We start from the raw sequence: 55,982 nt of genomic DNA, 5'->3' as shown, positions 1-55,982 counted from the left end.
TCACGTCGGCGGCGACCCCCTCGGCGCCCAGCGCGGCGGCCGAGAACGAGGTCGCCATCGAGAAGAAGATGACGGTGCCGCCCTCGGCCGTCGCCAAGACGGCGCCGCCTTCGCAGCCGGGCACGTCGACGCAGACGACGGTGACGTCGGCCGGGCCACCGGCGGAGGCGACGGCGTCGCGCAGGCCGATCGGGTCGCGGGCGTCGGTGATCACCACGGAGTCGGCCAGGCCGGCGCCGGTCAGGGACGCGGCCTCCCGCTCGGTAAGCACCACGCCGATGAGGTGGTCCGCTCCTGCGGCGCGCGCGGCGGCCAGGGCGAGCGAGCCCGACTTGCCCCCGCCGCCGATGACCGCGACGCGCGGGGCGATGCCCCGTTCGCCGTACTGCCGGACGACGCGCGCGGTGAGTGCGGGCGCGCCGCACACGTCCATCACGGCCAGGCTGAGTGCGCGAGGGAGGTCGTCGGGGAGGACAGCAGCGATGGAGCGGCCGAAGAGGACGGCGTAGCCGTCGCACGGCACCTGCTCGGACGTGCCGTCCCACTGGGCGAGGCCGTCCTCGATCACCAGCGGCGTCAGGGTCAAGGAGACCAGGGTCGCGACCCGTTGACCCACGTCGAGCCCGAGCGGCGACTCCGGACCGACCTCCTCGACGGTGCCGATCAGCATTCCGCCGGAGCCGGTGACCGGGTTCTGCATCTTGCCGCGCTCGGCCACGATCGCGAGGACCGCTGCCCGCACGGCTCCCCCGTCACCGTGCTCACCCTCGAGCTGGCGGAACGAAGCGGCGTCCAGGTTGAGCCGCTCCACCCGGATCCGGACCTCGTCGGGCCAGAGCTCGCGCCGGGTGTCGAGCCGCTGGGCGGCCTGAGGCAGCACTGTCTCGGCATCGAGCACGCGGTGCAGTCCGGTCGGGTCGCTCTTCGGGATCACCGTCGACACTTTCCCTCCATTCGAGATCAAACGGGAGATCTTCCGGCCTGTCGATGTTGTGGCAGGAGGATCTTCACGTATTCTGGCACACATGAGCATCGAGACGTCGATCGCAGCCGGCATCCCGGAGACCGCGGGTCAGCCCTACCCCTACCACCGGGCCGAGCTCGTCGAACCCGATTGGACGCGTTTTCCCGGCTGGCGTGACGTGACCGCTGAGGACTGGGCGTCCGTGCAGTGGCAGCGCGCCCACTGCGTCAAGAACATCAAGCAACTGCGCGAGCTCCTCGGCGACCTGGTCGACGAGCGGTTCTACGCCGACCTCGAGCGCGACCAGACCGAGCGCGCCACGATGTCGATGCTGGTGCCGCCGCAGATGATGAACACGATGGTGCCGCACCTGCAGCCCTCCGGCCCCGGCTCGCTCACCGACGCCTTCTACGCCGACCCGATCCGTCACTACATGCTGCCCGTCTTCTCCGACCGGCGCACGGACTGGCCGTCGCACCCCCACGCGACGCGCGACTCGCTCCACGAGCACGACATGTGGGTGGCCGAGGGCCTGACCCACCGCTACCCGACCAAGGTGCTGGCGGAGCTGTTGCCGACCTGTCCGCAGTACTGCGGCCACTGCACCCGCATGGACCTCGTCGGCAACTCGACCCCTCAGGTCGAGAAGCTGAAGTTCGTGGCCAAGCCCAACGACCGCCTCGAGTCGATGCTCGACTACCTGCGTCGTACCCCCTCAGTCCGCGACGTCGTCGTCTCGGGAGGCGACGTCGCCAACATGCCCTGGCCGCGGCTCGAGGCGTTCCTCGACTCGCTCCTGGAGATCGACAACATCCGCGACATCCGGCTCGCCACCAAGGCGCTGATCGGTCTGCCGCAGCACTGGGCGCAGCCCGACGTCCTCGACGGGGTCGGCCGAGTGGCGTCCACGGCACGCAGCCGCGGCGTCTCGCTGGCGATCCACACGCACGCCAACCACGCCCAGTCGGTGACGCCGATGGTCGCTCAGGCGTCGGCGGCCCTGCTCGACGTGGGCGTCCGCGACGTCCGCAACCAGGGAGTCATCCTCAACGGCGTCAACGCCGACCCGCACGCGCTTCTCGACCTCTGCTTCGCGCTCCTCGACGGCGCCCGGATCATGCCTTACTACTTCTACATGTGCGACCTGATCCCCTACAGCGAGCACTGGCGGATCTCGGTCGCCCAGGCGCAGTTCCTCCAGCACCAGATCATGGGCTACCTGCCCGGGTTCGCGACCCCGCGGATCGTCTGTGACGTGCCGTTCGTCGGCAAGCGCTGGGTGCACCAGCTCGCCGACTACGACCTCGAGCGCGGCATCAGCCACTGGACGAAGAACTACCTGACCTCCATCGAGGCCGGTGACACCGCCGCTCTCGAGCGCACCTACGACTACTACGACCCGATCCACACGCTCCCGGCCAGTGGCCAGGCGTGGTGGACGCGGCACGCCGATCTCGACGAGACCGCGCTCCGTGCGGCCGAGGTCGCGGAGGCCTCACGCCGTACGGCGGCCCTCCAGGCTCACTGAGAGCCTCAACCGGTGACCGGCCGGTTCTCGTAGTAGGTCGACAGCACGATCGTCGTCCGCGTCGACACGTTGGCGACGGCCCGGATCCGGGCGAGCAGGTCCTCGAGCTCGGCCGGTGAGTGCGACCGGACCTTGATGACGTAGGACTCCTCCCCCGCCACCGACCAGCACGACTCGATCTCCGGCATGTGCTCCAGGCGGGCGGGCGAGTCGTCGGGCTGAGAGGGATCGATGGCGCGGATCGCGATGAACGCGGTGAGCGGCAGGCCGATCTCGGCGTGGTTGACGGTGGCGCCGTAGCCGAGGATCAATCCGCGCTGCTCGAGCCGCTTCACCCGCTGGTGGACCGCAGACGTGGAAAGTTCGGTCGCCTTGCCCAGATCGGTGTAGGACATCCGGCCATCCGTAGCCAGCAGTTCGAGGATCTGGCGATCGATGACCTCGACAGCGGAGAAACTACCGGACTGGCTCACGCCGGTCAGACTAGGGCATCGGCCTGGGTCGGGGCCCTACGATTCAACGTGATGGACACCTCGACTGCGCCCGGGCGCCTGCTGCTCCTCGACACGGCCTCCATGTACTTCCGGGCCTTCTTCGGCTCCCCCGAGATCCAGGCGCCCGACGGCACGAACGTCAACGCGGTGCGCGGCATGGTGGGCTACATCAGCTATCTCGTGGAGCAGTACCGCCCCACCCACCTCGCCTGCTGCTGGGACGAGGACTGGCGGCCCCAGTGGCGGGTCGACCTCCTGCCGTCGTACAAGGCGCACCGCGTGGTCGAGCCGGTCGCCGGCGCCCCGGACATCGAGGAGGTCCCGGACCCGCTCGAGCTGCAGGTGCCGATCATCCGTGACGTGCTCGGCGCCTTCGGGATCGCCGTCGTCGGCGCGCCCGGCTACGAGGCCGACGACGTCATCGGGACCTTGGCCACCGGGGCCGGCCTGCCGGTCGACGTCGTCACCGGAGACCGCGACCTTTTCCAGCTCGTCGACGATGCGGCTGCGGTGCGGGTCCTCTACATCGGCAAGGGCGTCGGCAAGCACGAGCGCGTCGACGAGGCCTGGATCCTCGACAAGTACGGCGTCACTGCATCTCAGTACGCCGACTTCGCCACGCTGCGTGGTGACGCCTCCGACGGACTGCCGGGCGTCAAGGGCGTCGGGGAGAAGACCGCGATGACGCTGCTCCAGCGGTTCGGCGACATCGACGGTCTGGTCACCGCCTCCACCGACCCGACCAGTGACCTCGCCCCCGGACCCCGGCTCAAGATCAAAGAGGCGGCCGACTACCTCGCGGTCGCGCCCCAGGTCGTGGCCGTCGCGCGGGACCTGGACCTCCCCCGCGGCGACGCCCTCGCGCTGCCCTCCTCCCCCGCCGATCCCGGCCTGCTCGAGGAGCTCACCGAGCGCTGGGGCATCGGCACCGCCGTCGAGCGCCTGACGGCGACCCTCGCCGGATGAGCGCGCCGCTGGTCCTCGATCGCGTGGTCGGACGCAAGGCGCGTCGCCAGTTCCTCAACGTGGCGATGGCGATCGTCAGCGGCGTGCTGTTGTGCGGCGGTGCTCTCGGTGCGGCACTCACCCAAGACCTCGACCGCACCGAGCAACTCCAGAGCTTCGTCCTCGGCGCGATGGGCGCGGTGGTCGCCGGATGGGGCTTTGAACGCGTCGGCGGAGTCCGTCGCCTGCTCCTTCGCGGGCCGGTGCTCCGGCTGGACGACCACGGTGTCTGGATCCGAACCGGATCGGTCCTCGACCAGACGGCCGCGAGTGTCGGGTGGGCCGATGTCGAGGCGGTCGAGCTCATCGCGATCGACGTGCCGGCGCCGTTCACGATCGGCGGTGGCCGACCGCAGGAGGCGGTGCGGTTCGTGCTGACCGACGAGTCCGCGGTCGAGCACGATGCGTTTCCCGTCTACACGCTCCTCAAAGCCGCCGCCCTCGGACTCTCGCCCGTCGCGGCTGCCCTGACCTTCGCGATCGGTCCGGAGACCAAGGACCGGGTCCCGACCATCTTCGCCTGGCTGGCAGAGCGGCACCCGGGTCTACCCGTGCGCGAGCTCCGGGATTGAAGTCGTGTCCCCTGAGGGACGCAGCTCAGTCGGGTGACACGATGCCGCGGCGCAGCAGGTCGACCGCGGCCCGGGCGGTCTTGCGCACCGGTGAGTCCCCCGCGGCGTCGGCGATCTGTCCGGCGAAGTCGACGAGCTGCTTCATCTGCCGCACGAAGTCGCCCGCTGTCAGGTCGGCACGGGTGAGGAGCTCGTCGAGCGGATCACCTTCGGCCCACCGGTAGGCGGTCCACGCGAACCCGGCGTCGGGCTGGCGCAGGTAGGCGAGCTTGTTGTCCTTCTCGAGACGCTCCAGCTGGCCGGCGAGCCGTTGCAACGCCTCGATCGCCGGCGCGATGGGTCCGCCGGGCAGCCGGGGTGCCGACTCGTCGGGGCGGCGCGCCTCGTAGACCAGCACCGACAGCACGGACGCGAGCTGGGAGGGCGACAGGTCGTCCAGCAGGCCCTCCCGCAGCGCCTCCGCCGCGACCAGGTCGAGGTCGGAGTAGATCCGCGTCAGGCCACGGCCCCGGTCGGTCACCCGGTCCTCGTCGAGGTAGCCGAGGGCGTCGAGCACGACGCAGACCCGATCGAACTCCCGGGCGATCGTGTTGGTGCGCCGCTCCACCCGGCGGGCGAGGACCTCCGTGTCGCGCTGGAGCTTGAAGTAGCGCTCGGTCCACCGCGCGTGGTCCTCGCGCTCCGCACAGCCGTGGCAGGGGTGGGCGCGCATCCGCGCCCGCAGGTCGGCCACTTCGCTGGCAGCCGCGGGGTCGATCGCCGTCTTCTCGAGGCGCGGTCGCGTCACTGACAGCGGCAGGTCGCTGACGGCCTGCTTCACCGAGTCGGCGGCGAGCTTGCGCAGGTGTGGGTTGCGCGGGTCGAAGCTCTTCGGCAGGCGCACCTTGCCCACGGCCTCGACCGGCACCGGGAAGTCGATCATCGCGAGGCGCTTGGCCTGTCGAGAGGCGGTGACGACCAGCGGCCGGTGGCCGTGCTCGGACAGGCCCGGGTCGACCACGACCGCCGGACCGGCGAACTTGCCGGTCGGCACCACGATCACGTCCCCTGGCTTGAGCTGCTCGAGCGACACCGAAGCGTCGTCGCGACGCTCCGCCTTGCGGGCACGGCTCGCGTCCTTCTCGATCTCGTTGATCTGGCGGCGGAGGTCGGCGTAGTCCATGAAGTCGCCGAGGTGGCACTTGGCGGCCTCGGCGTAGCCGTCGAGTGCGTCCTCGGCCTTGCGCAGCTGTCGGGCGAGCCCGACCACGGCACGGTCAGCCTGGAACTGGGCGAACGACTGCTCGAGGAGCTCACGGGAGCGGTGCCTGCCGTATTGGTTCACCAGGTTGACCGCCATGTTGTAGGACGGCCGGAACGACGAGCGGAGCGGATAGGTGCGCGTCGAGGCGAGACCGGCGAGCTCGCGCGGGTTCATCCCGGGCTGCCACAGCACGACCGCGTGACCCTCGATGTCGAGTCCGCGTCGCCCCGCCCGGCCGGTGAGCTGGGTGTATTCGCCCGGCGTGATGTCGGCGTGGGTCTCGCCGTTCCACTTGGTGAGCTTCTCGAGCACCACGGTCCGCGCCGGCATGTTGATGCCGAGGGCGAGCGTCTCGGTCGCGAACACGACCTTGACGAGTCCGCGGAGGTAGAGCGCTTCGACGCACTGCTTGAACGCCGGAAGCATGCCGGCGTGGTGGGCAGCGACTCCGCGGCTCAGCGCGTCGAGGAACTCGTGATAGCCGAGAACGTCCAGGTCGGCGCCCGGAAGCAGGCCGACGGTCTGCTCGACGAACGAGACGACTTCGTCGCGCTCGGCGGGAGTAGTGAGTCGCAGGTTGGCGTCGAGGCACTGCTGCACGGCGGCGTCGCAGGCGGCCCGGCTGAAGATGAAGACGATCGCCGGGAGCAGCAGGTCCCGTTCGAGCCGGTCGATCACCTCGACGCGGCCGGGGATCCACACCCGCCGGCCGTTGCCGACTGACCGGGGGTTCTTGGACGAACCGGGCTTGCCCTTGCGGGTCGAGCGGCGGTCGCGCATCAGCCGGCTGCTGGCCCAGTCGTCCCTGGCGATCCGCATGAGCTCGTCGTTGACGGGGGCGCCTTCGCGGACAAAGCCTGCTGAGGCGTCGATGTCGGAGGACGCGAACAGGTCGAGGAGTCGGCGGCCGACCATGACGTGCTGGTAGAGCGGGACAGGTCGGCGTTCGGCGACGATCGTGCGGGTCTCGCCGCGGACCGTCTCCAGCCACTCGCCGAACTCCTCGGCGTTGGAGACCGTTGCCGACAGCGAGGCGATGGATACCGACTCCGGGAGGTGGATGATGACCTCCTCCCAGACGGCGCCGCGCGAGCGGTCAGCGAGGTAGTGGACCTCGTCCATCACGACGAACCCGAGGCCGATCAGGGTCCGCGAGCCGGCGTAGAGCATGTTGCGGAGCACTTCGGTGGTCATCACGACCACCGGAGCCTCGCCGTTGACGCTCGTGTCACCGGTGAGCAGGCCGACCTGCTCGGGGCCGTAGCGCGCCACCAGGTCGTGGTACTTCTGGTTCGACAACGCCTTGATCGGCGTCGTGTAGAAGCACTTGCGGCCCGTCTCGATGGCGAGGTGGACGGCGAACTCCCCGACCACGGTCTTGCCCGCTCCGGTGGGTGCCGCGACCAGGACACCGTGACCCTCCTCCAGCGCCTGGCAGCTCTCGACCTGGAAGTCGTCGAGGGGGAAGCCGTAGGTCGCTGCGAAGCCGTCGAGGATGCTCACGAGAGCACCTCCAGCGCACCCGGGACGCACTCGACGGTGAGTGGGAGTGCGCCGTAGCGCTCGCCGTCGGCGTAGCCGACGATCCCGGGGCAGGCCACGGTCACCTTGCGGACCCGGTGGCGGGAGAACTGGGGGTGGTCGACGTGGGTGCCGGTGAAGAGCTTGGGATACGTGCGGACCAGCTCAGGCTTGGTCACCGGGCCGATCACGACCACGTCGAGCAGGCCGTCGTCGAGCGCCGCGCCCTCCGCGATCCGGAGCCCTCCCCCGAAGGAGGGCCCGTTGCCAACCGCAACCAGCATCGCCTTCAGCTGCACCTGCTCGCCGTCGAGGTCGAGCTCGTAGGGAAGCGGGGCGAACGTGCGCAGCTCGGCCACGGTGGCCAGGTTGTAGCGCATCTGGCCCCGCGGCCACGACATCTTGTTGGCGCGCTCGTTGACGACCGCGTCGAACCCCGCCGCGAGCACCGTGACGAAGTGCCGGTCGCCCGAGCGGGCGAGATCGATCCGGCGGGGTTGCCACGCGATCAAGCGGGCGACGGCCGCGGCCGTGTCCTTGCGCGGGATGCCGACCGAGCGCGCAGCGTCGTTGCCGGTGCCGGCCGGCAGGATGCCGAGCGGTGTCGAGCCACCGGCCAGCACCTGGGCGGCCAGGTGCACCAGACCGTCTCCACCGCAGACGACCAGGGCCTCGGTGCCGTCGGCGAGCGCCTTGCGCGCGAGGTCCTCGGCCTCGACCGCGTCACGCCCCTCGATCGTGCGGACGTGCCAGCCGGCCCCGTGCAGCAGCCCGAGCGCGGTGTCGCGCACGCGGGCGGCGCGGCCCTTGCCGGCCGTGGGGTTCGTGAGGAGCGTGATCTCGCGGGTCACGCCGTCAACCTATCGGCGCCCACCTACCGGTGTGGCGCTACCCGCCGCGGTCCCAGCCGGATCCGTCCCGCGCGACGCGGAGCCGCACCGAGAAGTGGTCCGGCGGCGCCCCGACGGCCTTGGCGAGCCGGCCGACGACGTCGAGCACGCGAGGAGCCGTGAAGTCCACGCCCGGGGCGCCGAGGGTGAGGCGGGCGTCACGCCGTACGACGTGCACCTGGCCGTGGCGCCAGGCCTGGTGGATCAGCACCCGGGTCGCCTCGTCGACGACGGCGATCGGATCGGCGACGTCACCGGCCATCAGGTCGCAGGGCAGCTCGATGTCGGAGGTGTCGCTGTGGAGCATCCCCGGCACGATGCCGTGCCGGAGCGGGCCGACGGCCGACCAGGTCACGGGGTCGACGCCCAGCCACTCCGGGAGATCGAACGCGTCGACCGCGCTGCAGGACTGGGTGCTGCCGGAGTCGCTCACAGAGGTGAGGCCTCGTCGGGACTGAGCCCCGCGTTGATGCGCTTGCGGTCGCGGCGCCGGTCGTTGATCCGCGCGATGACCTCGGAGATGAGGAAGAGGATGACCATCGGGATCGCCATGAACGACATGGTGAACGGGTCGCCCGACGGCGTGATCACCGCGGCGAAGACGAAGGTGCCGACGATCATCCAGGGCCGGTGCGCCCCCAACGTCCGGCCCTTGAGGATCCCGGCCATGTTGAGCAGCACCACGAAGACGGGGATCTCGAACGCGATGCCGAAACCCAGCAGGGTGCGGATGAAGAAGGTCAGGTAGTCGTTGAAGTCGACGAGGTTGGTGAGGTCGCCGGGCGTGAAGCCGATGAGCACCTCGAGACCCTTGGGCAGCGTGAGGTAGCCGAGGAGGATCCCGATGAAGAAGAGCGGTCCGGCGACGATGGCGAAGATCGCGGTCCACTTCTTCTCGCTCCGGTGCAGGCCGGGGAGGATGAAGGCCCAGATCTGGTAGAGCCACACCGGGCTCGAGCCGATCAGACCGGCCAGGCCGCAGAGCTTGAGGTAGAGCAGGAAGCCGCCGGCGGCACCGTTGGTCGTGGCGACCGTGCGCTCCTCGCCGAGTGCCTCCCGCGCCTGCTGGTAGGGCTCGTTGACGAACGAGAACAGCGGGTCGAAGAAGAACAGCGCGATCACGAAGGCGGCGACGATCGCGAGCGCGGCCTTCAGGATGCGCGCGCGCAACTCACGCAGGTGGTCGGACAGGGCCATCCGCCCGTCGGCACCGACGGGGTGGACCGGCTTGCCGACGAAGAGCTGCAGAACTCCTGGAAGCGACAAGTCCGGCTCAGGCGTTGTGCTCGCGCTCGTCGACGATCTCGCCCTCGGCGACGCCATCGACGGGCTCTGCAGCCTTGAGCTCGCCCTTGGGCTCGTCGTCGGTCAGGCCCTTGGTCTCAGCCTTGAAGATGCGCAGCGCCTGGCCGGTGCCACGCGCGAGCTCGGGCAGCTTCGCCGCGCCGAACACCAGGACGAAGATGGCGAGGATGATCAACCACTCCGCCCCTTGGGGCATGCCGATCAGGGGAAGCATCAGGGACCAACTCTCACTTCGAGGACTGCTGTCGAGGCCCATCGTACGCCGCCCTCATCGGTAGAGCGCGAGGGTCTCCTGTGCAGTCGCTGAGAATGACGCAGCGAACTCCGGCGGGGCCACGACCGTGGCGTGCGGTGCCAGACGCAGCAGGAGGCGCATCAGCCAGCGCGGGTCGGCGACAGGAAGGTCCGCCTCGAGGCTGCCGTCGGGCTGCGGTCGCACCTCCTGCATCGGGTAGTACTGAGGCACCCAGTCGGCCTGGGGGCGGAGCACCAGGGTCGCAACGGTCCCGCCCGTCGGCGTCTCGCCGCTGAGCAGGCCGGCGGTGACCTCGCGCGGTGGTTGCCGGTCGGTCGCGATCGGTGACTCGAGCACGGTCGCCTCGGTGATGCGGTCGAGCCGGAACAGTCGCTCTCCCCCGGCCGTGTGGCACCAGGCGTCGAGGTAGTGGAAACGGCCGTGGGGCACGACCCCGCGCGGGTCGACGACACGCTCGGAGAGCTCGTCGCGGGCAGGCACGTGGTAGGTCAGCCGCACCTGGACCCCGTCGTCGGTCGCCCGTTGGAGGGCATCGGCGAGTGCGATGAGCGCTACCTCGCCGGACCGGGCGTCGACTGCGATCCGTCGGCCCGCGGCTGCGGTCGTCGCCGCAGCTTCGAGCTTGGCGAGGACCTTGTCGATGATCACCTGGGTGTCGTGCGGAGAAGCGTCGCGGAGCGTGTGGAGCGCGACCATGACCGCGGAGGCCTCGGTCGGGCTCAGCCGGAGCGGCCGCGCCAGGTAGTCGGCGTTGTCGATGCGGATCACGCCATCGCTCACGGGCCCGTCAGCCGACTCGATCGCGTCGAGGTCGACGTCGATGAGGTCGTCGGGCAGACCGCCCGGCAGGCCGCACATGAAGAGCACCTTGAGGTCGCCGAGCACCTGCGCCGGCGTGGTGCCGAGGAGGTCGGCGGCGTCGGCGAGCCGGACCTCGTCGCGATGGTGGAGGAACGGCACGAGCGTGAGCAGCCGGGCCACCTGGTCGCGAGCGCCCGGAGCGGCGGTCGTCGTCATCAGGCCACCACCTCCAAGCGCGCGACGATCTGGGCGCGCAGGGCAGCGGGTTCGAGCAGCACCACGTCGGGTCCGTGGTAAAGCACCTCGTCGATGAAGCCGCGGGCCGGCCGCTCCAGCTCCACCCGGTCCCAGGTGGTCCGGGAGTCGGGCCCCTCCACCCCTTCGGCGACCCGTGCAGCCCGGCGCCGGAAGCTGTGCCCGGTGTCCTTGCGGACGAGCAGCACCGCGCGCTCGGCGGCGGGCATGGGCGCGAGCCGGTCGATCGTCTCGCGCAGGTCGGTGTCGGGCGGGACGTCGTAGGCGCGGGGGGCCCCGACCTTCTTCACGCCTCCCTGGACCCGGTCGAGCCGGAAGACCCGCTCGGCGGCACGGTCGGTGTCGAAGCCGACGAGGTACCACCGGCCGGAGGTGCGCACCAAGCCCCAGGGCTGGACGTGGCGCCGCCGGGAGTCGGGCTCGTCGGGACGCTGGTAGTCGAACTCGATGCGGGTGCGGTCGCAGACCGCCTCCCAGCAGGTCTCGAAGGCCGGCTCGTCGGCCGTGAGCCGCGGCTGGGCGATCTCCAGAGCGGTGAGGTCGACGTCGAGCCCAGCGGCGCTCAGTTTGCGTACGGCGTCGGTCGTCGCCTGCGCCATCGTTGCTTGCTGCCAGACCCGGCTGGCGAGGCTCACGACGGCGGCTTCCTCGGGGGTCAGCTCGACGTCGGGAAGGGCGAACTCGTCGGGCGGGATCCGGTAGCCGACCTCGTCGTCGAACAGCGGGTCGAGCTGGGCGACCTCGACCGGCACGCCCAGGCTGCGGAGCTCCTCCTTGTCGCGCTCGAACATCTTCTCGAAGGCGTCAGGGCGCGAGTCGGGGTAGAGCAGCTCGCGGATGCGGTCCTTGGCGATGGGTCGCCGTTGGACGAGCAGCATGATGAGCAGATTGAGCAGACGCTCGCTCTTCGGCGCGGGCATGAACCTAGTCTGCCTTGGTTTCGAGGCTCGCTGACGCTCGCACCTCAACCAGCGGCTAAGCAGCAGCCAGGACGTCGACGACGAAGTACAAGATGTCGTCGCCCTTGATGTCCTCGCCCTGGCCCTTCTTGCCGTAGCCCTTGGCCGGGGGGATCTCCAGGATGATGCGGCTGCCGACCGGCACGCCCACCAGGCCGTCGGACCAGCCGTCGATCACCGTGATGCCTCCGCCGTCAGTCACGCCGACGTTGACCAGGAGCGGGTCGCGCTTCTTGTCGAAGCTGGTGTCGAACGGCTTGTCGCCGCCCCAGGTCTGGCCGAGGTAGTTGACGACAGCGAGGTCGCCCTCCTCGATCTCCGGGCCGGTGCCCTCGAGGACGGTGGTAGAGCGGATCTCCTTGCCCTTCACGTCGGGCTTCGGGATGCCGGCGGAGTCGAGTCCGCTCGGCAGGTCCTTGGTGAAGTCGATCTTCGGGGCCCACTTCGCCGGCGTCACGCGCTTGCCGTCGGGCGCGTCGAGCGGGACGGCCTGGAGGTCGGCGACGATCGCGATGCCGTCCTCGTTGCCCACGTCGATGCCGGTGAGGAAGAGCCCGGTGTCGCCCCACTCCTTCTTGACGTCAGCCGTGAGCGCGATCCGGGTGCCGACCGTCATGCCGGCGTCGATGTGCTCGCCGACGAGCTGGGTGATCAGGTCGAACGCCTGCTGCGGCTCGGCCTCCTCGCCGACGGTGATGATCGAGGCGGCGCGGTCCGGGCCGAAGGAGTCCACCACGACGTCTTGGGAGAAGTCGTCGGAGACGGCGATGTTGACGAGCACCTGGTCGCCGTCGGCGATCGCGGGACCATCGCCCTCGTCGAGCACCTCGCTCTCGGTCTTGCCAGGCTTGAGTGCCGCCTTCCAGTCGAAGGTCGGGACCTCGCCCACGGCGCCGGAGATCGAGACGGCGTCGAAGCCGCTCGCCTGCTTCTCACCGGAGTCGTCGTCGCCGCACGCGGTGAGCAGCGCGAGGCTGCACAGGGCGACGGAAGCAAGCGCGGCAGGGCGGGTCAGTCGGCTCAGCACGCCAGAACCCTACAAGTTGGGTCCCAGGAACCGTCACATACCGTCGATGAGGCGCTGCACGCGCTCGTCGTAGGCGCGGAACGGGTCCTTGCACAGGACCGTGCGCTGAGCCTGGTCGTTGAGCTTGAGGTGCACCCAGTCGACGGTGAAGTCGCGTCGGCGCTCCTGGGCCTTGCGGATGAACTCGCCGCGCAACCGGGCCCGGGTGTTCTGCGGCGGCACCGACTTGGCCTCGAAGATCTTCAGGTCGCTGGTGACCCGAGCGACGGCTCCCCGCTTCTCCAGGAGGTAGTAGAGGCCGCGGTTGCGGTGGATGTCGTGATAGGCGAGGTCGAGCTGAGCGACCCGCGCGTGGCTGAGCGGGAGGCCGTGCTTCGCGCGGTAGCGGTCGATCAGCTTCCACTTGATGACCCAGTCGATCTCGCGGTCGACCAGGCCGAGGTCGTCGGACTCGACCGCCTTGAGCGCCCGCTCCCAGAGGTCGAGGCTCCGCTCGATCACCGGCGTCGCGATGCCACGTCGGTCGACGAAGTCGCGAGCCTTGGAGAGGTACTCCCCCTGAATCTCCAGGGCACTCGCCTCACGGCCGTTGGCGAGCCGTACCTTCCGGCGCCCCGTCACGTCGTGGGAGATCTCGCGGATCGCGCGGATCGGGTTCTCCATCGTGAGGTCGCGCATCACCACGCCCTCCTCGATCATCCGCAGCACCAGGTCGCAGGAGGCGACCTTGAGCATCGTGGTGGTCTCGCTCATGTTGCTGTCGCCGACGATGACGTGGAGGCGGCGGTACTTCTCCGCGTCCGCGTGGGGCTCGTCGCGGGTATTGATGATCGGTCGGCTCCGGGTGGTCGCGCTCGAGACGCCCTCCCAGATGTGCTCGGCGCGCTGACTCACCGAGTAGCTCGTGCCGCGGGGCGTCTGGGTGACCTTGCCGGCACCGACGATGATCTGCCGGGTCACCAGGAATGGGATGAGTACGTCGGCCAGCCGGCTGAACTCCCCGGAGCGGCTGACGAGGTAGTTCTCGTGGCACCCGTAGGAGTTGCCGGCGGAGTCGGTGTTGTTCTTGAAGAGGTAGATCTCCCCCGCGATGCCCTCGTCGTGGAGCCGCTGCTCGGCATCGAGCAGCAGGCCCTCGAGGACCCGCTCCCCCGCCTTGTCGTGGGTGACGAGCTCGACGATGTCGTCACACTCGGGGGTCGCGTATTCGGGATGGCTTCCGACGTCGAGGTAGAGCCGGGCGCCGTTGCGCAGGAAGACGTTGCTCGACCGCCCCCAGGAGACGACCTTGCGGAACAGGTAGCGGGCCACCTCGTCCGGACTCAGGCGGCGCTGCCCCTTGAACGTGCACGTGACGCCGTACTCGTTCTCGATCCCGAAGATCCGGCGGTCCATGGAGCGAGCGTAGACCTGCGGCGGTCGGACGTGCCGGAAGTTCGGAGTGGTGGCACAGGTTGTACCCGATCGTTACCGTCTGCTCATGTTGCACGCACCGGAGAGCACGCGGTTCGTCACGACCGACCCCGATGAGGGGAGCGCCCGGGTCGCGGAGGTCTATGCCGACAACCGGCTCCGGGTGCGCGGGGAGCGCGAGCACTTCTACTTCGAGCAGAGCCGCGAGGACCTCGGTGACCTGCGCTTCGACACGTTCAGCAACACGCTCACCGCCGACTACACCGTCGACCCGCTCGGCCACGTGATCATCGTGCGGATGCTCGACCACGAGATGGACATCTGGACCGATGGCACTCACCGGCGGCTCGGGCCGGGCGACACCGCCCTGCTGGCGCACCCCGACCATGCCTACTCGACCCGGCTCCATGGCGCCTCGATGGAGCTCGTCGGGGTCGAGCTGCCGCTTCTGTACGACGCCGACGAACCGGGCGCGCAGCGGGCGCGGGATCTCCGCTTCGATCCCCTCGACCCGGCCCGCGCGAACAGCTGGCGGCGCACCGTCGACTACGTGACCGCGACCGCGCTCGACAGCCGCGCCCAGCAGAGCCCGCTGGTCATCGGCACGGCCGCGCGTCACCTCGCCGCCGCCCTCCTCGCCGCGTTCGGGGTGCCCGGCGCGGAGCAGCCGGGCGCGGACGTGGCCAGGGTGGCCCCCGCCGTCCTCCGACGTGCGATGGCCTACTGCGACGCGCATCCCGACGCCGACCTGGGGGTGGCCGACATCGCGCGCGCGTGCCACGTGTCCGTGCGCACGCTGCAAGCGGCGTTCCGCCGTCACCTCGACACGACACCGATGGCCTACCTGCGCCGGGTGCGGCTCGACCGTGTCCGGCGCGACCTCACCGCCTCGGACCCGTCGGTCGCGACCGTCGCCGCTGTCGCGGCCCGCTGGGGATTCGCCGACGCGAGTCGCTTCAGCGCGCAGTACCGCGCAACCTTCGGGGAGTCGCCCGGCGCCACCCTGAAGCGCGGCTGACCGGCCGGGATATCAGCACTGCGTTTTCAGAGCACGACCGTGCGTTTCGTGCGGTACCCCGGCTCCGACGCGCCGCATTGAATGCCGCCGTGCTGGACGAAGCGGAGTGCACAGGCCACGACCGGGCGACGGAGGACCTCCGGGCCGCCTTGGCCGACGCTGTCAGGACGGCTGACCAGCTGCAGGACGGGCTCTTGAGCAACCGGACGATCGGGAAGGCGCTCGGGTTGTTGATGGCGCAGTACCACCTCGATGACGAGGCTGCGTTCGACAAGCTCCGGGACCACTCACGCGACCTCAACCTCAAGATCCGTGACCTCGCGCAGCGCATCGTCGACCACCACAACAGCGGGTGTCGATCCGCCGACTGACGGCGGTGGTCAGAGCGGCGGGGCGACCGGCGGGTCGTCGTCGCTGTCGGCCGACAGCGGCGGCTCGGGTGCTTCCGCGGGGGCTGCCTCGGACGGCCCACGCTCACCGAGCAGCTCCTCGATCCGGGCCGGCCGGATCCGAGCGAACTTCCGCGGCTGGGTGCGCGTGCGGTCGAGGACCGCTACCTCCAGGTCACCCACGGGGATGACGCGGTCGGTGGTCTGCCCACCCTCGGTCGCGTGCCCGAGAGCCGCCACCGCGACGCCGAGCGCGACCTCGAGGGTGGCTCCGTCGGCATAGTGGTCGGCGAGGTAGGCAGCGACCGTCTCGGCGTCGCCCCCCATCACGGCGTAGCCGTGCTCGTCGGCGACCCGACCCTCGTAGGTGAGCCGGTAGATCGTGTCGTCCTCGATGCTGTCGCCCACTTCGGCGACGAAGATCTCGACCTCGTAGGGCTTCTCGCCGCCGCTGGAGAAGATCGTGCCGAGGGTCTGCGCGTAGGCGTTGGCCAGGCCGCGACCCGTCACGTCCCGTCGGTCGTAGGAGTAGCCGCGCATGTCGGCCAGCCGGACCCCGGCGATCCGCAGGTTCTCGAACTCGTTGTAGCGACCGACGGCCGCGAACGCGATCCGGTCGTAGATCTCGGAGACCTTATGGAGTGCCTGGGACGGGTTCTCGGAGACGAACAGCACGCCGTCGGCGTATTGCACGGCCACGAGGGAGCGGCCGCGGGCGATGCCCTTGCGCGCGAAGTCGGCGCGGTCCTTCATGAGCTGCTCGGGCGAGACGTAGAACGGCATGCTCATCGCCGCGCCTCCTCTCCCGGGAGGATCGGCGCGTTCGGGCCATCGGGCCGGCCCATGCGTGCAGCGACCACCGCGTCGGCGATGGAGCCGACCTCCTCGTCGGCCAGCTTGCGGGCACCGTCTGCGGTGACCACGTAGATGACCGGGAAGATGCGCCGGCTCAGGTCAGGTCCGCCGGTGGCGGAGTCGTCGTCGGCGGCGTCGTAGAGCGCCTGCACGGTGAGCGTCACGCACTCGGCCTCGGTGAGGTTGTCGCGGTAGAGCTTCTTCAGCGCGCCGCGAGCGAACAGCGAGCCCGAACCGACCGTGAAGAACGACCGCTCCTCGTGCCGCCCGCCGGTCACGTCGTAGCCGAAGATCCGCCCCGTGCCCTGCGCGAGGTCGTAACCGGCGAACATCGGCACGACCGCCAGACCCTGCATCGCCATGCCGAGGTTGGCCCGGATCAGGGCGGAGAGGCGGTTGGCCTTGCCGTCGAGGGACAAGATGCTGCCCTCGATCTTCTCGTAGTGCTCGAGCTCGACCTGGAAGAGGCGGACCATCTCGACCGCGAGGCCCGCGGTGCCGGCGATGCCGACCACGGAGTATTCGTCGGCGGGGAACACCTTCTCGATGTCGCGCTGCGCGATGACGTTGCCCATCGTCGCGCGGCGGTCGCCGGCCATGACCAAACCGCCGGGGAAGGTAGCGGCGACGATCGTCGTGCCGTGGGGCGCGATGTCGGCGGCGCTGCCGGCGGGAAGGGACTTGCGAGCCGGCAGGAGGTCAGGAGCGTGCTCGCTCAAGAAGTCGCTGAAGGACGAGGTGCCCGGCTGCATGTAGGCAGTCGGGATGCGCGCGTCGTTCATTCGCCACCCTTCTGGATGAACGACTTCACGAAGTCCTCGGCGTTGGTCTCGAGCACGTCGTCGATCTCGTCGAGGATCGCGTCGACGTCGTCGTCGAGGGATTCCTTGCGCTCGGCGACGTCGGACTCAACGGCTGCCTCAGGGGTTTCCTCAACCTCTTCGGCCTTGCGCGGCTGCTTCTGCTCCTGGGCCATGCCCAGAGCCTAGCCAGTCGGCGGCTGCTGGCGCTGGCTACTCACCGACTGAGTGCGGCGACAAGAGCCTCAGCCGTGTCCGATGCGTCGATGAGCCCGCCGACGTGGGCCTTGCTCCCCCGCAGCGGATCCATGGTGGGCACCCGCTGCAGCGACTCGCGCCCGGGCAGGTCGAAGATGACCGAGTCCCAGGAGGCGGCAGCGACGTGGGCGGCGTACTTCTCGAGGCAACGTCCCCGGAAGTACGCGCGGGTCTGCTCCGGCGGCTCGGTCATCGCGCGTTCGACCTCGTCGTCGTTGAGGAGCCGCTGGATCCGCCCGGCCTTCACGAGCCGGTGGTAGAGGCCCTTCTCGGGACGGACGTCGGAGTATTGATAATCGATCAGCTGGAGCTTCGCATCGTCCCAGGCCAGTCCGTCGCGCGAGCGGTACTGCTCGAGGAGCTTGAGCTTGGCGACCCAGTCGAGCTGGTCGGCGAGGGACATCGGGTCGCTCTCGAGCCGGTTGAGGACGTCCTCCCAGCGGGCGAGTACGTCGAGCGTCTGCTCGTCGGCATCGGCACCGAGGCGGTCCTCGACGTATTTCCGGGCGAGATCGAGGTATTCCATCTGGAGCTGGACACCGGTCAGCTTGCGTCCGTCGGTCATCGTCACGGTCTGCTTCAGGGTCGGGTCGTGGGACACGGCCCGGAGGGAGGCGACAGGTGTGTCGACGGTCAGGTCGGCGGCGATGAACTTGTCCTCGATCATCGCGAGGACGAGCGCCGTCGTGCCAACCTTGAGGTAGGTGGCGATCTCGGAGAGGTTGGCATCACCGATGATCACGTGGAGCCGGCGGTACTTCTCCGGATCGGCGTGCGGCTCGTCGCGGGTGTTGATGATGGGACGCTTCAGCGTGGTCTCGAGCCCGACCTCGACCTCGAAGAAGTCGGCCCGCTGGCTGATCTGGTAGCCCTGCTCGCGCCCGTCCTGCCCCTTGCCGACGCGGCCGGCGCCGCAGATGACCTGGCGGCTGACGAAGAAGGGCGTCAGGTGGCGCACGATGTCGACGAAGGCCGTCGACCGTCGCATCAGGTAGTTCTCGTGCGCGCCGTAGGAGGCGCCCTTGTTGTCGGTGTTGTTCTTGTAAAGAACGATCGATGGGTTGCCCGGCAGGTTCTGCGCAAGGCGGGCGGCGTCGAGCATGACCTGCTCCCCCGCTTTGTCCCACCGCACGATGTCGAGCGGGCTGACGACCTCGGGGGTCGAGTATTCGGGGTGCGCGTGGTCGACGTAGAGGCGCGCCCCGTTGGTGAGGATCACGTTGGCCAGCCCGAGGTCCTCGTCGGTCAGCTGGCTCGGGTCGGCCACCTGGCGCGACATGTCGAAGCCGCGGGCGTCGCGCAGGGGCGACTCCTCCTCGAAGTCCCAGCGAGCGCGGCGGGCGCGGACCGTTGCCGAGGCGTAGGCGTTGACCACCTGGGACGAAGCGACCATCGGGTTGGCCGTGGGCGCGCCCTGCACCGAGATGCCGTACTCGACCTCGGTGCCCATGACCCGCCGGACGCTCATGTGTTCAGCCTACGCGGGACGACGCTGCGGTGCGGTGGGGCTTGCCGCCTCGCCTCCCACGAGTCGACTTCGGGACTAGGGTGCGGGCATGGGCATCCGCCTCCTCGCGGCTCTATTGGCGCTGGTCGCTGCGGGCGCAGCGGTGCCCTCCACCTCCGGCGCCGAGCCGGCCGCGGCGGTCGTCACCGGCACCGTGGATGGCTACGACTGGAGCCTCCCGGGGGGAACGACTCGGGCTCCGAACAGCGGGTTCTACTCCGAGTCCCCCTCCCCCAGGATCGACCTCCGTTCGGTCGACGTGACCTGGCGCCAGGTGCAGCCACGTCCCGGAGCGCTCGACCCCTCCGCGACCGGCTCGGTCTACGGGACGCCGCTCCCGAGCTTGGCCGACCAGTTGGCCTCACCCGGCTCCTTCTGGATGCGCATGTTCGCCAGCGGGAAGCCGTGGGCTCCGAGGTGGGTCACCCGACAGTGCGGCGCGACGACCGTCGGACCCGGCGACGACGGGATGCGGCACCTCCCGATCTGGCGACCGTGCGTGTGGTCACGTCTGCGCGACACGTGGCGTGCCCTCATGATCGATGCGGGCCTGCGCTCGGACGACCGCCTCCGTTTCGTCTACGTCCCGGGGGCTTTCGCCTACGCGGAGTTCGACTACGCGATGGTCGACGCCGGTGTGCGTCAGGCGGGCCTCACCTTCAGGAAGTACCGCCGGTGGCACCAGCGCATGCTCACCGACCTGGTGACGATCATGAACGGCGACAACGACGACCCGTCCGACGACTACGCCGACAAGCTCGTCTACACCGGGGAGGACTATCCCTACTCCGAGACGTTCGGCGACCGGGTCGCCCTCTTCGCGCGGAAGGCGGTGAGTGCCGGGATGGGGATCCGCAACGGCATCACCGAGATCTTCAACGCGCACCTCGGTGAGGTGCCCGCCTACGGCACGACCATCGGCGCCGACGGACACCTCCACACCGACGACGGGTGGCAGCTCTTCGACGGACGTCGCATCGCCGCGGCTGAGAACGAGTGCTACACCGACTGCGGTCTGCACTCCAAGGACCCGCTCTACAGCGTGCCGATGTCCAACCTCAAGGCGCTCCAGATGCGGATGAACTGGATCTACGCAGTGCCCGGGCCCAGCCGCTTCAACGCGTTGGCCGACCACTGGGCATGGGTCAGGCTCGAGCTCGGCCACACCGTAGCAACGGCCCCTGACGCGTGGGTGGCGCTCCGTGACGCCGAGGACCGCTACTGGAAGGAGCGCGGCGACCGCACCTGGGACGGCTTCCCCTACGTCCGTAACCTCGAGCGGTGGCTGGTGCAGCGCGACATAGCGGCGGACGGCACTCCGGTGCGGGGCTCACTCGTCCGTCAGGGTGATCCGCACCCCTACAACGGCCGGTCCTACGAGTCGCTGCGCACCGATGTCGCCAACGGTCAGGACCGCATCTACTTCGACGTCGACGACCAATTCCTCGGCCCCGACCCCGGCGAGGTCGAGCTCAAGGTCACCTACCGCGACTACGCCGGCCGGTCGTGGCGCGTGGGCTACCGCTCGTCCGCGCACACCGTCGTGCTCTCGCCGCCGGTCGCCGGCAGCGGGGACGGCTCGCTCCGTACCGTCACGTTCGCGGTCTCTGACGCCTCGTTCGACGACGGGCTCGCCGCGTCGACGGACTTCTACCTCGAAGCGGTCACGGGCGACCTCGAGGCTTCCTTCGTGCGCGTGGTGAAGATGCCCTAGTCGTGGCGACGCGTCCTGACCGGATTGCGACGCGGGCTCACGGGGTATTGAGGTCGGGAGCGGAGGGCAGCAGATGACGGTGGAGGAGCAGGCACGCGACGCGCAGGACAGCGCGGCGCTGTCGTGGATGGCGCGCCTGGGCTTCGCGATGTACGGCGTCGTGTACGTCGTGGTGGGGATCCTCGCCGTACAGCTGGCCTTGGGGCGCAGCTCGGGGAAGGTGTCGGGAGAGGGCGCCCTGCACGAGCTCGCCCACCAGCCCTTCGGCACGGCTCTCCTCGTCGCGGCGGCAGCAGGGCTCGGTGCCGTCACGGCGTGGGAGGTGTGCGAGGCGATCGGCGGCCATACGGCCGACGACGGGGCGCGGAGGTGGGTGGCGCGGGCGGGTTCGGTCGCCCGCGCGGCCGTCTTCGCCGTACTCGCGTGGCTCGCCGTGCGGCTGATCCTTGGCGAGGACTGCTCGAGTGGCGGCACGGAAGGCCACACCGCTCGCGTGATGGATCTGCCCTTCGGGCCGGTCATCGTGACTGCCGCCGGGTTGCTCGTGTTCGCGTTCGGGGCTCACAGCGCTCACGAGGGTCTGAGCGATCGCTGGAAGAAGGACCTCGAGCGGGGCGCAGGCGCAGGCGCCACCGGAACCCTCTTGACCGTCACAGCGCGCGCCGGCCACGTGGCGCGCGGTGTGGCGTTCGGCATGATCGGCGCACTGTTGGTCTGGGCCGCGGTCACCCATGATGCCCGCCGCTCGGCAGGTCTCGACCAAGCGCTCCGCGAGCTGCGCGACACGCCCGCCGGCCCCGCTCTGCTGCTCGCCATCGCCGTGGGGCTGGGCAGCTACGGCGTGTTCAATACAGCCAAAGCCGTGGTGCTGAGAACCCGGCGGCCCTAGGAGGTCACCCATGAGCGCGGACGACGCCCTGCAGCGATGCCTCGCGCTGGCTCGCGAAGCCCTCGACGCCGGCGACGATCCCTTCGGGTCGGTGCTGGTGGACGCCGCCGGCAACATCGTGGCGGAGGCCCGCAACCGCGAGCGGACCAACGCCGACCCGACCGCCCATCCCGAGCTCGAGCTCGCGCGGTGGGCGTGGCGACACCTCAGCGTGGAGCAGCGGGCGGCAGCGACCGTCTACACCTCCGGCGAGCACTGCCCGATGTGCTCGGCGGCGCACGGCTGGGTGGGCCTCGGCCCCATCGTCTTCGCGGCGTCGTCGGCCCAGCTCACCGAGTGGCGTTCGTCGTGGGGATTGCCCGACTCTCCCGTCGCTCCCCTGGGCGCCTCGGTGGTCCTCCCGGGCACGACCGTGACCGGTCCGGTGCCGCCGTACGACGCCCTCATGCGGCCGCTCCACGAGGAAGCGGCTCGTCGGTAGAGGCGCTGAGGACCGGTCCGGCGAATCAACAGATTGTGTCGGCCGTTGGCGACATCATTCTCGGCATGCAGCCGTCTGACCAGGAACCCGGCGCGGGACCACCGCCAGTGTGGCCGGTTCTCCCGCCTCCGCCCCCACCACCGGGCGGACCGGTGAGGACAATGGTCGCGACCGTTCCGACGGCTCGTGCCGCCCTCCGAGCGTGCGTCGAGCCTCTCCTGGCCTACGCCTTCGCCCTGGCGGCATCGGTGGGGCTCATGCTGCTGGTCGTGGCGGCGATCGCCGCCGATTCCGACGGTGGGGACTCCGACCCCGCCGAGGACATCGACATCAAGGCGATCGGCACGTTGGTCGGCATCCCGTTCCAGCTCGCCGGGATGGCACTGGGCGGGTCGCTTCGCTTGGGCGCCGGGGCGTTCAGCGTGTCGCTCTTCGCGCCGCCGCTTCTGGTCACGGCCGTCTTCGTGGCCGCCGTCTTCATCCTCTCCCAGCGGGCGGAGCGGGCGACTCCGTCGGCCAGCACGCCCGAGCGCGTGATCCTCGCTGCGGCGGGAGCGTCCGCGACCGCCGTCGCCGTTGCGATCGCGACGCGCCTGCTGGCAATGCGCAGTGACGGTGCCTCACTGCACGCTGCCTCGGTCGGACTGTTCCTGGGCGCGTTCGCGCTCGCGTTCGGTTCAGCAGTCGCCGGCCGTGTGGCTGCTCAAGGGTCTCTGTGGCCCCGTTGGCTGCCCCCGGACGGCCGGCGGGCGCTGCACCTGGTGACGCAGCACGTGCTGGCCTACGTCGCCGTCGTCGTCCCGGTCGCGGCGGTCTGGCTGCTGATCGAGAGCGGGCCAGAAGCGGCGCTGTTCGCTGTCGTATGGGGGCCGACCGTCGCGTTCTGGGCGTTCGGGCTCGGCCATGTCGGTGCGGTGACCGCCCTCGGCGAGCAGCAGTTTGCGTGGGACCTGGGCTGGTTCCTGGGTGTCGTCCTCCCCCTTCTTGCCGTTGTGTTGACCCTGGCGTCGGCGATCGCCTGGCACCTCAGGCGGGGAGACGATCGTGAGCTTCTCGCGATGCCGGCATCCTGGGCGTCGCTGCCGATCGCCTACGGCAGTGCCGCGCTGGTTGTCTGCCTGCTGTCCACGGTGGGACTTTCCGGCGGGTTCTACGACCTCGGTGGGGGTTTCACGGTCCATACCGCCTATTGGCTGATTGCGGTGCTCGCATTCTGGGGAGCGCTGGTCGAGGTCTTGTCGCGCTTCGTCGCTCCAGCGCTTGCACGTGTCGTCCCAGCGATGATCGCGAAGCGGCTTGCCGTCGGGCCGGCGCAGCTCTGGTCGCCGGACCTGATCCCCGCGCAGCGCATCCCGATGTCTCCACCTGACCGGGCTCGCGCGACCAAGGCGCTGATCGGCGTCGGCGTCCTCGCCGGCCTCGCGCTGGCAGGTGGGATCGCGTTGAGCGTTGTCGGGGCGACCATGTACTCCCCAGAAGCCGAGGCCGAGGACTATCTCGACGCGCTCGTGGACGCCGACGCTGGGGCCGCACTCGACCTGGCGCCCGTCGATGACGACGAGGCATCGTCGGCGCTGCTGACCGACCAGGTCTATGGCGCGGCCGACGATCGCATCACGGGCTACGAGATCACCGACGTCGAGGAGTTCGGCGACACCGTGACCGTCACCGTGGACCTCGAGGGCGTCGAGGACGGCGACGACGTGGAGTTGACGCTCGTTGAGGACGGCAATCGCGGGCTCTTCTTCCACGGCTGGAAGGTCGACGAAGGTGGTCTGGCCAGCGAGCTGACGGTCTCCGTGCCCGAGGACTCCACTGCGGTGGAGGTCAACGGCGTGTCTGTCCCTGTGGTCGGTGGCGAGGACGTCGACTTCTGGGCGCTGCCGGGCTCCTACGTGGTCAACCCCTACGGTGGCAGCGAATGGCTCGAGCCCGTGGACGCGGAGACCGTGGTGCCGGCGTCGTCGTGGGGCGTCTATGCCGAGATCGATGACCCCGAGCCGTCAGCCGCTCTCAAGACCTTCGTCGATGACGAGGTCGCGAGGTGGGTCGAGGGTTGCATGGCGGCCACCGAAGCCGACCCGGCCGACTGCCCGCAGGAGATCTATCCCTACGGCGACGAGCAGCGCAACCTGACCTGGACCCTTGACACGCTGCCGACGGTCTCGTGGGATGGGTTCTACGGGACCTTCCCGGCGGGCCTGTCCTCTGACGTCGACGGCGAAGCGACGGCGACCTACGAATACGACGAGTCCTACGGCTACGGCAAGCCGCACTGGGTCGAGGCGACCGAGGACACGACCTTCTACCTCAACGTCACCGTCGACCTGATCGACGGCGAGCCGCAGGTGACGATCGACAGCTACTGACCTACAGGTACTGACCCGTGTTGGAGACCGTGTCGATCGACCGGCCCGGCTCGGTGCCCTGCTTGCCGGTGATGAGCGTGCGGATGAAGACGATCCGCTCGCCCTTCTTGCCGGAGATGCGGGCCCAGTCGTCGGGGTTGGTCGTGTTGGGGAGGTCCTCGTTCTCCTTGAACTCGTCGACGCACGCCTGGAGGAGGTGGGAGATCCGCAGGCCCTTCTGGTCGTGGTCGAGGAAGTCCTTGATGGCCATCTTCTTGGACCGGTCGACGATGTTTTGGATCATCGCGCCGGAGTTGAAGTCCTTGAAGTAGAGGACTTCCTTGTCGCCGTTGGCGTAGGTGACCTCGAGGAAGCGGTTCTCCTCGGTCTCGGAGTACATCCGCTCGACGGCCGCCCGGATCATGCCCGCGACAGTGGCCTGACGGTCGCCCGCGAACTCCGCGAGGTCCTCGGCGTGCAGCGGGAGGTTGGACGTCAGGTACTTCGAGAAGATGTCGCGCGCCGACTCGGCGTCGGGACGCTCGATCTTGATCTTCACGTCGAGACGGCCGGGGCGCAGGATCGCGGGGTCGATCATGTCCTCGCGGTTGGAGGCGCCGATGACGAGCACGTTCTCGAGCAGCTCGACGCCGTCGATCTCGCTCAGCAACTGCGGGACGATCGTGTTCTCGACGTCGGAGGAGACGCCCGAACCTCGGGTGCGGAACAGGGAGTCCATCTCGTCGAAGAAGACGATGACCGGCGTGCCGGCGCTGGCCTTCTCCCGGGCACGCTGGAAGACGAGGCGGATGTGGCGCTCGGTCTCGCCGACGTACTTGTTGAGGAGCTCGGGCCCCTTGATGTTGAGGAAGTAGGACTTCCCCTCGGCACCCGTCTTCGCGGCGACCTTCTTGGCCAGCGAGTTGGCGACCGCCTTCGCGATCAGCGTCTTGCCGCATCCCGGCGGGCCGTAGAGAAGGATCCCCTTCGGCGGCTTGAGCTCGTGCTCGGCGAAGAGCTCGGGATAGAGGTAAGGGAGCTCGACGGCGTCCTGGATCATCTCGATCTGGTTGCCGAGGCCGCCGATGGTCTCGTAGGTGATGTCGGGGACCTCTTCGAGGACGAGCTCCTCGACCTCCGACTTCGGGACCCGTTCGTAGACGTAGCCGGCGCGCGAGTCGAGCAGGAGGGAGTCGCCGGCGCGGATGGGCGCGCCCAGGAGCGGCTCCGCGAGTCGCACGACCCGCTCCTCGTCAGCATTGGCGATGACGAGGACGCGCTCACCGTCGGCGAGCAGCTCCTTCATCATCACGACCTCGCCCACGGTCTCGTAGTCGAACGCCGCGACGACGTTGAGCGCCTCGTTGAGCATGACCTCCTGGCCACGCCGCAGCGAGTCGAGGTCGACATTGGGGCTGACGGTCACGCGAAGCTTGCGCCCGCCGGTGTGCACATCGACGGAGTCGTCCTCGTTGCGCTGCAGGAAGGTGCCGAACCCGGCCGGAGGCTGCGCGAGCCGGTCGACCTCCTCCTTGAGCTTCAGGATCTGGTCGCGAGCCTCGCGCAGCGTGCCGGCGAGACGCTCGTTCTGAGCCGTGACGGCTGCCAGCGACCGCTGGGCGTCAGCGAGCCTGAGCTCGAGCGAACGTGAGCTCGCCCCTGGGGACTCGGTCAATCGGTGGCGCAGCTCGTTGATCTCGGCCTCGAGATAGCGGACCTGCTCCTCGAGCTCCTCGGGGCTGTGACGACGCCCATCGGCTCCCATGTTCGACATCGGCGCACCTCCTGTCTCCGTCACCGACCCTACTCGTCAGGGCCACAGGGTGAAGGGCAGAACGTCGGAGCGTCGGTCACGATTCCGTTGCGGCGGTGCTTGTCGGTACGCCGTAGCGCGCGGCGAAGTTGTGGAGAACCCGCATCGGGTGACTGACGGTGACCGCAGCGGCGGCGGCCCCGAGCGCCTCCTGCTCGGAGGGATCGAAGTAGCCGTAGTGGGCGTAGACGGCGATCCGGGTCAGGATCCCGTCGAGGTCGAGCTCGGGGTGGAACTGGGTCGCGTAGACGTGCTGCCCGATCCGGAACGCCTGGACCGGGGCCGCTGCGGACGTCGCCAGCGCGACGGCATGGGACGGGAGCATGCTGATGCACTCCTTGTGGCCGCCGTAGGCCGCGAAGGCGGTGGGCAGACCTGCGAAGAGGGGGTCCTCCCTGCCAGCGTCGGTGAGCTCCACGCTGACCGGGCCGACCGGCTCGGGATGCGACCGGTCGACGACTGCGCCCTGGTGGGTCCCCACCGCACCGATGCCGTAACAAGCCCCGAGGAACGGGAAGTCTCGGGCGACGACCTCGTCGAGCAGGCGGGCGAGGTCGGCCTCGGCCTGGACCTGTGACGCCGACTTCTTGTCCTGCGGGTCGGAGGCGTTGAACGCCCCACCGCCGAGGATGATCCCCGACCATGCGTCGAGGTCGATGGGCGGCAGGGGCGACGTGCCGAGCTCGATGCGCGGCAGGGCGTCGACCGAGACGCCGAGGAACCGGGCGAACGCGGCGTGCTCGTCGAGCGCGGCTCGCTCCTCGGTGCGGATCGACAGCAACAGGAAGGGCTTGGCCGGCGTGCTCACGTCTGTCCCGTCAGTCCTCGGTGTCCACCTCGGGCGCGTCACCCGCGCGCGGCCCGGTGTAGTCGGGACCGTAGGCGCCCGGGGCGGGGCGCCGGGTCTTGCGGGGTGCCCGCTCCCCCGATGCCATCCGGCGAGCGGTCACGAGGAAGGCGGTGTGACCGATCATCTTGTGACCGGGGCGCACCGCGAGGCCCTCGACGTGCCAGTCCCGCACCAAGGACTCCCAGGCGGACGGCTCGGTGAATCCACCATGAACCCGCACGGTCTCGACGAAGCGGGACATCTGGGTCGTCGTGGCGACGTAGGCGCACACGATGCCGCCCGGGCGCAGGGCGTCGGCGGCAGCGTCGAGACACTCCCAGGGCGCCAGCATGTCGAGGATGATGCGGTCGCAGCGCTCACCGGACCGGGGCAGCTCCTCGGCGAGGTCACCCAGGGTGAGCTGCCAGGCGGGATGCGGGTCTTCTCCTGCGCCGAAGAACTGACCGACGTTCTTGCGCGCGACGTCGGCGAACTCCTCGCGACGCTCGTAGGACGACACCCGGCCGTGCGGGCCGACCGCCCGCAGCAGCGAGCAGGTCAGAGCGCCCGAGCCGACGCCGGCCTCGACGACGTGGGCGCCGGGGAAGATGTCGGCCATCGCGACGATCTGGGCAGCGTCCTTGGGGTAGACGACGGCGGCACCGCGTGGCATCGAGACGACGAACTCGGAGAGCAGGGGGCGGAAGACGAGGTATTCGCCGCCAGCCGAGGAGGTGACCGTGAAGCCCTCCTCGCGACCGATCAGCTCGTCGTGGTCGAGGTGGCCGCGGTTGGAGAAGAAGCGCTTGCCCGCTTCGAGGGCGAAGTTGTGCTTGCGACCCTTGCCGTCGACCAGGCGCACCCACTCGCCGACCCGCAGGGGGCCGCGATGCACGCCGGACCAGGCGTCGGCGGAGACGTCTCCGGGATCTGCTTCGCTCACGGACGGACCTTATCCAGCCCGGACCGCGCGCTCCACGTCGGCGGTGGCCAGGACGCCGTAGATCGAGCCGTCCGGCTCGACCAGCAGGTACTCGCTCGCCGGCGTACGACGGATCGCGTCGATCAGCTCCGAACCCGTGATGGCCACCGGCAGGCGGAGGCCCTCGACGAGGGTGCGGGTGACGGCGGAAACGGCCACCCAAGGGCGTCGGTCGGTGGGCATCGCTCGTACGGCGGCCTCGTCGACGACGCCGACCGGTGCCCCGGCCGAGGTCACGGTGATGATGCTCCCAGCGTCGGCGTCATGGGCCCGCCGGAGCGCCTCGGCCAGCGGGAGGTCGTCGGGGACGGCCAACGTGCGGCGCGCGATGTCGCGAGCGATGACCTTCGTCACCCGGCCGCGGATCCGCGCCGAGGTGATCGCCTGGGTCGCGCCCTGCCACAGGAAGAGCGCGATCACGAACGACAGCACCAGGTCGATGCCGGAGATGTCGACGTCGAGGAGGTAGGACTGGATCGCTGGCCAGAGCAGCACCAGGACAGCGGTCACCCGGCCGCCCCAGCCCGCGGCGACCACGCCGGTCTCGACCCGACCGGTGACCTTCCACACCGCGGCCTTGAGGACCCGGCCGCCGTCGAGCGGCAGACCGGGCACCAAGTTGAGCAGCCCGATGAGGAGGTTGGCCCCCGCAAGACCCTCCACGACGAGCAGCAGGAGTCCCTCAGGGGTGACGAACCACAGTCCGAGCGCCGCCGCTCCGACCAGGAGCGACGTCACCGGGCCGACGACCGCGATCCAGAACTCCTGACGCGGGGTGCGTGCCTCTCCCTCGATCGCGGTGACGCCACCGAGGAAGTGCAGCGTGATCGAGTGCACCTCGAAGCCGAAGCGACGCGCGGCGACGGCGTGGGACGCCTCGTGGAGCAGCACGGCGCCGTAGAGCGCGATGGCGAAGACCACGCCGACGACGTACTTCCACGCGCCCAGGCCGGGCTCGATCTGGTCGACGCGCGGCGCCATCACGACCGCGATCAGCGCGGCGACGAGGAACCACGACGACGAAACGAGCACGTCACTGCCGGCGATGGTGCCGATCCGGAAGGTGCCGGGCGGGCGTGAGCGCCTGACCTGTCGGGCACCGTCGGGATCGCTGGAGGACACACCTCGAGGCTATCCAACACACCCGCGCAGACCCGCTTCGGCGGTGTCGTCGGGCGTTGGCGTCGGGGCTGTCGGTGGGGTGGCCTACCGTCGATGACATGAGCATCCCGACCGTCCCGAGCGGCGTGCAGCCGATCGATCCCGCTGAGCGGGTGGGCAGGGGCGTCGACGGGGTCGAGGTGCTCGGCGCCCTCTCTCCGTCTCGGGCGGGCGACTTCCTCGCTTGTCCGCTCCTTTACCGGTTCCGCACGATCGACCGGCTGCCCGAGCCGCCGTCCGTCGATGCGGTCCGGGGCACGGTCATCCACAAGGTGCTGGAGGACCTCTTCGATCTTCCGGCACTCGACCGCACCCCCCAGCGCGCCGACGCGATGGTCGTCCCCTCGTGGGACGCCGTCCGCGAGGCCGAGCCTGCGCTCGACGAGCTCTTCCCAGCCCACGACGAGGGCGCGGCGCTCGGCGCCTGGCTGGTGTCATGTCGTGAGGTCCTGGCGCGCTACTTCACCCTGGAGGACCCGACCCGGCTCGAGCCCGCCGACCGGGAGCTCTACGTCGAGACCGTCACCGACTCCAAGCTGTTGCTGCGCGGCGTCATCGACCGGGTCGACGTCGCTGCCGACGGGTCGATCAGGCTGGTGGACTACAAGAGCTCCCGGTCTCCCCGCGAGGCCTACGAGGGCGGTGCGCTCTTCCAGCTCAAGTTCTACGCCCTCGTCGTGTGGCGGATGCGAGGCGTGGTGCCCAAGCGTCTCCAGCTGATCTACCTCGGCAACTCCGAGGTGCTCACCTACGACCCCGACGAGCGCGACCTGTTGGCCACCGAGCGCAAGGTCGAGGCGATCTGGGACGCCGTACGCCTCGCCAAGGAGACCGGCGACTGGCAGCCCAACAAGGGCCCGCTGTGCCGGTTCTGCTCCCACCACGCACTGTGCCCCGAGTACGGCGGCACCCCGCCGCCGATCCCGGTCCGGCCCCCGGCGGACGCTCAGCCCTCGGTCGACGTCTCCGGATAGAGCACGCAGGCCACCTCGACCCCGCCGGCTCGACGGAGCGCCGGGTCGATGCCTTCGTGGAAGTGCACGCGCACGCCCGACCCGTCGTCGGTGATCGACTCGATGCCGCCCCAGATCGGATCGTCCGGAGCCTCGATCCGCACCCGGTCCAAGAACTCCCGCGCGGCCGGCGCACCCTGCGCACCGAGGGTGGTCGACGTGGCGGGCTTGTCGAAGTGGTCGATGTCGCCCACGACAGCACGTTCGGCGCCGTACTCGTCGGGGCTGCGCCGGGTCCAGTGCGCCTCGACCAGGGTGCGCAGGTCGCGGGACTCCCAGCCGCAGGTCGGGGTCGCTTCCTTGCACCGCGGGTGGAACGCGCAGCCGAGCGGAGGCGCGGCCGCATCGGGGACCTCGCCGCGCGGCAGGTCGCGCGGCAGCTGGCGGCCGGGGTCGGGATCGGGGATCGCTCGCAGCAGCGCCTTCGTGTAGGGATGGCGCGGGTTGGCGAAGATCTCCTCGGTGGCGCCGATCTCCACGATCCGACCGAGGTACATGATCGCGATCCGGTCGCAGAAGTACTTCGCGCTGGCGAGGTCGTGGGTGATGTAGACGTAGGTCAGGCCGAGGTCCTGCTTGAGGTCGAGCATCAGCTGCAGGATCTTGGCGCGCACCGACATGTCGAGCATGGAGATCGGCTCGTCGGCGACCAGCACGCTCGGGCCGGTGATGATCGCCCGGGCCATGACGACGCGCTGCTTCTGACCACCCGACAGGTCGCGGGGGTACTTCTCCAAGAAGAGCTCGACGGGCGACAGCCCGACCCGTTCGAGGGCGTCGATCACCTTGACCCGACGCTCCTCGGCCGACCGCATGCCGTGGACGCGGAGCGCGTCACCGACGGCCTCCTCGACGGTCATGGCGGGGTTGAGCGCCGCGCTGGGGTCCTGGAAGACCATCTGGATGTGACGACGCAGGTCGCGCAACCGGCGACGGCTCAGGGTGGCGAGGTCCTGGCCCTCGAAGACGATCGAGCCGGCAGTCGCCGGAGCGAGACCGAGCAGCGCCCGACCGAGCGTGGACTTGCCGCTGCCGCTCTCCCCCACCAGCCCGACGACCTCGCCGCGGGCGAGCGTGAGGTTGACGCCGTCCACGGCCTTGACCGTGCCGGCATCGCGACCGAACAGGCGGGCCAGCGAGCTGCCGCGCAGGCCGAAGTGCACCGCGAGGTCGCGGACGTCGATGATCGGACCGGTGCCCGTGGTCGTCGGGGTGGCCTCAGGCTTCGTCGGCAACGGCCAGCTCCTCCTGCTTGAGGGGCTGGGTGCCGCCCGGCGGGATCTGCTCGTGCGGGCCCACGAGCCAGCACTCCACGCGACCACCGCCGACCCGGTCGAGCGTCACGGGGTTCTTCGTGGCGCACACCGCCATCGCGTCGGGGCACCGCGGGTGGAACCGACAGCCGTCGGGCGGGTCCACGAGGTCGGGCGGCGAGCCCGGGATGAAGTTGAGGCCGGTCGTGTTGAGAGAGATCGTCGAGCGCAGCAGCTCGCGCGTGTAGGGGTGCTGCGGGTTCTCGAAGACGTCGGTGACACGGCCCTGCTCGACGATCCGGCCGGCGTACATCACCGCGACCCGGTCGCACGCCTCCGCCACGATGCCCACGTTGTGCGTGATCAGCAGGAGCGAGGTGTGGAAGTTGCGCCGCAGGTCGTTGAGGATCTGCACGATCTGCGCCTCGACCAGCACGTCGAGCGCCGTCGTGGGCTCGTCGGCCACGACGAAGGAAGGCCGCAGCACCAGAGCGAGCGCGATCATCAGCCGCTGCCGCATGCCGCCGGAGAACTCGTGCGGGTAGGAGCGGTACCGGGTCGGGGGGATGCCCATCAGGCGCAGCGCCTCGAGCGCGCGGGCCCGGATGGCGTCCTTGGTCGCGCCCGGGTCGTGCTGCTTGATCGACTCCTCGAAGTGATCCGAGATCCGCATCAACGGGTTGAGGCGGGTCAGCGGCTCCTGGAAGATCATGCCGAGCTCGTGGCCACGCAGCCGGTAGTTGTCCTTGGCCTTCATGCCGAGGATCTCCCGGCCTTTGAACCAGACCTCGCCGTCGCGCTTTGCGCCCTGCGGCAGCAGGCCCATCAGGCCGCGGCCCAGAGTGGACTTGCCGCAGCCGGACTCTCCGACCAGGCCGAGCGTCTCCCCCGGGGCGAGGTCGAAGCTGACGCCGTCGACGGCGCGGATCGCGCCGCGGGTCGTGCCGTACCAGACCCGCACGTCACGGGCCGAGATGACGGGCTCCCCCGAGTCGACGTACGGCGGCTCGACGAACTCGACGCTCATCGGTCTCCCTCCCGAGGAGTCATCACGACCGGCAGCAGCCGCCGCCGTCGAAGGGTCGGGTTGATGGTCTCGTTGAGGCCCTCGCCGACCAGGGTCAGTCCGGTGACCAGCAGGACGATCGCGAGACCCGGGTAGAGACCCGTCCACCAGATGCCGGAGCCGGCATCGGCGAGCGCGCGGTTGAGATCGTGACCCCACTCGGCAGCCTCGGTCGACTGGATGCCCAGCCCGAGGAAGCCCAGACCGGCCAGGGTGAGGATGGCGTCGGCCGCGTTGAGGGTGCCGATCACCGGCACGCTCTGGACCACGTTGCCGAAGAGGTAGCGCCGCATGATGACGAAGTCCGACGCACCGATGGCGCGGGCGGCCTCGACGTAGGTCGCCTCCTTGGCGCTGACGGTCGTGTTGCGGACCACGCGGTAGTACTGCGGAACGTAGATGACGGAGAGCGACAGCGACACTGCCAGGACGCCGCTGAAGCCACCACTGGGGAGCTTGTTGGTCAGCAGGAACGCGAAGACGATCGCCAGCAGGAAGGAGGGGAACGCGAACAGCGCGTCCATGATCAGCAGCAGGATCCGGTCGAGCCAGCCGCCGTAGTAGCCGGAGATCAGGCCCATCGGCACGCCGACGAAGACACAGATGACGATCGAGAGCACAACGACCTCGATCGCCGTACGCGCGCCCCAGATCGTCCGCGACAAGACGTCGAACAGGAGCCGGTCGGTGCCGAAGACGTGGTCGCCCGACGGTGCCTCGCGCTTGACGAACTGGACACCGTCGGCCGAGGTCTGGTCGAAGCCGTAGGGCGCGAGCAGCGGGGCGAAGATCGCGCAGATCACGAAGACCGCGGTGATCACGATCCCGATGACGAGCATCCAACGAGCGAGGCCGGCCGTCTCCGTGAACGGCTTCGCGAGTGCCTTGAAGACCTTGCGCATCAGTACCTCACCCTCGGGTCGATCAGGGCGTTGACGATGTCGACCAGGAGGCTGATCAGCACCACCGCCACGGCGAAGATCGTGATGATGCCCTGCACGGCTCCGTAGTCACGGTCGTTGATGTAGTCGACGAGCTTCTGGCCCAGCCCTGGCCAGTTGAAGGTCGACTCGGTGAGTACGGCCCCACCGAGGAGGAGTGCGAACTGCAGGCCGATCACCGTGATGACCGGGACCAGCGCGTTGCGGAAGGCGTGGCGCCAGGTGACCTTCCGCCGGGCCAGGCCCCGCGCCTCGGCCGCCTCGACGTAGTCGCTCTGCATGGTCTGCAAGATGTTGACGCGGACCAGGCGGATGAAGACGCCGCAGATCAGCAGGCCCAGCGTCGTCGCCGGGAGGATCAGGTGTTTCAGGACGTCCTCGATGTAGATGCTGTTGCCGTTGAGGAAGACGTCGATCAGCAGGATGTGGGTGTGCTCCTCGACGTTGAAGATCGTCTGCGGAGTAGCCATGCCGGAGGTCGGGAGTCCGAGCGGCTTGGCCAGGTAGGCCTGCAAGAGGAAGCCGACGAAGAAGATGGGTGCGGCGTAGCTGAGGATGCCGAAGAGGCGGATCAGTACGTCGGGCAGCGAGTCGCGGTAGCGACCGGCGACGAGGCCGAGGGGCACGCCGACCATGAGCGCGATGATGAACGCGACGATGGTCAGGCTGAGCGTCGCGCCCCCGTTGTCCCGCACCACGTGCAGGACGGACTGGTTGTCGCTGAAGGTGGTGCCGAAGTCGAGGCGCGCGACCGAGGACAAGTAGTCCCAGTACTGCTCGATCAGCGGCCGATCGAACCCGAGCGCGGCGCGCCGTTGGTCGAGCGCTTCGTCGTCGAGCTTGCCGCCCAGCGCCGCGGACACGGGGTCGCCGGGAGCGACGCGGAGGACGAAGAAGACGAGGGTGAGGATCACCCAGATCATCGGGATGACGAGCAGCGTGCGCTGAAGGATGTAGCGCGGCAGCGAGCCCGAGGCGGAACGTGTCATGAGTAGGGGTCTCCTTGAGACACCGCCGTGGGGAGGGGGCCTGCGGCCCCCTCCCCACGAGGTCAGTGGTCGATCAGGAGTTCTTCGTCACCAGCCAGAACCGGAAGATGAACGACGGGTCCAGGGTGTCCTCGACGCCGTCCATGCCCGGTCCGTAGATGCCGGTGTTCTGGCCCACCCACGACGGGATGAACGGGACGTCGTTGGCCACGATGTCCTGCAGCTGACCGAAGGCGTCCTCGCGGACGGCCGCGTCGGCGCTCGCCTGCTCCTGGGTCACCAGGGCGTTGGCGTCCGGGTTGGAGTAGCCGTTCTGGAAGAAGCCGCCGTCGACCACGAACGGCGACAGGTAGTTGTCGGCGTCCGGGTAGTCCGGGAACCAGCCGAGCATCCAGAGGTCGTAGGCGCCCTCCTTGTAGATCGTCTGGTACTGCTCCCACTCGGTGCTCTTCAGCTCGACGTCGAAGAGGCCGCTGTCCTCGAGCTGACGCTGCAGCTCGTTGGCCTCGTCCTCGGCGGCCGGACCGTAGTGCGTGGGCGTCCAGCCGACCGTCAGCTTGACTGGGGTCTCGATGCCGGCGTCGTCGAGGATCTGCTGGGCAGCCTCGACATTCGGCGTGCCGTACTTCTCCGAGAACGCGTCCTTCTGGCCCGCGTAGCCCGGCGGCACGATCGAGTAGAGCGGGTCGACGGTGCCGTCGTAGGCCGTGGTCGAGATCGCGTCGCGGTCGAAGACCTGGGCGGCCGCCTGTCGGATCGCGACGTCCTTGGCCGCACCCTTGTCGACCCGGAAGACCCAGTAGCGGATCTCCGAACCCTTGCCGGAGGCGACGGTGACGTCGGGGTTCTCCTGGAGGTCGGTGATGTCGGTCGGCGCGAGGCTGCGCCACGCGACGTCGACCTCTTCGTTCTCGATCGCCAGCTTCAGGGCCGAGGCCTCCGCGAAGTACTGGATGAAGACCTGCGAAGCGCCGCCGGTGTTGTCACCGGTGTACTCCTCGTTGCGCTCGAGGACCGCCTGCACGCCCGCCTCGTACTGGCTGAGCTTGTAGGGACCCGAGCCGATGACGTCCTCGTCGGCGAGCTTCTCGTCGGCGGGGAAGACGTCCTCGTCGACGATCGCAGCCGCACCCGGGTAGGTCAGGACGTACTGGAACGTCGTGTCGGGGTGATCGAGGTGGAAGATGACCGTCGTGTCGTCGGGCGTCTCGATCGCGCCGTCGGTCAGGGTGACCGTGCCGTCGTCAGCGCTGTCGGTGATGCTGCCGAGCAGGTAGATCGCAGCACCGTTGGGGTCCTGGATGTTGATCGCCCGCTCGAAGCTGTACTTCACGTCGGAGGACGTGAGGTCGTTGCCGTTGGAGAACTTCAGGCCCGGCTTGAGCGTGCAGGTCAGGGTCTGCGGGTCGTCGTAGGTGCACGACTCGGCGGCGTCACCGACGATCTCCGTCGAGTTGGCCGGGACCGTGACCAGGGTCTGGTAGATGTTGTATTCGAGCGTCGACGAGCCGAGGTCGTAGGACCCGGCCGGGTCGACAGCCGTCACCGAGTCGGTGGTGCCGAGAGTCCAGGACTCCCCTTCGCCACCCTTGGCGCCGCCCCCGCCGCCGTCGTCATCGCCACAGGCCGCAAGGCTCACGGCAAGGGTTCCCGCTCCGACGAGCGCGAAGATCTTCCGCTTCACGTGCTGTCACCTCAAGATCGCTCACTTCGGCGCCCGCTGGTCGGGAGCCGACTCCCGCGGAAGATACTCCGGAGAGCAGAGAGGGGCTAGGGAAGATCCCTCGCGGCCGTGTCTCGATCCGGCAACGTTTTCAGCACCTCCGGCGTGACGCCGACGAGCGAGTCGATGAACGTACGGCGCTCCCCCGGCGGCACGTCGACGTGGTTGGGCACCACCAGCACCTGGCAGCCCGCCGCTGCAGCAGAGGTGGCACCGGTCGGAGAGTCCTCGATGGCGATGCAGTCGGCCGCATCCACCCCGAGCGCCGCAGCGGCGGTCAGGTAGGGCTCGGGGTGTGGCTTGCCCTGGTCGACCTGGTCGCCGGTGATGATCACGCGGAACGTCTCTGGGGGCAGGTGCTCGAGGATCGGCGCGACGAAGCGTTGGTAGGACATCGTGACGAGAGCGCACGGCACCCCGGCGGCCTTCAGCCCGAGGAGCAGCTCACGCGCTCCCGGACACCACGGCACCGCGTGCTGCACCCGCTCGACCACCCCGTCGAGCAGGCGCTCGACGATCTCCTCAGGGGTCAGCGGGATCCCCATGTGCTGCCGGATGTACTCCCCGGAGTAGAGCAGGCTGTTGCCGACCAGGTGCTTCGCGTCCTCGGTCGTCCAGGTGGCGCCGTACTCCTCGGCCAGCGCCACCTCGGTCGCCATCCAGTAGGGCTCGGTGTCGACCAGCGTGCCGTCCATGTCCCACAGGACGGCCTTCATCAGTCCTCCGGGTTGTAGCCGAGGTTGGGTCCGAGCCAGCGCTCGGCCTCCTTCAGCGTCCAGCCCTTGCGGGTGGCGTAGTCGGCGACCTGGTCCTGGGCCAGCCGTCCCACGACGAAGTACTGCGACTGCGGGTGGGAGAAGTACCAGCCGCTCACAGCGGCGCCGGGCCACATCGCCATCGACTCGGTGAGCTCGATGCCGGTGCTCGCCTCGACGTCCATCAGCTCCCAGAGCGTGGCCTTCTCAGTGTGCTCGGGGCAGGCCGGGTAACCCGGCGCGGGCCGGATCCCGACGTACTTCTCGCCGATGAGAGCCTCGTTGCTGAGGTCCTCGTCGGGCTGGTAGCCCCAGAACTCCTTGCGGACCCGCTCGTGCATCCGCTCGGCGAACGCCTCGGCGAGCCGGTCGGCCAGCGACTCCAGCAGGATCGCGCTGTAGTCGTCGATGTCGGCCTTGAACTCGGCGATCTTGTCCTGACTTCCGAGACCGGCGGTCACCGCGAACGCGCCGACGTAGTCCTCGAGCCCGGTGTCCTTCGGCGCGACGTAGTCGCCCAGGGAGCGGTTCGGAACGCCGTCGCGGTGCTCGCCCTGCTGGCGCAGGTTGCGCAGGGTCGCGCGCACCTCGGTGCGGGTCTCGTCGGTGTAGACGCAGATGTCGTCGCCGACCGCGTTGGCGGGGAAGAAGCCGATGATGCCGTTGGCGGTGAGCCACTTCTCCTTGATGAGCCGGTCGAGCATGTCCTGGGCGTCGTCGTAGAGCTTGCGGGCCGCTTCGCCCGAAGCCGGGTTGTTCAAGATGTCAGGGAACTTGCCCTTCATCTCCCAGGCGTTGAAGAACGGCTGCCAGTCGATGTATTCGCGCAGCTCGGCGATGTCGTAGTCGGTGAAGACCCGGACGCCGGCTCCGAGCGCCGGGACCGGCGGGACGTAGCCGTCCCACTCGATCGGGGTCCGGTTGGCGCGGGCCTTCTCCAGGGTCAGCGTCGGCCGCTCGTTCTTCTGGGCGTGCCGCTCGCGCAGGCTGGCGTAGTCGGCCTCGGTCGCCTCGAGCAGGGCGGGACGCTGCTTGTCGTCCAGCAGCGCGGCCGCGACCGGCACCGAGCGCGAGGCGTCCTTGACCCAGACCACCGGTCCGGTTCGCCGTGGGGCGACCTTGACCGCGGTGTGGGCGCGGGACGTGGTGGCTCCGCCGATCAGCAGCGGGATCTCCAGGCCCTGACGCTCCATCTCGACCGCGAAGTTGACCATCTCGTCGAGCGACGGGGTGATCAGCCCGGAGAGGCCGATGATGTCGGCGCCGTGCTCCTTGGCGGCGTCGAGGATCTTCTGGGCAGGGACCATCACCCCGAGGTCGATCACGGTGTAGTTGTTGCACTGCAGCACCACGCCGACGATGTTCTTGCCGATGTCGTGGACGTCGCCCTTCACGGTCGCCATCACGATGGTGCCGTTGGTGGTGTCGGCATCGCCGGGCTGTTTCTCCGCCTCGATGAACGGGAGCAGGTAGGCGACGGCCTTCTTCATGACCCGGGCCGACTTCACGACCTGCGGGAGGAACATCTTGCCGGCACCGAACAGGTCGCCGACGACGTTCATGCCGTCCATCAGCGGACCTTCGATGACCTCGATCGGGCGACCACCCGCTGCGGAGATCTCCGCACGGAGCTCCTCGGTGTCGGCCTCCACGTCGGCGTCGATGCCCTTGACGAGGGCGTGCGTGATCCGCTCGCGGACCGGCAGGCTGCGCCACTCAGCGGCGGTGGCCTCCTCCTTCGGGTCGCCGGCGTTGTTGAACCGCTCGGCGATCTCCAGCAGCCGCTCGGCTGCGTCCTCGCGGCGGTTCAGGACGACGTCCTCGATCCGATCCCGGAGCTCGGGGTCGATCGAGTCGTAGGGCACCAGGGCGCCGGCGTTGACGATGCCCATGTCCAGGCCCGCCTTGATCGCGTGGAAGAGGAAGACCGCGTGGATAGCCTCCCGGACCGGGTTGTTGCCCCGGAACGAGAACGAGACGTTGGAGATGCCGCCGGAGATGTGGACGCCCGGCAGGTTCTCCTTGATCCAGGCGCACGCCTCGATGAAGTCGATGCCGTAGGTGGCGTGCTCCTCGATGCCGGTCGCGAGCGCGAAGCAGTTGGGGTCGAAGATGATGTCCTCGGCCGGGAACCCGACCTCCTCGGTCAGGATCCGGTAGGCCCGGCCGCAGATCTCCTTGCGGCGCTCGAGGTTGTCGGCCTGGCCCTGCTCGTCGAAGGCCATCACGACCACCGCGGCGCCGTACTTGCGGCACAGCCGGGCCTCGCGGATGAACTTCTCCTCGCCCTCCTTCATGGAGATCGAGTTGACGATGGGCTTGCCCTGGACGTTCTTCAGACCGGCCTCGATGACCTCCCACTTGGAGGAGTCGATCATCACCGGGACGCGGCTGATGTCGGGCTCGGCGGCGATCAGCTTGGTGAACCGGTCCATCGCGGCGACGCCGTCGATCATGCCTTCGTCCATGTTGATGTCGATGACCTGCGCCCCGACCTCGACCTGCTGCAACGCCACCGACAGGGCCGTGTCGTAGTCCTCGGCCTTGATCAGGTTGCGGAAGCGCGCGGACCCAGTGATGTTGGTGCGCTCACCGATGTTGACGAAGAGCGAGTCCTCAGTGATGTTGAGCGGCTCCAGTCCCGACAACCGGGTGGCGACCTCGATCTCGGGCACGACGCGCTGCGGCTTGCCCTCGACGACCTTGGCGATCTCGGCGATGTGGGCCGGCGTGGTGCCGCAGCAGCCGCCGACGATGTTGAGCAGGCCCGCCTCGGCGAACTCGGCGAGATAGCTCGCCTGACGCTCCGGGGACTCGTCGTACTCGCCGAAGGCGTTGGGGAGGCCGGCGTTGGGGTAGCAGGACACGTAGGTGTCCGCGATCCGGGCCATCTCCGCGATGTAGGGGCGCATCTCGGGTGCGCCGAGGGCACAGTTCAGGCCGACCGCGAGGGGCTTGGCGTGCCGTACGGCGTTCCAGAACGCCTCGGTCACCTGGCCGGACAGGGTCCGGCCGGACGCGTCGGTGATGGTGCCGGAGATGACGACGGGCCAGCGACGACCGGTCTCCTCGAACAGGGTCTCGACCGCGAAGATCGCCGCCTTGGCGTTGAGCGAGTCGAAGATCGTCTCGATGAAGAGCAGGTCGGAGCCGCCGTCCACGAGGCCGCGCGCTGCGACGAGGTAGGCGTCGGCCAGCTGCGCGTAGGAGACGTTGCGGGCACCGGGGTCGTTGACGTCGGGGCTGATCGAGGCCGTGCGCGTCGTGGGGCCGAGGGCGCCCGCGACGTAGCGCTTCTTGCCGGTGGCAGCGGCCACCTCGTCGCAGATCCGGCGGGCCAGGCGAGCGGACTCGAAGTTGAGCTCGTAGTCGAGATCGGCCATGCCGTAGTCGGCGAGGGAGACCGAGTTGGAGTTGAACGTGTTGGTCTCGATGATGTCGGCGCCGGCCTCGAGGTACTCACGGTGGATCCCGCCGATGATCTGCGGCTGCGTGATCGTGAGGAGGTCGTTGTTGCCGACCAGGTCGGACGGCCAGTCGGCGAAGCGCTCGCCGCGGTAGCCGGCCTCATCGGGCCGGTCCCGCTGGATCGCGGTGCCCATGGCGCCATCGAGGATCACGATCCGCTCCCGCAGCAGTGCGGTGAGCTCGTCGGTCGCGTCCGGCTGCCAGATGGGGGTCTCCGCCGCCATTTCACATCCCTTCCATCACGGAAGGCGCCCTTGCAGTGAGACTTCGCCGAGCGTGGCGGACCCTCGACGGTCGGGGTCCGTTGCAACGCCTCTCGGCACCACAGATCCTAACCGTCACGCCTGACGTCGAGGGTATTTCCCATAGGGTGAACGGGTGATGGAGATCGAGGACACTCCGGCGCTGGTCAGGCCCGTGGTGATCGCTGCGTTCGAGGGCTGGAACGACGCCGCTGAGGCGGCTTCAGCCGTGGTCGACCACCTCATCAAGGTCTGGGACGCCCGGGTCGTCGCTGCCATCGACCCCGAGGACTACTACGACTTCCAGGTCAACCGGCCGTCGGTGGGCGTCGACGACAACGGCTTCCGCAAGCTGACCTGGCCGAGCACCCACGTCGCCATCGCCTCTCCCCCGGACCTCGACCACGACGTGATCCTCGTGCGTGGCATCGAGCCCAACATGCGCTGGCGCGGCTTCTGCGCCGAGCTGCTGGCCTGCATCGACGACCTGGGAGCCGAGCTGGTCGTCACCCTCGGCGCATTGCTCGCCGACTCGCCGCACACGCGACCCATCCCCGTCACCGGTACGGCGACCGAGCCCGACCTCGTCGACCGGATGAAGCTCGAGCAGTCGACCTACGAAGGGCCGACGGGCATCGTCGGCGTGCTCCAGGACGCGTGCGTGAAGCTCGACATCCCGGCGGCGTCGTACTGGGCGGCGGTGCCGCACTACGTCGCGCAGCCCCCGTGTCCCAAGGCCACCTTGGCCCTGCTCGGCCAGATCGAGGACCTGCTCGAGGTGAGCATCCCGCTCGGCGACCTGCCCGAGGACGCCCGCGCGTGGGAGCGCGGCGTCGACGAGCTCGCCGAGGAGGACGAGGACATCGCGGACTACGTCCGCTCCCTCGAGGAGTCGCGCGACACCGCGGACCTCCCGGAAGCCTCAGGCGAGGCGATCGCCCGCGAGTTCGAGCGCTATCTCAAGCGCCGCCACGAAGACGACTAGAGAGCGACGCCCAGGGCCGCGTCGAGCACCGGCAGCAGGCTGGCCGCGGCGTGAGCATCGCTGTTGTCGGCCAGGTGCCCCGCGACGCCGAGGGTCTCGTTGACCCACTGGTCGATCGCGGCGGTGGCGCGCGGAGCGTCAAGGTCATCGGCCAGCGCGGTCAGGACCTCCGAGACCACGGGCTCAGCGGGCGCGCCGGCCCCCAGAGCGAAGGCCCGTCGCCACCGGTCGAGGTCGTCGACCGCGGTCCACAGGGCCTCGTCCACCCACTCCCAGTCGGCTCGGTAGTGGTGGCGCAGCAGCGCCAGGCGGATCGCCATCGGGTCGATGTCGCTGTTGCGGAGCGCTGAGACGAAGACCAGGTTGCCCCGCGACTTCGACATCTTCTCGCCGTCGTAGCCGACCATGCCGGCGTGGGCGTAGGCGCGGGCGTAGGGCGCTCCGGTCGCGACCTGCGCGTGGCCCGCGCACATCTCGTGGTGCGGGAAGACCAGGTCGCTGCCACCGGCTTGGACGTCCATCGTGGAGCCGAGGTTGTCGAGTGCGATCGCGGCGCACTCGATGTGCCAGCCCGGTCGGCCAGGACCGAACGGGCTCTCCCACGCCGGCTCGCCGGGGCGCTCGCCACGCCACACGACGCAGTCGAGCGGGTCCTTCTTGCCCGCGACGTCGGGATCGCCGCCCCGCTCGCCGAAGAAGCGCAGCATCGTCTCGCGGTCGTAGTTGGACTCCTTGCCGAACGCCGCGTCGGCGGTGACGGAGAAGTAGAGGTCCACACCGACCTGGTAGATCGCGCCGGCGGCCTGCAGCCGCTCGATGAGCGTGATCACCAGCGGGATCGACTCGACCGCCCCGACGAAGGCGTCGGGCGGGAGCACGCGCAGCGCTTGCATGTCCTGGCGGAACAGCTCGGTCTCACGCTCGGCCAGCTCGACCCAGTCGACACCCACCTTCGTCGCGCGCTCGAGCAGCGGGTCGTCGACGTCGGTGACGTTCTGGACGAACTGCACGTCGTGCCCCGCCGTACGCCAGGCGCGGTTGAGGAGGTCGAAGGCGACGTAGGTGTTGGCGTGGCCCAGGTGGGTCGCGTCGTAGGGCGTGATGCCGCAGACGTAGAGCTTCGCCGGGCCGTCCGGCGTGGTCGTCACCCGACCACCGGTCGCGGTGTCGTGGAGCGCGACCTGGGGGCCGACCGCGGGCAGGGTCGGTATCTCGGGGGCGGTCCAGGCGCGCATGCCGCGATGCTATCCGGCAGCGTCAGAAGGGGGGCCAGGGGATCGCCGGCCAGCCACCGTCGGGATGCGGGAGCCGCCCAACGGAGAGGAGTCGCACGGCCCTGCGTTCGAGGGCGTGGATCTCCAGGTCGGTCAGGTGCGGGGCGAGCCGCTCCCCCAGCGCGCCCGCGACAGAGGCGCGAATCGCATCGACGACCACCCGCTCGTCGTCGGTCAGGTCGGTGCCGGCCCAGCCCCACAGCACGGTCCGGAGCTTGTGCTCGTGGTGGAAGGTGACGCCGTGGTCGACGCCGTAGCGGTGGCCGTCGGGCATGGCGAGGACATGGCCGCCCTTCCGGTCGGCGTTGTTGACGAGTACGTCGAACAGCACCATCCGGCGCAGCTCGGCCGTGTCCTCGTGCACCAGGGTGACGTCGCGGTCGCGGTCGTCGACCCCGTCGAACACCGAGAACCAACCCTCAGGTGTCCTCCCCGCGCGCACCAGGGTCACCGCGTCGACCTCCGGGTCGACGACCTTCCACTCCTGCACCATCCCGGGCCCATGCGGCCCCTCGCCGAGCCACGTCCGCGGCACGATGTCCCAGCCGAGGGCCTCGCTGACCAGGTAGGCCGCGACCTCACGGTCGGCCAGGGTCCCGTGGGGGAAGTCCCACAGCGGCCGCTCCCCCGCGATCGGCTTGTAGACGACCTCGCAGCCGTCGAGCTCAGCCAGGAACGTGGCGTTGGACGCGGGCATGATGCGCCCGCGCAGCTCCAGCTCCATCAGTCGGCGCCTACTGCTCGGGGCGGCGCTTGAAGCCGTTGGCTCGGACGCAGAGGTGACCGTCGGCATCGATCGGGTGACCGCAGAAGGGGCAGTCGGGCCGGCCGGCACCGACCACGCGTTCGGCCCGCTGCACGAAGGCGCGAGCGAGGCCGGCGTTGATGCGGACGACGAAGATCTCCGTCGGTTCGTCCTCGTCGTCGATCTCGGACTCGTCGGCGTCGCTCAGCCCCACCAGCTCCTCCCCGACGGGGAAGACCTCGATGACCACGCGCTCGGCCTGGGGATCCCACGACAAGGTCATCGTTCCGGCGCGGAACTGCTCGGCGATCGGGAGCTCGAGCGGCGCGTCGTCGGTGAGTGCGACCGGCGCGACGGCCGGCACCACGGACGCGGTGCTCGTTGCGGTCATCACCTCGTCGAGCAGCTCGTCGATCCGCTCGGCGAGCGCGGCCACCTGCTGCTTCTCGAGTGCGACGCTGACGACCCGAGCGCCCTCACGGGCCTGCAGGAAGAACGTGCGCGCTCCGGGCTCGCCGACGGTGCCCGCGACGAAGCGCTCGGGCGGGTCGAAGGCGTGGACGATCGGCATGCGGTCAGCCTACGAGTCGTCGGTAGCGGGCCCGGAGCCGCCACCGACCGCCGCGCCCTTGCGCCGGGCAGCCTTGGCCGCCGGTCGCGAGAGCCAGGACAGGTCGCCCGCGTGCGTGTTGGTCGCCAGGACGTAGGGACGGTCGGGGGTGTACTGCACCACCGAGATCGAGGCGGGGTCGACGTTGATGCGTTGGAAGAGGTCGAGGTGCATGCCGAGCGCATCGGCGAGGATCGACTTGATGATGTCGCCGTGGCTCACCGCCACCCAGACAGCACCCGGGCCATGAGCCGCTTCGACGGCGGCGTCGTGACGTCGTACGGCGTCGACCGCGCGGTGCCACATGGCGACCATGGACTCGCCGCCCGGGAAGGCTGCGGCCGACGGGTGCCGCTGCACGGTCGACCAGAGCTTCTCCTTGGCCAGTTCGCGCAGCGGCCTGCCCTGCCACTCGCCGTAGTCGCACTCGGCGATGCCACGCTCGGTCACCGCCTTGGGGCGCGCGGTCTGAGCCAGTGAGATGGCCTTCGCCGTCTGCCGGCAGCGCTCCTGAGGGCTGGTGACCAGCGCAGCGAGAGGTACGGCGGCGATCCGCGCGGCGGCCGCCTCGACCTGGCTCAGCCCCACCTCGTCGAGGCGCACCCCGGCGAGCCGGCCGGCCAACATGCCGGATGCATTCGCCGTCGTCCGTCCGTGCCGGACCAGCAGAACCGTCGCCACGGACGCGAGCGTAGCCACTACCGTTGCCGTGTGATCGTCGACAGCGCCGTCTACCGGGCGGGAGTGCGTCTCCCTGTCGACTGTCGCGTGCACGACTACGAGGCACTGCGCGAGGCGGCCAAGGGCGGGGAGCACGACTTCGTGTGGGTCGGCCTCTACGAGCCCAGCCACGTCGAGCTAGAGAACATCGCGACCGCCTTCGGGCTCCACCCGCTCGCCGTCGAGGACGCCGTGGTCGCCCACCAGCGGCCCAAGCTGGAGCTCTACGAGGGCAGCCTCTTCCTCACGCTCAAGACCCTTTGGTACGTCGACGAGGACGACGCCGTCGAGACCGGCGAGATCAACCTCTTCGTCGGTGAGGACTTTGTGATCACGGTCCGCCACGGGCGCGGCTCCCAGCTCCGCGATGCGCGCCACGAGCTCGAGGGCCAGCAGGCCGTGCTCAACCACGGACCGTCCGCGGTGGTCTACGCCGTGTGCGACACCGTGGTCGACGGCTACCTCGCGGTCATGGAAGAGCTCCAGATCGACGTCGACGAGGTCGAGACCTCGGTCTTCTCCAACGACCGCACCAACGACTCCGGCCGGATCTACACGCTCAAGCGCGAGCTCGCCGAGGTACGCCGGGCCGTGCATCCCCTCCGCGAGCCGATGCGGCGCTTCACCGTCGGTGCAGTGCCGGGCATCCTGCCCGACGCCGGCCCGTTCTTCCGCGACGTCGGTGACCACCTCGCGGCTGCAGCCGAGCAGATCGACACCCTCGACTCGCTGCTCTCCACCGCGTTCGAGGCCCACGTCGCGCGCATCCAGGTGCAGCAGAACGACGACATGCGCAAGATCTCGGCCGGGGCCGCACTCATCGTGGTGCCGACCCTCATCGCGGGGGTCTACGGCATGAACTTCGAGCACATGCCCGAGCTTGAGTGGACCTACGGCTACCCGTTCGCGATGGTCCTGATGATCGGCACGGTGAGTGCCCTCTACGCCTTCTTCAAGAAGTCGGGCTGGTTCTAGCCCGCTCGGCCGAGCGCGATCAGGCGCTCAGGACCCCCGCGGCGAGCAGCGCGATCACGCCGCCGCCGAGCAGCACCCGATAGACCACGAACGGCGTGAGGGTGTGGTGGCTGACGTACTTCAGCAACCAGGCGATCGCGGCGTAGCCGACCACGAACGAGACCACGGTCGCGACCAGGGTCGGACCCCAGCCGTACATGTTGTCGCCGTCGGGGATGTCCTTGAGCTCGAAGATGCCCGCGCCCACGACGGCCGGGATGGCGAGGAGGAACGAGTAACGCGTCACCGCCTCGCGCTCGTAGCCGAGAAACCGACCCATCGAGAGCGTCGCGCCCGAGCGGGAGACACCAGGCACGAGGGCAGCCGCCTGGGCCACGCCCATGAACACCGCGTCGCGCACCCCCATCTGCTTGACCTTCTTCTCGTTGCCGCCGACACGGTCGGCGATCCCGAGGACGATGCCCATCACGATGAGCATCGTCGCGATCAGCCAGAGGTTGCGGAAGTGGGACTCGACGGTGTCCTTGAGGAACACGCCGAGGATCACGATCGGCAGCGAGCCGATGATGACGAACCAGCCCATCCGGGCGTCGAGGTGGCCGCGGTACTCCGCCTTGAAGAGCGAGAGGGTCCAGGTCCGCGCGATGTTCCAGATGTCCTTGCGGAAGTAGACCAGCACGGCGAGCTCGGTGCCGATCTGGATGACCGCGGTGAACGCGGCGCCGGGGTCTCCCCACCCGAACAGGTCGGGAAAGATCCGCAGGTGGGCGCTGCTGGAGATCGGCAAGAACTCCGTCAGCCCCTGCAGGGTGCCGAGGACCAGGGCCTGCAGGAAGTCCGCCACGTCGAAGGATCCTACGGAACGCTGGTGGGCGAGCCGTGAGCCGACCCGCCAGGCAGAGGGGCTACGTTTTCCTTCATGCAGCAGCGGTACGTCGGCAGCAGCGGTCTCCGGGTGTCGCGGCTGGGTCTGGGCACCATGACCTGGGGCAAGGACACCGACGAGCACGAGGCGCGCGACCAGCTGATCGCCTTCTGCGAGGCCGGTGGCACCTTGATCGACACCGCCGCGGGCTACACCGACGGCCGCTCCGAGGAGCAGGTCGGCGCGCTTCTGGGCGACGTCGTCCGTCGTGAGGACGTCGTGCTGGCCACGAAGGCCGGCATCTGGCGACGCGGGCACGAGCGCGCCGTCGACACCTCACGGCGAGCGCTCCTCAACGGTCTCGACACGTCGCTGCGGCGGATGGGTGTCGACCATGTCGACCTCTGGCAGGTGCACATCTGGAGCGACGAGGCGCCGCTCGAGGAGACCCTCGGCGCCCTCGACGCCGCGGTGTCGTCCGGCCGGGCCACCTACGTCGGCATCTCCAACTACACCGGCTGGCAGACCGCGCAGGCCGCCACCTGGCAGCGCGCCGGGGCCGGCCGCGCACCGCTCGTCTCGACCCAGGTCGAGTACTCCCTGGTCAACCGCGAGATCGAGCGGGAAGTCGTCCCTGCCAGCGCCGCGCTCGGTCTCGGCATCCTTCCCTGGTCACCGCTCGGTCGGGGCGTCCTGACGGGCAAGTACCGCACCGGCATCCCGGGCGACTCCCGCGCCGCCTCCCCGGTCTTCGCCTCCTTCGTCGAGCGCTACCTCGACGAGCGCAGCCGCGGCATCGTCGAAGCCGTTGTCCGGGCCGCTGACGGCCTCGACTGGACGCCGCTCGAGGTCGCCCTCGCCTGGGTCCGCGACCGGCCCGGGGTGACTGCACCGATCGTGGGCGCGCGTACGGCCGCTCAGCTCAAGGGAGCACTCGGCGTCGAGGACAAGGAGCTGCCCCCCGAGATCCGCGAAGCCCTCGACGACGTGTCGGAGCTCGCATGATGCGGACCGGCGGGGTCGAGTGGCAGTTCGAGAAGGTCACCTTCTCGCGCGAGTACCCCCGCAACGTCGTCACCAAGCTGCTCGTCGAGCGCGCCGAGCACGGCGGCTGGGAGCTGGTCCGCGTGCGCATCTCCGCCGACGGCACGCGTCGCGTCATCCTGCGCCGCAAGATCATCCGGGCGGTCCGCACCGCCTGATCGGGTGTCAGACCTGGTCGAGGAACCGGTCCAGCACCCGTGCCCCGAACTCCAGGGCGTCCACCGGCACCCGCTCGTCCACGCCGTGGAAGAGCGCCGTGAAGTCGAGGTCCTCGGGCAGCCGCAGCGGCGTGAAGCCGAAGCTGCTCATGCCGAGCTTGCGGAAGTGCTTGGCGTCGGTGCCGCCGCTCATGAGGAAAGGCGCCACCAGTGCGTCGGGATCCTCCGCGAGCAGGGAGCGGGTCATCGCGTCGACCAGCGCGCCGTCGTACGGCGTCTCCCAGGGCGCCTGGTTGGAGACGTAGTCGACGCTGACGTCGTCTCCGCAGAGCTCGGCCAGGGTGCGGAAGAACTCGTCCTCGAAGCCGGGCAGGAAGCGACCGTCGACGTGGGCGGTCGCCTCGGTCGGGACCACGTTGACCTTGTAGCCGGCGCCGAGCATCGTCGGGTTGGTCGTGTTGCTGAGGACCGCGCCCAGCATTCGCGTCGCTCCGCCGAACTCCTCGACGAGCTCGCGCGCGTTGTCGGGAGTGGCATCGACCCCGGCGAGGGTGCCGACCGTGCCGAGCAGGGTGCGCATGGTCGGGGTGAGCCGCACCGGCCACTCGTAGGCACCGATCCGCGCGACCGCCTCGGCGATCCGGGTGACGGCGTTGTCGGCGTTGATCATCGAGCCATGGCCGGCCCGACCTCGGGCGGTCAGGCGCATCCACGCCATGCCCTTCTCGGCGGCCTCGATGAGGTAGAGCCGCTGACCACGCACGGTCGTGCTGAAGCCGCCGACCTCCCCCACGGCCTCCGTGCAGCCTTCGAACACCTCAGCGTGGTCGCGGACGAGCAGCTCGGCGCCCAGGTGGCCACCGGCCTCCTCGTCAGCGGTGAAGCAGAGCACGATCGGCCGGGCAGGAGGGCGACCGGTCCGCTGGCGGTCGCGGACGACCGACAGCAGCATGGCATCGAAGTCCTTCATGTCGACCGCGCCTCGGCCCCACACGCTGAGTCCACCTTGTTGGCAGTCCTGCACCTCGCCGCTGAAGGGGTGGACGCTCCAGTCCTCCGCTTCTGCGGGGACGACGTCGAGGTGGCCGTGCACGAGGAGGGCGTCGTCCCGCGTGCCGTCGCCACCCCACCGGGCCACCACGTTGGTGCGGCCAGGGGCGGTCTCGATGATCTGGGTCGGGATGCCGACCTCCTCGAGCAGCGCGGCGACGTGCTCGGCAGCCTTCCGCTCCCCCGGCCCGTCGTCGGACCCGAAATTCGAGGTGTCCATCCGGATCAGGTCACGGCAGATGTCGACGACCTCGGCAGCCGGAGCCGGGGTAGGTGCGCTGTGTTCGCCGTCCATGCACCCATCCTCCCCCAAATTTTGCACTCGACGTTCGTGGCTGTGCGTCCGGAATGCCGTTAACGTCCCTCACACGGCTCCCCGACAGAAGGAAGTTACACATGAAGCGCTCGATCGCGGCCCTGGCCGCCACCCTCATCACCGCTGGTTCCGTCCTTACGGCGTGCGGCGGTGGCGCCCCGTCCGCCGACGACATTTCCGACTCGCTGCAGGACAAGGGCGGCCTCGATGCGAAGCTCGCCGACTGCATCGCGGACAAGCTGGTCGACTCCGACCTGTCGGACGACCAGCTCAACGCGCTCGCCGACGACGACCAGTCGGACCTGGACGCGGATGAGGTCGCCGAGATCACCGACGAGGTCGCGAAGGCCACCACCGACTGCGCTCTCTGATCCGCTCCCGTCCGGGGCGGGCGCCGACTCTCGGGGGTCGCGCCCGTCCCGGCGGTATTTTTGCCCGGTGATCACCACCGTGACGCCCGTCGACGACGAGCAGCTGGCCGCCGTCGCGCACCTGCTGCGGGATTTCAACGAGGAGTACGACGAGCCGGCCCCTGCGCCGGAGGAGCTGGCCTCCCTCCTCCAACGGCGGATCGCCGACGGCAACGCGACCGTGCTGCTGTGCACCGACGACGTCGGCGGACCGGTGGGCGTGGCCGTCGTACGACTGCAGGCGTCGTTGTGGAGCGATGCGCTCGAGGCCTACCTGGCCGAGCTGTACGTCGTGCCCGCGCGCCGCGGTCAGGGGTTCGGGCGTGAGCTGTTGGCCGCCGTCCTCGAGGCATCGCGGGCGGCCGGTGCTGACTACGCCTTCCTGATCACCAGCGAGGAGGACCGGCAGGCGCAACGTGCCTACGAGGCGGCCGGTTTCCGCCGTACGGAGGGCGAGGGCGGCCCGGTCATGTGGGCCTACGAACGGGACCTGTGATCAGGGCTAATCTCTGACCGCGACCAACAGGAGGCCCGATGACGCCGACGCCCGACCAACGCGCAGCGCGCGAGAAGCTCGTGCTCGACCACTTCCACGACGAGGTGGCGCAGGACTGGGACCAGACCCTGTCGACGTTCCCGCACCCGCACTACGAGCTGATCCCGATGCTGTTGGTGCACGACGGCGACACCGACGTGCGGGCCTACTACCACGACACGAGGGTGGCGTTTCCCGACCAGGACCACGAGATCATCGCGCTGCGCCACAGCGACGACGCGGTCATCGTCGAGTTCTGGCTGATGGGCACCCACCTCGGCCCCCTGGGCAAGATGCCGGCGACGGGCAGCAGGCACCGGACGCGGATGACCGCCTTCTTCATCTTCGACGAGGACGACAACCTGGTCTGCGAGCGCGTCTACTTCGACCGGCTCAGCCTGGTCACGCAGCTGCTCGGCGGCATCAACCTCAAGGACCCGCGCAACTGGTTCACCTTCGGTCGCGCCGTCGCGGGGATGCTCAGCATGTCCGGCACGGCACCGGACCCGCGCATCACCGAGACGACGGCGCCGGACTTCCCGGGCTACGCCTACGAGCGCCACCGTCCGCGCTGATGTCGACGTCGGGAGTCGTCGAGCGCCTCGAGGCGCGCATCAGCGCTCAGAGTGCTGCGGAGCAGTCCTGGTCGGGCGCGCGCGCCGCGATGCGGCAGGTCGAGGGTCGGGGCTACTCGGTCCGGCTCGCGACACTGGCCAACGCACTGGGGATCATCCACTTCGACGAGGACCAGGACGTCCTCGACCTGCAAGAGATCGTCAGCGAGCTCGGTGCGGCCTCGGCGGCGTCGCTGCAGGAGCGGGTGCTGCGTCCCATCGACACTCGCGAAGGGCGCCCGCTGACAACAGCCCTCGTCCGCAACCTCGGGCACCGGGCGTGGGGTCGCGCATCGCGGACGCCCGGCAGCCTCACGCACGAGTCGCTCGAGCTGCGCGAGGTCTGCAGCGAAGCAGCTCATCGGCTGCTCGTCATCGACGACGGCGGCGACGGCCCGGTGCCCGTGCTCCAGACCGAGCAGGACGTGATCAAGCTCTTCCACGAGGACCACGTCGTCCACTGGCGCCGCCTCATCGCGGCCGCGCTCGACCAGCCGTGGTCGGGTCGCAACGAGGTCCACCTGACCCTCGTCGATCCTGACCGGCGCCCCGGCGAGTTCGAAGGCGTGCGCCAGCTGATCGCGAAGTGTCGCCAGATCGTGGAAGAGGACGAGCGACGCGCGGTGGCGGACCACATCCGCAGCACGATCGCCACCACCGGACTCAAGCAGCGGGAGTTCGCTGCCCTCGTCGGCACGTCGCCCTCGCGCCTCTCGACCTATGTCGCCGGGTCGGTGACCCCCTCGGCAGCCATGCTGCTGCGCATCAACCGGATGGCCGGCCGGCACCGAGCGGCGCAGGCGCCCGAGCGCCTGGCCGACTCGTAGGTCAGGTCAGTACCACCACTGCTGGTTGGCCTGGCCGCCGCAGCCCCAGATCAGCAGTTGCGTGCCGTTGCCGGTGCCGCCCCCGTTGGCGTCGACACAGAGTCCGGTCGCGTCGTTGACGATCTGCTTGTTGGCACCCAGGGTCCAGCGCTGGCGGGGGTTGCCGCTGTTGCAGCTCTGCATGACGACCTTCGTGCCCCAGCCCGTCGCGTCGTTCTGGAGGCCCCAGCACAGACCGTTCTGGGTCGCGAACCCCTTGATCGCCTTGGTGCTCAGGTCGTAGGTGAAGTTCTGGTTGCCGCCGCCGTGGCAGTCCCACAGGGTCAGCACGGTGCCCGACGAGCCGGAGTTGCCGGGCACGTCGACACACCGCTTCGACGGTGCGCCGCCGATGTTGAACAGCCGCCGGGGAGGCTGGTAACCCGACGCGTAGGTCGAGGAGAACGTCATGTTCGGCTCGCCGTACCCGTTCTTGCCCCAGGCGTACGACGGCTGGCAGGCGCCGCTCTGGACGTTGCCGCCGTTCCATGCCTGCCGCACACAGTTGCGCAGCGCGAGCTGGCCCCAGTAGTTCGGGTGCAGCGACTCCTGGATGAAGAAGTTGGTGTTGGCCGTGGAGACCGTGTGGATCTGGTTGACCCACTCCTCCCCGTTGGGGACGTCGGCGTTGGCCCACGGCGAGGAGTAGCCCAGGTCCTCGGCCAGGGTGACGCCGCGCTGGCACAGCTTGTGGTTGTCCATCGCGTGGCTGACGTCGAGCCGCTTGATGTTGGTCAGCCCCGAGTCGTCAGCAGCGCCCCAGACCGTGCTGTTGATCAGCGGGAGCATCGTCTCGTTGGCGTAGTCGAGGTCCCTGCGCCAGAAGCCGCAGCCGCCCGTGCTCTGGGCGGTGTAGCCGGAGTCGCCGTAGCGCGCTTCGGTCGACCGCTCGAGCGGCATCGGGTAGTTCTGGAGGAGCAGGGTCCAGTCCGACGAGCTGTAGCCGGCCTGCTGCATCGCGACGTCGACACGCTGCAGGGCTTCCTTGATCTTGGTGCGGACGGTCGCCGCGTTGGAGGTGTTGATGCGCGACGTCGTGGTGTTGTCGTCGTAGCAGTAGTCCGGCGAGGAGCTCGGCGAGTAGAGGAAGTCGACGACGCAGTTCTGGACGATGTCGGCGAAGCCGAAGTCGTTGCCGCCGATGCTGACGACGACCATCTTCACGTTGTGGGTCTTGGCGAACTCACGGAGCAGCCCGGTCTGGCCCCAGTTGCCGTTGGCGTCGGCGTACTGGTCGAGGCCGGGCTTGAAGCGGTCGTCGTCCCAGTGCGTCTGGGTCGTGGCGCCGCTGCACGCCAGGTTGTGGCTGCCGACTCCCCCACCGATGTGGATCTCCGCCGACTTCGAGCGGTGGCAGCGGTTGACCGTCTCGCCGTTGTTGGCGGCGTTGTCGAAGTACGCCGTGCCGCCGAGCGCGTCGATCCGGTATTCGTCGGTGCCGCCGGTGTTGCCGGCCCACCGCCCTGCCTCCCCGGAGATGTAGGAGTCGCCGAGGGAGACGATCCAGGGACTCCCTGCTCCCGGTCCGTCAGCTGCAGCCGCCGGCGCGTCGGCCACCTGGCCGAGCGAGGCTGCCGTGAAGGCGATCGACGCGGCCACGAGGGCCGCCCACTTCCTCTGATGCACTGCTTCCCCCTGGGAGACGGGGGCGCGGACACGGTCCCGCCCCGACATGATGTCGAAGGCGAGGATGGTGACCTACGTCACTCACGGGGAAGACCCCGGGCGGAACCGATATCAGATCTCGAAACGCCTGCCGCGGCGCGACGTCAGTGTCGGTTGTTGAACCACCGGACACCCGCTCGTACGGCGTCCTCGGTCGGACCTGGCTCCCAGCCCAGCTCGCGGGTGGCCTTCCCGTGGTCGAGGGCCGACTGGAGGTGCATCAGCCGCACGCTGGTGAGCGTCACGACAGTGTCGCGGCGCGCGACCTTGGACCACGCCGTACCGACGGCACCGATCACCTTCATCACCGGGATCGTGAGGCCGACCTTTGGCGGCGCGACGCCGCCCTCGTCGGCGGCGATCTCGAAGAGCTCGCGGATCGGGAGATAGCGCTCGGAGACGATGTAGCGCTCCCCCACGCGCCCGCGCTCCTCAGCGAGCAGGAACGCTCGCGCCGCGTCCTCGATCCCGACGGCCTCCATCGCAGCGCCGCGCACGTAGGCCGCCATCTTGCCGCGCGACGCCGAGCGCACCAGCTTGCCGTGCGGCGTCGGGGCGAGGTCGCGGGGGCCGTACGTCGTCCCGACGTTGAGTACGACGGCCGGCAGCCCCCGCTCCCGCGCAGCCTCGAGCACCAGGTCCTCTGCCTGGATCCGGGTCTCGATGTAGGGCCCACCCAGGTGCCGCCACTCGTGCGGGGTCTGCTCGTCGGCGAGCCCGGAATCGACGATGCCGATCGTGCCGACGGTGCTGCAGAAGACGAACCTCGGGACCTGGGCCTCGATCGCGGCGTCGAGCACCCCGCGCAGCGCCTCGACGTTGGTCGCGAACAGCGGCGTGGGGTCGCGGAGCCAGGCCCGGGTGTCGACGATGCAGTAGTGCACGGCGTCGACGCCTTTCATCGCGGCGCGGAGTGCTGCCCCGTCGGAGAGCCCTCCTCGGACCACCTCGGTATCGAGGCCCTCGAGAGCCGCCGCCGAACTGGAGGGCCGCAGCCAGACGCGCACGGTGTCGCCGCGCTCGACCAGTTGGCGGATCACGTGGGAGCCGAGGAACCCGCTGCCACCCATCACCAAGGTCGTCCTGCTCACGGGAGCACGCTAGCGCCGAGCCGGCAGCGCGACCCACGCGACCGCCACTCCCAGGGCGGCGCCCAGGCTGTTGTGCTCGACGTCGGCGACCGTCGGGACCCGCGTCGGGAACCAGCGCTGCTGGGCCAGCTCGATGCACGCCGAGGCGACCACGCACAGCACCGCGGCGAGGAGCGGTCGCTGCAGCACGATCGCCAGGAGAAGTCCCGCGGGCGCGAACAACGCGATGTTGGCGAGCACCTCGGTCTCGGCCCAGTCCAGCCGACCACCGGACAACACGGTCGCCCAGTGGTCGGCGAGGGAGAAGACGGGCTGCCCGCTCGACGGGTCGGCCAGGGTCAATCGAGCGACGAAGACGGAGTAGAGGACGAGAAGAACGGCGGCGATCCAACGCATGCCTCGACGCTAGGCAGCGACGGGCGCGCACCCCTCGGTCGCAGGTACCGACCTGCGGTCCTCGGGTGCCGACCTCACGCGGCCCGCTCGGGGCTGGCTCCTACTTGTTGGCCGCGTCGGTCCAGAGCGCGGCCTGGTCGACCGCGAGCTCGTTGGTCACCGTGTCGAGCAGGTCGCCCGCTGAGTGCGTGTTGCCCCGGGTCGACGCTGCGGTCAGCGCTTCCTCGCCCTGGGACGCGTTGAAGCTGGGCGGCACGACGAGAAGGCAGTAGACGACGCGGTCAGACGTCGTGAGGTACATCAGGTGCGTGTCGTCCCGCGGGAAGTTGCCCGTCTTGACGTAGCGGCCCCGGGCGGCGACGCGTCGGGGCGTGTCGTCCCAGTCCGGCGGCGAGTAGAGCGCGCGAATCACGCGCCCGTTGGGGAAGTTGTCGATTAGCTGGCCCAGCTCCGTGTCGAGGCTGCGGCTGTGCGGCCACCAGCCGCCGTCGAGACGGTCCTGGCCCTGGTTCTCGCCGAGTCTCAGGCGCAGCGCGTTCATCGGGCGGCCCGGTGAGTGCCCACGGCCGGCATCTCCTGCGGACCGCGGTAAGTGCTGACGAAGTCGATCCGACGCCACATCGAGCCCGAGTAGCTGGCTTCGGTGAGAAGTTCGTCGGCGACGTCGGCGGGGGTCGACGCTGGAAGCTGGAGCAACCGGCAGGTCGAGCGGTCGGCGAGCACCAGGATCAGCGTCCGGGTCCGATACTCGAGCGGCACACTGGCCTCGCTACGGTCCCAGTCGTCGCTGATGTAGGCGTAGCTGGTGATCTTGGGCAGGTCGGCCGGCCAGCGGTGCATCAGGTCGAGCAGCTCGTGCGAGACGCCTCGTCCATCGGGCCACCACCCACCACCGTAGGGCCGCCGCGTCAGGTCGGACTGGAGTCGAAGCTCGGG

Annotated in this window: 55 protein-coding genes and 1 riboswitch (2 of these 56 only partly in view); of the genes, 18 read left to right on the top strand and 37 right to left on the bottom strand. The window is 69.5% G+C overall.

Features of this window, described 5'->3' with window-relative positions:
- Positions 1-934, bottom strand: partial view of an L-erythro-3,5-diaminohexanoate dehydrogenase gene (kdd, locus tag F0U44_RS19905; RefSeq protein ID WP_246160688.1) — the 5' portion only. It extends 107 nt beyond the left edge of the window; 934 of the gene's 1,041 nt are visible here — the first part of the coding sequence; its start codon is at positions 932-934; its stop codon lies beyond the left edge, outside the window.
- Positions 935-1,025: 91 nt separating this feature from the next.
- Between kdd and F0U44_RS19900 the strand changes: the two genes are divergently transcribed.
- Positions 1,026-2,492 (top strand): KamA family radical SAM protein, encoded by a 1,467-nt coding sequence (locus F0U44_RS19900; RefSeq protein ID WP_149730126.1) that lies wholly within the window; start codon positions 1,026-1,028, stop codon positions 2,490-2,492.
- Positions 2,493-2,497: 5 nt separating this feature from the next.
- On the opposite strand, the gene F0U44_RS19895 is transcribed toward F0U44_RS19900, so the two are convergent.
- Positions 2,498-2,965 carry an Lrp/AsnC family transcriptional regulator gene (locus F0U44_RS19895; protein ID WP_246160685.1) on the bottom strand — a complete coding sequence of 156 codons (468 nt, stop codon included), beginning with the start codon at positions 2,963-2,965 and terminating at the stop codon, positions 2,498-2,500.
- A 51-nt stretch (positions 2,966-3,016) separates the two neighbouring features.
- On the opposite strand from F0U44_RS19895, the gene F0U44_RS19890 reads away from it, so the two are divergent.
- Both F0U44_RS19890 and F0U44_RS19885 read left to right on the top strand, forming a co-directional pair.
- Positions 3,017-3,952 (top strand): 5'-3' exonuclease, encoded by a 936-nt coding sequence (locus F0U44_RS19890; RefSeq protein ID WP_149730125.1) that lies wholly within the window; start codon positions 3,017-3,019, stop codon positions 3,950-3,952.
- The gene (locus F0U44_RS19885; protein WP_149730124.1) at positions 3,949-4,563 is read left to right on the top strand and encodes a hypothetical protein; all 615 of its coding nucleotides are present in this window, start codon (positions 3,949-3,951) and stop codon (positions 4,561-4,563) included. The genes F0U44_RS19890 and F0U44_RS19885 overlap by 4 nt, the downstream gene beginning before the upstream one ends.
- A 25-nt stretch (positions 4,564-4,588) precedes the next feature.
- Here F0U44_RS19885 and F0U44_RS19880 read toward each other — a convergent pair whose 3' ends face one another.
- Genes F0U44_RS19880 through pafA form a run of 9 tightly spaced genes read right to left on the bottom strand, consistent with a single transcriptional unit; the run spans position 4,589 to position 14,215 of the window.
- Positions 4,589-7,309: a DEAD/DEAH box helicase gene (locus F0U44_RS19880; RefSeq protein WP_246160683.1), complete on the bottom strand. Its 2,721-nt coding sequence runs from the start codon at positions 7,307-7,309 to the stop codon at positions 4,589-4,591.
- Complete coding sequence (locus F0U44_RS19875) at positions 7,306-8,178, bottom strand: diacylglycerol kinase (RefSeq protein WP_149730122.1); 873 nt, start codon at positions 8,176-8,178, stop codon at positions 7,306-7,308. Before F0U44_RS19875 ends, F0U44_RS19880 begins: the two co-directional genes overlap by 4 nt.
- Positions 8,179-8,215: 37 nt before the next feature.
- Positions 8,216-8,650: a hypothetical protein gene (locus tag F0U44_RS19870; RefSeq protein WP_149730121.1), complete on the bottom strand. Its 435-nt coding sequence runs from the start codon at positions 8,648-8,650 to the stop codon at positions 8,216-8,218.
- Complete coding sequence (tatC, locus tag F0U44_RS19865; protein WP_149730120.1) at positions 8,647-9,483, bottom strand: twin-arginine translocase subunit TatC; 837 nt, start codon at positions 9,481-9,483, stop codon at positions 8,647-8,649. Before tatC ends, F0U44_RS19870 begins: the two co-directional genes overlap by 4 nt.
- A gap of 7 nt (positions 9,484-9,490) precedes the next feature.
- Positions 9,491-9,736, bottom strand: a complete 246-nt coding sequence (gene tatA / locus F0U44_RS23785; protein ID WP_149730119.1) for a twin-arginine translocase TatA/TatE family subunit — start codon at positions 9,734-9,736, stop codon at positions 9,491-9,493.
- A gap of 54 nt (positions 9,737-9,790) precedes the next feature.
- Complete coding sequence (locus F0U44_RS19855) at positions 9,791-10,795, bottom strand: helix-turn-helix transcriptional regulator (RefSeq protein WP_149730118.1); 1,005 nt, start codon at positions 10,793-10,795, stop codon at positions 9,791-9,793.
- Entirely contained in the window at positions 10,795-11,754 is a 960-nt protein-coding gene (locus F0U44_RS19850) for a helix-turn-helix transcriptional regulator (RefSeq protein WP_149730117.1), read from the bottom strand. Before F0U44_RS19850 ends, F0U44_RS19855 begins: the two co-directional genes overlap by 1 nt.
- Before the next feature lie 55 nt (positions 11,755-11,809).
- Entirely contained in the window at positions 11,810-12,820 is a 1,011-nt protein-coding gene (locus F0U44_RS19845; protein WP_149730116.1) for an FKBP-type peptidyl-prolyl cis-trans isomerase, read from the bottom strand.
- Positions 12,821-12,853: 33 nt separating this feature from the next.
- Entirely contained in the window at positions 12,854-14,215 is a 1,362-nt protein-coding gene (gene pafA / locus F0U44_RS19840) for a Pup--protein ligase (RefSeq protein WP_149730115.1), read from the bottom strand.
- 85 nt (positions 14,216-14,300) lie between these two features.
- Between pafA and F0U44_RS19835 the strand changes: the two genes are divergently transcribed.
- The gene (locus F0U44_RS19835; protein ID WP_223163764.1) at positions 14,301-15,251 is read left to right on the top strand and encodes a helix-turn-helix domain-containing protein; all 951 of its coding nucleotides are present in this window, start codon (positions 14,301-14,303) and stop codon (positions 15,249-15,251) included.
- Positions 15,252-15,340: 89 nt separating this feature from the next.
- A complete protein-coding gene (locus F0U44_RS23110; RefSeq protein WP_188113576.1) occupies positions 15,341-15,622 on the top strand; it encodes an ANTAR domain-containing protein in 282 nt (93 codons plus the stop codon).
- A 9-nt stretch (positions 15,623-15,631) separates the two neighbouring features.
- On the opposite strand, the gene prcA is transcribed toward F0U44_RS23110, so the two are convergent.
- The 4 genes from prcA to dop are packed head-to-tail and all read right to left on the bottom strand — an operon-like array spanning position 15,632 to position 19,021.
- Positions 15,632-16,429, bottom strand: a complete 798-nt coding sequence (gene prcA, locus F0U44_RS19825; RefSeq protein ID WP_149730113.1) for a proteasome subunit alpha — start codon at positions 16,427-16,429, stop codon at positions 15,632-15,634.
- Positions 16,426-17,277, bottom strand: a complete 852-nt coding sequence (gene prcB / locus F0U44_RS19820) for a proteasome subunit beta (RefSeq protein ID WP_149730112.1) — start codon at positions 17,275-17,277, stop codon at positions 16,426-16,428. The genes prcA and prcB overlap by 4 nt, the downstream gene beginning before the upstream one ends.
- Positions 17,274-17,471: a ubiquitin-like protein Pup gene (locus tag F0U44_RS19815; RefSeq protein ID WP_149730111.1), complete on the bottom strand. Its 198-nt coding sequence runs from the start codon at positions 17,469-17,471 to the stop codon at positions 17,274-17,276. The genes prcB and F0U44_RS19815 overlap by 4 nt, the downstream gene beginning before the upstream one ends.
- 41 nt (positions 17,472-17,512) lie before the next feature.
- The gene (gene dop, locus F0U44_RS19810; protein ID WP_149730110.1) at positions 17,513-19,021 is read right to left on the bottom strand and encodes a depupylase/deamidase Dop; all 1,509 of its coding nucleotides are present in this window, start codon (positions 19,019-19,021) and stop codon (positions 17,513-17,515) included.
- Positions 19,022-19,109: 88 nt separating this feature from the next.
- Here dop and F0U44_RS19805 point away from each other — a divergent pair, with 88 nt between their 5' ends.
- The 4 genes from F0U44_RS19805 to F0U44_RS19790 all read left to right on the top strand — a co-directional run bounded on the left by F0U44_RS19805 (position 19,110) and on the right by F0U44_RS19790 (position 24,513).
- Positions 19,110-20,774 (top strand): hypothetical protein, encoded by a 1,665-nt coding sequence (locus F0U44_RS19805; protein ID WP_149730109.1) that lies wholly within the window; start codon positions 19,110-19,112, stop codon positions 20,772-20,774.
- 73 nt (positions 20,775-20,847) lie between these two features.
- Entirely contained in the window at positions 20,848-21,663 is an 816-nt protein-coding gene (locus tag F0U44_RS19800; RefSeq protein ID WP_149730108.1) for a DUF1206 domain-containing protein, read from the top strand.
- A gap of 10 nt (positions 21,664-21,673) precedes the next feature.
- Positions 21,674-22,144, top strand: coding sequence for a nucleoside deaminase (locus tag F0U44_RS19795; protein ID WP_149730107.1), 471 nt, complete (start codon positions 21,674-21,676; stop codon positions 22,142-22,144).
- A 161-nt stretch (positions 22,145-22,305) separates the two neighbouring features.
- On the top strand, positions 22,306-24,513 hold the full coding sequence (locus tag F0U44_RS19790; RefSeq protein ID WP_149730106.1) for a zinc ribbon domain-containing protein: 2,208 nt from the start codon (positions 22,306-22,308) through the stop codon (positions 24,511-24,513).
- A 1-nt stretch (position 24,514) separates the two neighbouring features.
- Here the strand turns inward: F0U44_RS19790 and arc are convergent, their stop codons facing one another.
- From arc to F0U44_RS19770, 4 genes are all read right to left on the bottom strand, one after another.
- Positions 24,515-26,266 carry a proteasome ATPase gene (arc, locus tag F0U44_RS19785; protein WP_149730105.1) on the bottom strand — a complete coding sequence of 584 codons (1,752 nt, stop codon included), beginning with the start codon at positions 26,264-26,266 and terminating at the stop codon, positions 24,515-24,517.
- Positions 26,267-26,342: 76 nt separating this feature from the next.
- Entirely contained in the window at positions 26,343-27,113 is a 771-nt protein-coding gene (locus F0U44_RS19780) for a glutamine amidotransferase (RefSeq protein ID WP_149730104.1), read from the bottom strand.
- 10 nt (positions 27,114-27,123) lie between these two features.
- The gene (locus F0U44_RS19775; RefSeq protein WP_281292658.1) at positions 27,124-28,077 is read right to left on the bottom strand and encodes a tRNA (adenine-N1)-methyltransferase; all 954 of its coding nucleotides are present in this window, start codon (positions 28,075-28,077) and stop codon (positions 27,124-27,126) included.
- Between the two features lie 9 nt (positions 28,078-28,086).
- Positions 28,087-29,238 (bottom strand): site-2 protease family protein, encoded by a 1,152-nt coding sequence (locus F0U44_RS19770; protein WP_246160681.1) that lies wholly within the window; start codon positions 29,236-29,238, stop codon positions 28,087-28,089.
- 98 nt (positions 29,239-29,336) lie between these two features.
- On the opposite strand from F0U44_RS19770, the gene F0U44_RS19765 reads away from it, so the two are divergent.
- The gene (locus F0U44_RS19765; protein WP_149730103.1) at positions 29,337-30,251 is read left to right on the top strand and encodes a RecB family exonuclease; all 915 of its coding nucleotides are present in this window, start codon (positions 29,337-29,339) and stop codon (positions 30,249-30,251) included.
- Here the strand turns inward: F0U44_RS19765 and F0U44_RS19760 are convergent.
- The 7 genes from F0U44_RS19760 to metH form a co-directional block, all read right to left on the bottom strand.
- Positions 30,224-31,525 carry an oligopeptide/dipeptide ABC transporter ATP-binding protein gene (locus F0U44_RS19760; protein WP_149730102.1) on the bottom strand — a complete coding sequence of 434 codons (1,302 nt, stop codon included), beginning with the start codon at positions 31,523-31,525 and terminating at the stop codon, positions 30,224-30,226. The two genes, F0U44_RS19765 and F0U44_RS19760, sit on opposite strands and share 28 nt — an antisense overlap.
- Complete coding sequence (locus F0U44_RS19755; RefSeq protein ID WP_149730101.1) at positions 31,509-32,570, bottom strand: ABC transporter ATP-binding protein; 1,062 nt, start codon at positions 32,568-32,570, stop codon at positions 31,509-31,511. Before F0U44_RS19755 ends, F0U44_RS19760 begins: the two co-directional genes overlap by 17 nt.
- A complete protein-coding gene (locus F0U44_RS19750) occupies positions 32,567-33,511 on the bottom strand; it encodes an ABC transporter permease (RefSeq protein WP_149730100.1) in 945 nt (314 codons plus the stop codon). Before F0U44_RS19750 ends, F0U44_RS19755 begins: the two co-directional genes overlap by 4 nt.
- The gene (locus F0U44_RS19745; protein WP_149730099.1) at positions 33,511-34,539 is read right to left on the bottom strand and encodes an ABC transporter permease; all 1,029 of its coding nucleotides are present in this window, start codon (positions 34,537-34,539) and stop codon (positions 33,511-33,513) included. Before F0U44_RS19745 ends, F0U44_RS19750 begins: the two co-directional genes overlap by 1 nt.
- A gap of 73 nt (positions 34,540-34,612) precedes the next feature.
- Entirely contained in the window at positions 34,613-36,223 is a 1,611-nt protein-coding gene (locus tag F0U44_RS19740) for an ABC transporter substrate-binding protein (RefSeq protein WP_149730098.1), read from the bottom strand.
- An 86-nt stretch (positions 36,224-36,309) separates the two neighbouring features.
- Positions 36,310-36,978, bottom strand: coding sequence for an HAD family hydrolase (locus tag F0U44_RS19735; RefSeq protein WP_149730097.1), 669 nt, complete (start codon positions 36,976-36,978; stop codon positions 36,310-36,312).
- Positions 36,978-40,709 carry a methionine synthase gene (gene metH / locus F0U44_RS19730; protein WP_149730096.1) on the bottom strand — a complete coding sequence of 1,244 codons (3,732 nt, stop codon included), beginning with the start codon at positions 40,707-40,709 and terminating at the stop codon, positions 36,978-36,980. Before metH ends, F0U44_RS19735 begins: the two co-directional genes overlap by 1 nt.
- Before the next feature lie 15 nt (positions 40,710-40,724).
- Positions 40,725-40,809, bottom strand: a riboswitch (S-adenosyl-L-homocysteine riboswitch).
- A gap of 54 nt (positions 40,810-40,863) precedes the next feature.
- Between metH and F0U44_RS19725 the strand changes: the two genes are divergently transcribed.
- Positions 40,864-41,712: a PAC2 family protein gene (locus F0U44_RS19725; protein WP_149730095.1), complete on the top strand. Its 849-nt coding sequence runs from the start codon at positions 40,864-40,866 to the stop codon at positions 41,710-41,712.
- Here F0U44_RS19725 and mshC read toward each other — a convergent pair.
- From mshC to F0U44_RS19705, 4 genes are read right to left on the bottom strand one after another with little or no spacing between them, the layout of a single operon-like run.
- Positions 41,709-42,947: a cysteine--1-D-myo-inosityl 2-amino-2-deoxy-alpha-D-glucopyranoside ligase gene (gene mshC, locus F0U44_RS19720; RefSeq protein WP_149730094.1), complete on the bottom strand. Its 1,239-nt coding sequence runs from the start codon at positions 42,945-42,947 to the stop codon at positions 41,709-41,711. The genes F0U44_RS19725 and mshC overlap by 4 nt on opposite strands.
- Before the next feature lie 22 nt (positions 42,948-42,969).
- Positions 42,970-43,710, bottom strand: a complete 741-nt coding sequence (locus tag F0U44_RS19715; protein WP_149730093.1) for an SCO1664 family protein — start codon at positions 43,708-43,710, stop codon at positions 42,970-42,972.
- A gap of 10 nt (positions 43,711-43,720) precedes the next feature.
- A complete protein-coding gene (locus F0U44_RS19710; protein ID WP_149730092.1) occupies positions 43,721-44,302 on the bottom strand; it encodes a DUF3090 family protein in 582 nt (193 codons plus the stop codon).
- A gap of 9 nt (positions 44,303-44,311) precedes the next feature.
- On the bottom strand, positions 44,312-45,022 hold the full coding sequence (locus F0U44_RS19705) for an MSMEG_4193 family putative phosphomutase (RefSeq protein ID WP_149730091.1): 711 nt from the start codon (positions 45,020-45,022) through the stop codon (positions 44,312-44,314).
- Between the two features lie 30 nt (positions 45,023-45,052).
- Here F0U44_RS19705 and corA point away from each other — a divergent pair, with 30 nt between their 5' ends.
- Positions 45,053-46,036, top strand: a complete 984-nt coding sequence (corA, locus tag F0U44_RS19700; protein WP_149730090.1) for a magnesium/cobalt transporter CorA — start codon at positions 45,053-45,055, stop codon at positions 46,034-46,036.
- Positions 46,037-46,055: 19 nt separating this feature from the next.
- Here corA and F0U44_RS19695 read toward each other — a convergent pair whose 3' ends face one another.
- Positions 46,056-46,880 carry an undecaprenyl-diphosphate phosphatase gene (locus F0U44_RS19695; protein ID WP_149730089.1) on the bottom strand — a complete coding sequence of 275 codons (825 nt, stop codon included), beginning with the start codon at positions 46,878-46,880 and terminating at the stop codon, positions 46,056-46,058.
- A 75-nt stretch (positions 46,881-46,955) separates the two neighbouring features.
- Here F0U44_RS19695 and F0U44_RS19690 point away from each other — a divergent pair, with 75 nt between their 5' ends.
- Both F0U44_RS19690 and F0U44_RS19685 read left to right on the top strand, forming a co-directional pair.
- Positions 46,956-47,906, top strand: coding sequence for an aldo/keto reductase (locus tag F0U44_RS19690; protein WP_149730088.1), 951 nt, complete (start codon positions 46,956-46,958; stop codon positions 47,904-47,906).
- Positions 47,903-48,103, top strand: coding sequence for a DUF5703 family protein (locus F0U44_RS19685; RefSeq protein ID WP_438616536.1), 201 nt, complete (start codon positions 47,903-47,905; stop codon positions 48,101-48,103). The genes F0U44_RS19690 and F0U44_RS19685 overlap by 4 nt, the downstream gene beginning before the upstream one ends.
- A 7-nt stretch (positions 48,104-48,110) precedes the next feature.
- On the opposite strand, the gene F0U44_RS19680 is transcribed toward F0U44_RS19685, so the two are convergent.
- A complete protein-coding gene (locus F0U44_RS19680; RefSeq protein ID WP_149730087.1) occupies positions 48,111-49,448 on the bottom strand; it encodes a M20/M25/M40 family metallo-hydrolase in 1,338 nt (445 codons plus the stop codon).
- Between the two features lie 101 nt (positions 49,449-49,549).
- On the opposite strand from F0U44_RS19680, the gene F0U44_RS19675 reads away from it, so the two are divergent.
- The 4 genes from F0U44_RS19675 to F0U44_RS19660 all read left to right on the top strand — a co-directional run bounded on the left by F0U44_RS19675 (position 49,550) and on the right by F0U44_RS19660 (position 51,855).
- Entirely contained in the window at positions 49,550-49,840 is a 291-nt protein-coding gene (locus F0U44_RS19675; protein WP_149730086.1) for a hypothetical protein, read from the top strand.
- Positions 49,841-49,907: 67 nt separating this feature from the next.
- Entirely contained in the window at positions 49,908-50,375 is a 468-nt protein-coding gene (locus F0U44_RS19670) for a GNAT family N-acetyltransferase (protein ID WP_246160679.1), read from the top strand.
- Between the two features lie 38 nt (positions 50,376-50,413).
- On the top strand, positions 50,414-50,989 hold the full coding sequence (locus F0U44_RS19665; protein WP_149730084.1) for an ester cyclase: 576 nt from the start codon (positions 50,414-50,416) through the stop codon (positions 50,987-50,989).
- Entirely contained in the window at positions 50,989-51,855 is an 867-nt protein-coding gene (locus F0U44_RS19660; RefSeq protein ID WP_149730083.1) for a helix-turn-helix domain-containing protein, read from the top strand. The genes F0U44_RS19665 and F0U44_RS19660 overlap by 1 nt, the downstream gene beginning before the upstream one ends.
- 6 nt (positions 51,856-51,861) lie before the next feature.
- On the opposite strand, the gene F0U44_RS19655 is transcribed toward F0U44_RS19660, so the two are convergent.
- The 5 genes from F0U44_RS19655 to F0U44_RS19635 form a co-directional block, all read right to left on the bottom strand.
- Positions 51,862-53,520: a ricin-type beta-trefoil lectin domain protein gene (locus tag F0U44_RS19655; protein ID WP_188113575.1), complete on the bottom strand. Its 1,659-nt coding sequence runs from the start codon at positions 53,518-53,520 to the stop codon at positions 51,862-51,864.
- Positions 53,521-53,663: 143 nt separating this feature from the next.
- Positions 53,664-54,650, bottom strand: a complete 987-nt coding sequence (locus F0U44_RS19650) for an NAD-dependent epimerase/dehydratase family protein (protein WP_223163763.1) — start codon at positions 54,648-54,650, stop codon at positions 53,664-53,666.
- A 9-nt stretch (positions 54,651-54,659) separates the two neighbouring features.
- Positions 54,660-55,046 carry a VanZ family protein gene (locus tag F0U44_RS19645; RefSeq protein WP_149730081.1) on the bottom strand — a complete coding sequence of 129 codons (387 nt, stop codon included), beginning with the start codon at positions 55,044-55,046 and terminating at the stop codon, positions 54,660-54,662.
- A 100-nt stretch (positions 55,047-55,146) separates the two neighbouring features.
- Positions 55,147-55,587 (bottom strand): DUF5994 family protein, encoded by a 441-nt coding sequence (locus F0U44_RS19640; RefSeq protein WP_149730080.1) that lies wholly within the window; start codon positions 55,585-55,587, stop codon positions 55,147-55,149.
- Positions 55,584-55,982, bottom strand: the 3' portion of a protein-coding gene (locus F0U44_RS19635; protein ID WP_149730079.1) for a DUF5994 family protein. 18 nt of this gene lie beyond the right edge of the window; the window shows 399 of its 417 coding nt (coding positions 19-417); its start codon lies beyond the right edge, outside the window; the stop codon is at positions 55,584-55,586. Before F0U44_RS19635 ends, F0U44_RS19640 begins: the two co-directional genes overlap by 4 nt.

It is taken from the genome of Nocardioides humilatus (assembly GCF_008373755.1).
Taxonomy (GTDB): domain Bacteria; phylum Actinomycetota; class Actinomycetes; order Propionibacteriales; family Nocardioidaceae; genus Nocardioides; species Nocardioides humilatus.
This window is presented reverse-complemented; position numbering and strand designations above follow the sequence as displayed.

What these genes read in the sequence shown, in the direction of transcription:
- F0U44_RS19900 (WP_149730126.1), top strand. Translation starts at nt 1,026, where the DNA reads ATGAGCATCGAGACGTCGATCGCAGCCGGCATCCCGGAGACCGCGGGT.
- F0U44_RS19890 (WP_149730125.1), top strand. Translation starts at nt 3,017, where the DNA reads ATGGACACCTCGACTGCGCCCGGGCGCCTGCTGCTCCTCGACACGGCC.
- F0U44_RS19885 (WP_149730124.1), top strand. Translation starts at nt 3,949, where the DNA reads ATGAGCGCGCCGCTGGTCCTCGATCGCGTGGTCGGACGCAAGGCGCGT.
- tatA (WP_149730119.1), bottom strand. Translation starts at nt 9,736, where the DNA reads ATGCTTCCCCTGATCGGCATGCCCCAAGGGGCGGAGTGGTTGATCATC.
- F0U44_RS19855 (WP_149730118.1), bottom strand. Translation starts at nt 10,795, where the DNA reads ATGACGACGACCGCCGCTCCGGGCGCTCGCGACCAGGTGGCCCGGCTG.
- F0U44_RS19850 (WP_149730117.1), bottom strand. Translation starts at nt 11,754, where the DNA reads ATGCCCGCGCCGAAGAGCGAGCGTCTGCTCAATCTGCTCATCATGCTG.
- pafA (WP_149730115.1), bottom strand. Translation starts at nt 14,215, where the DNA reads ATGGACCGCCGGATCTTCGGGATCGAGAACGAGTACGGCGTCACGTGC.
- F0U44_RS19835 (WP_223163764.1), top strand. Translation starts at nt 14,301, where the DNA reads ATGTTGCACGCACCGGAGAGCACGCGGTTCGTCACGACCGACCCCGAT.
- prcA (WP_149730113.1), bottom strand. Translation starts at nt 16,429, where the DNA reads ATGAGCATGCCGTTCTACGTCTCGCCCGAGCAGCTCATGAAGGACCGC.
- prcB (WP_149730112.1), bottom strand. Translation starts at nt 17,277, where the DNA reads ATGAACGACGCGCGCATCCCGACTGCCTACATGCAGCCGGGCACCTCG.
- F0U44_RS19815 (WP_149730111.1), bottom strand. Translation starts at nt 17,471, where the DNA reads ATGGCCCAGGAGCAGAAGCAGCCGCGCAAGGCCGAAGAGGTTGAGGAA.
- dop (WP_149730110.1), bottom strand. Translation starts at nt 19,021, where the DNA reads ATGAGCGTCCGGCGGGTCATGGGCACCGAGGTCGAGTACGGCATCTCG.
- F0U44_RS19805 (WP_149730109.1), top strand. Translation starts at nt 19,110, where the DNA reads ATGGGCATCCGCCTCCTCGCGGCTCTATTGGCGCTGGTCGCTGCGGGC.
- F0U44_RS19800 (WP_149730108.1), top strand. Translation starts at nt 20,848, where the DNA reads ATGACGGTGGAGGAGCAGGCACGCGACGCGCAGGACAGCGCGGCGCTG.
- F0U44_RS19795 (WP_149730107.1), top strand. Translation starts at nt 21,674, where the DNA reads ATGAGCGCGGACGACGCCCTGCAGCGATGCCTCGCGCTGGCTCGCGAA.
- F0U44_RS19790 (WP_149730106.1), top strand. Translation starts at nt 22,306, where the DNA reads ATGGTCGCGACCGTTCCGACGGCTCGTGCCGCCCTCCGAGCGTGCGTC.
- arc (WP_149730105.1), bottom strand. Translation starts at nt 26,266, where the DNA reads ATGTCGAACATGGGAGCCGATGGGCGTCGTCACAGCCCCGAGGAGCTC.
- F0U44_RS19765 (WP_149730103.1), top strand. Translation starts at nt 29,337, where the DNA reads ATGAGCATCCCGACCGTCCCGAGCGGCGTGCAGCCGATCGATCCCGCT.
- F0U44_RS19755 (WP_149730101.1), bottom strand. Translation starts at nt 32,570, where the DNA reads ATGAGCGTCGAGTTCGTCGAGCCGCCGTACGTCGACTCGGGGGAGCCC.
- F0U44_RS19750 (WP_149730100.1), bottom strand. Translation starts at nt 33,511, where the DNA reads ATGCGCAAGGTCTTCAAGGCACTCGCGAAGCCGTTCACGGAGACGGCC.
- F0U44_RS19745 (WP_149730099.1), bottom strand. Translation starts at nt 34,539, where the DNA reads ATGACACGTTCCGCCTCGGGCTCGCTGCCGCGCTACATCCTTCAGCGC.
- F0U44_RS19735 (WP_149730097.1), bottom strand. Translation starts at nt 36,978, where the DNA reads ATGAAGGCCGTCCTGTGGGACATGGACGGCACGCTGGTCGACACCGAG.
- metH (WP_149730096.1), bottom strand. Translation starts at nt 40,709, where the DNA reads ATGGCGGCGGAGACCCCCATCTGGCAGCCGGACGCGACCGACGAGCTC.
- mshC (WP_149730094.1), bottom strand. Translation starts at nt 42,947, where the DNA reads ATGCGCGCCTGGACCGCCCCCGAGATACCGACCCTGCCCGCGGTCGGC.
- F0U44_RS19715 (WP_149730093.1), bottom strand. Translation starts at nt 43,710, where the DNA reads ATGGAGCTGGAGCTGCGCGGGCGCATCATGCCCGCGTCCAACGCCACG.
- F0U44_RS19710 (WP_149730092.1), bottom strand. Translation starts at nt 44,302, where the DNA reads ATGCCGATCGTCCACGCCTTCGACCCGCCCGAGCGCTTCGTCGCGGGC.
- F0U44_RS19690 (WP_149730088.1), top strand. Translation starts at nt 46,956, where the DNA reads ATGCAGCAGCGGTACGTCGGCAGCAGCGGTCTCCGGGTGTCGCGGCTG.
- F0U44_RS19685 (WP_438616536.1), top strand. Translation starts at nt 47,903, where the DNA reads ATGATGCGGACCGGCGGGGTCGAGTGGCAGTTCGAGAAGGTCACCTTC.
- F0U44_RS19680 (WP_149730087.1), bottom strand. Translation starts at nt 49,448, where the DNA reads ATGGACGGCGAACACAGCGCACCTACCCCGGCTCCGGCTGCCGAGGTC.
- F0U44_RS19675 (WP_149730086.1), top strand. Translation starts at nt 49,550, where the DNA reads ATGAAGCGCTCGATCGCGGCCCTGGCCGCCACCCTCATCACCGCTGGT.
- F0U44_RS19665 (WP_149730084.1), top strand. Translation starts at nt 50,414, where the DNA reads ATGACGCCGACGCCCGACCAACGCGCAGCGCGCGAGAAGCTCGTGCTC.
- F0U44_RS19660 (WP_149730083.1), top strand. Translation starts at nt 50,989, where the DNA reads ATGTCGACGTCGGGAGTCGTCGAGCGCCTCGAGGCGCGCATCAGCGCT.
- F0U44_RS19645 (WP_149730081.1), bottom strand. Translation starts at nt 55,046, where the DNA reads ATGCGTTGGATCGCCGCCGTTCTTCTCGTCCTCTACTCCGTCTTCGTC.
- F0U44_RS19640 (WP_149730080.1), bottom strand. Translation starts at nt 55,587, where the DNA reads ATGAACGCGCTGCGCCTGAGACTCGGCGAGAACCAGGGCCAGGACCGT.